This is a genomic window from Vibrio scophthalmi (assembly GCF_040869025.1).
In the GTDB taxonomy this organism is placed as follows: Bacteria; Pseudomonadota; Gammaproteobacteria; order Enterobacterales; family Vibrionaceae; genus Vibrio; species Vibrio scophthalmi.
Genome location: NZ_CP134271.1, coordinates 115,343 through 173,013, shown reverse-complemented (window position 1 = coordinate 173,013; position 57,671 = coordinate 115,343). Strand labels below are relative to the sequence as shown.

The window sequence follows — 57,671 nt, the reverse complement described above, 5'->3', positions numbered from 1 at the left end:
TAGCGCCATTATTACCAAGATGAAGCAATTCAGCCGCGACGACCACTCTAATGTGCTTTAGCAAAAGAAAGGTGCTAGGCACCATTTTATTGTTAGGCACCATGCTATTGTTCGGGCTTACATCGTCTCCTTCGATGGCTGCGATTACCTGCCAAGAATTTACTGAGCAATTTAAGCGGCAAGATTTTACTAAAATTGAAAGTATGTTTGAACGAGCCGTTCAAGAGATGGGCTACCCACACTCTTCGGTGTACCTCAATCAGTTTTATGCCAAATCACCCTCTGAGCAGGTCAAAGAGATCAGGCGAGTTTATCGTGGGTGCTATTCGCTAAAGAAATCGAATGAGCACTTGGTGAATTTGATTCGCTAAACGTTAACGATGCTAGCCGTTACGTAGAGAAGCAATACCGTAATGTGTTCTCGTATAGTCATGCAAAGGAGCTAAACGAGCATGTTGAGTTCGCCGTAAAGGCACTCATTACGCTACTTGTTACGTTGATCTGGTGAGAATTTGTTAATTATTGCGGCGTTTGTTTAAAATAAGTCCCCAACGTGCGGGTTCTGCTCTATAATCTGCGACCGTGTTTTTGGTTATGCTTATGTTTGGTATTAGCCGTTAGTTTTAGGAACAAGATATGTCATTTGCATCACAAAATTTTTCTCCAGAAATCGTAAAAGCGCTCACTGAATGTGGTTACGAGAAGTTAACTCCTGTTCAGCAGCAAGCGATTCCTATGGCTCGTCGTGGCCACGACATTCTTGCTAATGCTCAAACGGGTACCGGTAAAACGGCTGCGTTTGCGTTACCAATCATTCAAAACATTTTAGATAAACCAAAATCACGCAACCGACACCAAGCGCGTGCTGTTATTTTGGCACCTACTCGTGAATTGGTTGCTCAGATTGCCCAAAATGTTCGTGAGTACACCAAATACACTGAGCTAAAAAGTGTCGCGATTTACGGTGGCGAAAAAATGGCCTCTCAACAAAAAGCACTTGAGCAGGGTGTGGATATTTTAGTTGCGACTCCTGGCCGTTTGATTGAGCACTTAGAGCTGAAAAACGTATCTCTAGTGAATTTAGAATTCCTCGTATTTGATGAAGCAGACCGTATGCTAGACATGGGATTCATCTCTGCGATTGAAAAAATCATGCAAGGTGTGAAGACTAAGCCACAAACCATGTTGTTCTCAGCGACGTTCTCAGCGCAAATGAACAAACTGGCGGGCGAGATCCTACGTGCACCTAAGCGTATTGCGGTTGCGCGTGAAAACACCACGGCAGAAACCATTGCTCACGTGGTATACCCAGTTGAGCAAGAGCGTAAGCGTGAACTATTGTCTGAGCTAATTGGCCGCAAAAACTGGAAACAAGTATTGGTTTTTGTAAACTACAAAGAGACGGCGAACGAGCTAGTCAAAGAGCTAAAGTTAGACGGTATCAAAGCGGTTCTTTGCCATGGTGACAAAGCGCAAAGTGCACGTCGTCGCGCTCTGGACGAGTTCAAAGAAGGTAAAGCACGCGTGATGATCGCAACCGATGTTGCTGCTCGTGGTCTTGATATCCAAAACCTACCGCATGTAGTGAACTTTGATATGCCATTCCTAGCGGAAGATTACGTACACCGTATCGGTCGTACTGGCCGTGCAGGACAAAAAGGTAACGCAATTTCATTCGTTAACCGTGAAGAAGAGCTAACTTTACAACAAGTAGAAACCTTGATCGGTCAACGTATCTACCGTAAAGAGTTGGAAGGTTACGAGCCGAAAAACCGCGATGCGCTGATTGAAAAAATGCACTCTAAACCAGCATTTAAAAACCGTAAAACGCGTACCAACAACCCAAGCGATTCAAACCAAGGTGATGCAGAGCGTCGCAGCCGTTTGATGCGTATGATCCGCAATAAGAACAAGTAATTCTATAGTTGCAGCTGTCTGCACAAGAATAAATGACGAAAGGCGATACCATGGGTGTCGCCTTTTCTATATCCCTCCTTCCTTGTCGAATCTTTGAAAAATTGGCTTCTCTTTCACATTTGTCGAGCAAATAACAAAGCGATACGTTTGTGTTCACGCATAATGATGGGATAAATCCAACATTAATGATGTTAACCATTAGTGGTATCAAGCATGAGTAGCATCAAGCAAGGGACAAGGGAGTGACGATGTTTTCTTACGAGCATTTAAAATCGTTCTGTGCAACGTATGACGAGAATAGCTACAGTGGCGCAGCTCGCCTGTTAGGTAAAGATCGCACCACCATCCGAGAGCAGATAAAGGCGCTCGAAGATAGCTATCACGTAATGCTATTTTCGATAGAAGGAAAAAAAGCGGTACCGACTGAGTTCGCGCGCTCTATCTACAAGCAGGCCCAGTTGCTAGTGAGAAACAGTGAGCGGCTTGATGTTCGAATGCTACAAGCTTATCAACAGCCGTTAAGCTCAATTGATTTTTACCATGATACGCTGATGCCGAACGACTTAGTCATCCAGATTGAAGCGTTTGTCATTCAACATCATCCGCATGTGATTTTAAATTGGTTGCATCGCAATCGAGATGAAATTTTGCAGGAAGTGGCCAATGGTCACAACCAGATCGCCATTATGCAACATCGCATGGAAAGCTTCTCTGAATACCCTATAGCGGCAATCAAACTTGGTGATGGTGACTTTGCTGCGTATGCGCGAGTAGGGAGCCCATTGTTTGATTTGGATGTGGTGCAATTGGAGGATTTGCAGTTAGAAGCGCAATACATCAGCGAAAACCAAACTAAAACCATGCCGGAATGGTTGGGAATTTCACCTTACTATCGCACGGTCAGCAACAACGACATGCTACTCGACTTGGTTAAGCATCATGGTTGGGCGTTGTTACCTTGCAATCTCGCCGAGGAGGCGGTGGAATCCCAGCAGATCCGCCGCATTGAGTTAAAAGAACTGACTCGCACCGCTAAGTTTGGCTTATCATTTTTTTACCCACTGAGTTTTGAGGCAACTGATGTCTATCAAGGCTTAGTTGAGGTAATAAAGCGTTACTCTAAAAAGCATCTATGAGTGTGCGCCAAGAAGATAGGCATAAATCAAAAGAGTAGGGTTAAGCCGTGAGTCACTAGCCACTAATGAGCTCACCGCCTAACCCCAAATTGTATCGACTGATCTATAGACAGCAAGGCAAGTCGAATGTGTTTGTGCGAAATCTAACGACCAGATTCAATGATCTGCTGGGTTACTTCGCCAATCAAGCCCGGCTGAACCAGTTTGAACTCGATTTGTTTACCTGATGCTTGAATCTCTTTCATATTGTATTGCAACTGGGTGTAGTCATCGCCCCACTGGTAGCGCATCAAGGTTTCACCTGACTGCAGATGGTAGTTAACGGCATATTCAGTTGCGTAGCCAGCCATTACGCCATCAATTGGCACGTTGGGCGCGTCATGGGGAATTTTATAGGTGACCGAATCGAGCTTGAGCATGCCATTAATGATGCTACTTGGCTCGGTTAAGTGCCCCATATAGTAACTAGAGTGAATAAAGCGATCTTCTGGATTCGCATTACCCCCTGTGCCTAAGTTGGTTTGAGAATATTGGTTTTCCTGCTCGCCCCAACCGCGTTTTGAGCGTTCAACATTGGCTAAGTGTTGATCGTAGTCAGGTTGGTTCGTCATCACCGTGTATTGCTTACCATGCCAAATACGAGGGCCTTCTTCTCTAAACTCGATAATCGCAGAGTCGCCGCTGGTGTCTTGCAAGCTGATGTGCAGCGCAATACGAATTGGCACACCTTCGATAAAGTCAGTTTTGGCCGGATTCTCTTCGATAAAGGCGACCGCTTGATCCACCGTTGCAAACTGAGCCAGCAGATGGGTGAGGTAATTTAACGAACCAAAGTCATCACTTTGGGTGCTTTCTTCGGTTGCCATACCACGATCATACAATACGTTGCCACTTAAGCCTGCGCTATTGATCCCATCAGTAATCACGCCGTAAGTGGTCGTGCCGGTAACATCGAACTTGGCCGTCAACTGATTATTGTGAGCAAAATGGGTGAGATATGAGTTGCTCTTTGGCAGATTGACCAAGTGTGGGTCGGTTTGCTCAGACCAGTCAATGGTGCGTGACACAAAGGTACCGTTGCTCTCGGTATCCCACAATAATCGAGTGCAAGCTTCCGCTGCAGTCACCATGCCGATAGAAAAGGTCGCAATAATCGCGCTAGAAAGGACTTTTTTGTTCATAGATGTGGCCTCGTTTATTGGGGAACAAGACCATCATAGTGGGAATTAAATTAACGATATACTGCATTGTGATGGGTTAAATCCATCATTTAGGCGGTGGATATCAATTTATGTTTGATGGCTAACAACGCAAATATTCAATACACAGCTCGTGAAACGCATGCGCTTGGGGGGAAATGGTGCGATCCATTAAACGAAAAATACCGATCTGGCGCTCCAAAGGCGGATCGATGAGCGGGATCCACACTAAGCGTGTTTCGTTGGTGGGAAAGGCCATTTTCGGCAGAGTGGTAACACCAATGCCCAACTCAAGCACTGAAAATAGCGAAGTGATGTTTTCGACCGAATAGAGTGCTTGCTCGCTTAGAACCCGCGCTGGTGTGGGATCGAGCAGGGTACAAGTACCATTACGAATAAAAGGCTGTTTGAGTAGGGTTTGCCACTCGATGCCTTCAGGATGCGCTGCAATCGGGTTATCGCGCAAGCAAACCACACCAATCGGATCGGAAAGCAGTGGTGTGAAATCAATCGCCCGATCATCCATATAGGTGAAGTTACCCACCGCAAGATCCACTTCGCCGGATAACAAACGGCTGGCGACCCCTGCGGCGTTGTCATCAATTAAGCTCACTTCTACCTCAGGGTATTGCTGACAAAACGTGGCGAGTACGCTAGGGATCAACTTAGCCGCCACCGATGGGACACTCGCAATACGAACTTTACCTTGTTGACCGGCAGCGGCAGCGCGCAAATCGTTATCGAGTGCACTATACACATTCAGAAACTGCACAATTTTCGGCACGCAGATCTCACCAAAGGGGGTTAACTTCGCCTTATTTCCCGCCTCAAACAGTGGCTGACCGAGCAATTTTTCCAGCTCTTTTATCGAAGTCGAGAGCGCCGCTTGTGAACGATTGGCACGATTTGAGGCCGCGCGAAATCCTCCTTCTTCTACCACCATCACAAAATGCTTTAATTGTTGCAGCTTGATACTCATCAGTACGACTCCTGCCAGCCCTTTATTCACCACACTTTGTTTAAGGTGATAAATAAAACTAATCAAATGAAAAAAATTTACCGTTAGATTTATCGAATGTCAAAGTGCAATATTTAACTAACGAGAAACATATTTATTACATCTTTTATTGCAAGGGTGAAGATTGATGAATAAACACAATAAAAAGACGCCAGTTAAAACAGCATTGTTTGCTTCGAAAGCCCCGTTAGAGTGGGCGATTGTTAATAATGGCACTCTCTATACTGCGCAGATCCCAATCGATGACACTGGTGTTGTCGTCGCTGGTGGTATTGAAGCACAAACGCGTCAAACCTTTAACAACCTTGTTCACACTTTGGAGTGTGCAGGTGAGTCGTTAGATTCTGTGCTGCAAGTACTGATTTATGTCACTGACCGTGAGTACCTAAAAACGGTCAATGAAGTTTATGCCGAGTATTTTTCAGCGCCGTACCCAAATCGCGCAGCGATGGTGGTGGCAGGGCTCGCTCGTGAGGAAATACTGGTGGAATTTGTTGTCTATGCCAGTGCCACTAACGCGATGATTGACTCAGCGGCGCCATAGCGGCACTAGCACATCAAGCAGGTAATCACACCGCTATACTCAAACGAGTTAACTTAGATTATTAGATTGATATTAAACGCTGGCTGGGAAGATTAAGTCGCCGCCAAAGTGAACAAGGAAAGCATCATGACTCAACATCAATACGCACAAAAAACCTTTACTCAAATCACCAATGTGGCGGCAGAAAAGGCGCTTTACATCGGTGGTGAATGGCAATCAGGCGTGAGTACCGTCAGCAATATCAATCCATCAGACATTGCTGAAAATTTAGGCGAGTTTGCTCAAGCAAGTGAAGCTCAGGTTCAGCAAGCCATTGCTGCGGCAAAACAAGCACAACCCGAGTGGGAACACACGCCGATTGAGCGTAAGCAAGCAGTATTACAAGCAATTGGTGATGAACTGATTGGGCGTTGTGATGAGCTTGGTGCACTGCTGGCGCGTGAAGAGGGCAAGCCTTTTGCCGAAGGTCGTGGCGAAATTTATCGTGCCGGTCAGTTCTTCCAATACTTTGCGGCAGAAGTTCTACGCCAGATTGGTGATAACGCGGCGTCAGTTCGCCCGGGTGTTTCGGTGGAGGTCACTCGTGAAGCGGTGGGGGTGATTGGCATTATTTCTCCATGGAATTTCCCAACTGCGACGGCGGCTTGGAAAATTGCACCAGCGCTGGCTTTTGGTAACAGTGTGATTTGGAAGCCTGCCAATTTGACGCCAGCGAGTGCGGTTGCGTTGACTGAAATCATTCATCGCCAAGGTTTACCAGCAGGCACGTTTAACCTGGTATTAGGCGGCGGCTCAACCGTAGGTAATGCGCTGATTCATTCAAAACAGATCAACGGCGTCAGCTTTACTGGATCGGTCGATACGGGCCGTAAAGTGGCCGCTGCAACGGCGCCAAATTTCATTCGTTGCCAGCTTGAAATGGGCAGTAAGAATGCCTTGGTGATTGCTGATGATGCTGACATTCAAATTGCGGTTGAAGCAACGATTGCGGGTTCATTCTCTGGTGCAGGGCAAAAGTGTACTGCCTCCTCGCGCTTGGTGGTGATGGACAGTATTCACGATGCGTACGTCGAAGCGTTGATTAAACGTATGAGTGAGCTGAAAGTCGGTCATGCGCTTGACGAAGGGATCTTTATGGGGCCGGTCGTAGATGGTAAGCAGTTGGATGCCAACTTAACGTGGATTGAAAAAGCCAAAGACTGTGGTGCAGAGTTGGCGTTTGGCGGTGAGCGTCTAACCATGCCGCACGAAGGCTTTTATATGTCACCAGCGCTGTTTGTGAATACGAAAAATAGCTGGGAAGTGAACCAAGAAGAAGTGTTTGCACCGATGGCAAGCGTGATTCGCGTAGCGGATCTTGATGAAGCTATCGCGACCGTTAACGACACCCGCTTTGGCCTAACTGGCGGCATCATAACGCAAAGTTTGCGCAGTAGCGCCATCTTCAAACAACAAGCTCAAACGGGCTGTGTGATGGTTAACCTACCGACAGCAGGAACCGATTACCACGTGCCATTTGGTGGCCGTAAAGAGTCAAGCTTTGGCCCGCGTGAGCAAGGCCAATACGCCAAAGAGTTCTACACCGTGGTGAAAACCGCTTATCAACGTCCGTATTAATCGCTCAAAACTTGGGGTTAAGGGAATAGCCGCAAGCAATGGCGTAGAGATTGGGTGTGAGAAATGGACGCGTTAGGAATGGATGCTTTAGAAATGAATGCATCAGAAATGGATAGAGGAGTGGCTATGTACCAGCAACGGATCGTGATAGATGGATTGCAATACTGCAATTGGGATCGAGAGTATTTCCAAACGCTGAAAGCAAGTGGCATTACCGCCGTGCATGCCACGATTGTCTATCATGAAAATGCTCGTGAAACCTTAACGCGTTTTGCGGAATGGAATCTGCGTTTTGAGCAAAATGCGGATCTGATCATGCCGATCCACTCCATGGCTGATGTGGAAAGGGCCAAGCAACTAGGCAAAGTGGGTGTGCTATTTGGTGCGCAAAACTGCTCACCGATTGATGATGAGATTGGCTTGATAGAAGTGATGCGTCACCAAGGTTTGCTGATCATGCAATTAACCTATAACAACCAAAGCTTATTGGCGACGGGGTGTTATGAGCAGCACGACACGGGTATAACGCGCTTTGGTAAACAAGCCATTGCAGAGATGAACCGTGTTGGCATGATCATCGATATGTCACACAGCGCTGAGCGCTCAACGCTTGAAGCGATCGACCTTTCCTCTCGTCCAATCTGCATCAGCCATGCAAATCCTACCTTTGCCCATGACGCGCTACGCAATAAATCCAATACGGTGATCAAAGCGCTGACTGAACGTGGCGGCTTGATTGGCTTTAGTTTGTACCCATTCCATTTGCCAAATGGTAGCCAATGTAGCTTAGACGACTTCTGCCAAATGGTGGCGAAAACGGCCGACATGGTTGGGGTTGAGCATCTAGGTATTGGTAGTGATTTATGCCTCAACCAACCACAGCAAGTGCTGGAGTGGATGCGCAATGGTCGCTGGTCAAAAGCGATGGATTACGGTGAAGGTTCTGCGAGTAATTCGGGTTGGCCTGATGCCTTGCCATGGTTTAGTGGCAGTCAGGGGATGGAGAATATTTACCACGGCTTAATGCAACATGGATTCAGTGAATCCGAAGCAGGCCAAGTGATAGGAGATAACTGGTTCCGCTTTTTACAACAAGGGCTAGAACCGAGCTAACAGCCATTAATGCACGCTGCCACAATCATAATTATAGAGCAGGTGTGAAATACACTTTTTGTTGCCAGCCAATGCATCTTCACTGCCTTGGCGCGACATAAAACCTCTGGAGTCAGAGTATGTCTGATTTATCTGATAGCATGAAAACTGCTTCCGCGAAGTCATCTTCAAAGAAGCAAGCAACACTACCGCATAGCAATGAAAGCTCGGTAGAAAAATTGGGTTTAGATAATCCTGCCTTTTGGTACAGCGGTGGCTTTATCGCCTTGTTTGTTGGCCTCGCTTTATATGATGGCGAGTTACTCTCATCACTGGTTAATTCGGGGTTTGGCTGGGCAGTAAAAGTTTTCGGCCCCTACTGGCAATTACTACTTCTTCTCACTTTTCTTATTGGTCTTGGATTAGCGGCAGGGCGAACAGGCAAAGTGATCTTAGGTGGCATTGCCAAACCTGAAATGGATAGCTTTCGCTGGATGGCGATTATCTTTTGTACGCTGCTTGCTGGCGGCGGTGTGTTTTGGGCGGCGGCAGAGCCCATTGCACACTATGTGAGTCCACCACCTTTGTATGGCGTGCAAGACAATCCACAACAAGCCGCAGTCAATGCACTTTCACAATCCTTTATGCACTGGGGTTTCTTAGCGTGGTCAATTGTCGGCAGTTTAACCTCGATTGTGGTGATGCATTTACACTACGAGAAAGGATTACCGCTTAAGCCACGTACGTTGCTTTATCCATTGTTGGGTGAGCGCGCACTAAAAGGCCATACCGGTGCATTGATTGATGCGTGTTGTATTGTCGCGGTGGCGGCGGGTACGATTGGGCCAATTGGCTTTCTAGGCTTGCAGGTTAGCTACGCGTTAAATGCTTTGTTTGATGTGCCAGATGGCTTTACTACACAACTGATCATCATTCTTTTTGCTATCGCTCTTTATACTCTATCGGCCCTGAGCGGCTTGAATCGCGGCATGCAAATGCTTAGCCGCTACAATGTGATTCTCGCGGTCGCTTTAATGGCTTATATCCTTATTTTTGGTCCAACCAACTTTATTTTTAATGGCTACATTCAAGGTGTGGGCAGCATGTTGGATAACTTCATCCCAATGGCCACCTATCGTGGTGATGAAGGATGGCTAAGTTGGTGGACGGTCTTCTTCTGGGGTTGGTTCTTAGGGTATGGCCCGATGATGGCGATTTTCATCGCACGTATTTCTCGGGGTCGCACCATTCGCCAACTTATAGTGACTATTAGCATCATCGCGCCATTGGCCACCTGTTTTTGGTTCACCATTGTCGGCGGTTCAGGTCTTGCGTTTGAAATTGCCAATCCGGGCAGTGTCAGCGCCGCTTTTGAAGGCTTTAATTTACCGGGTGCACTATTGGCCGTGACGCAACAACTGCCAATGCCAATGGTGATTTCGATTCTGTTTTTAATTCTCACCACCATCTTCATCGTCACCACAGGGGACTCAATGACGTACACCATTAGCGTGGTGATCAGTGGTGAAACCGAACCAAATGCCATTATTCGCACCTTTTGGGGCGTCATGATGGGGGTAACGGCGTTGATTTTGATTTCGCTCGGATCCGGGGGGATCTCTGCCTTGCAATCATTCATCGTCATTACGGCTGTACCGGTATCGCTTATCTTGCTTCCTTCGCTGTGGAATGCGCCAAAAATCGCAGTCAAGATGGCAAAAGAACAAGGGTTATAACGAACAGAGTCAGCCAACAAGCAACAGCAATAACGTGAAACGCGGGGCTTTATTCCCGCATAAAACCTAATACCGACTTGAGGAGTCACTATGCCTTTAGTCGGTACCACAATACTTATAATGAATTAGGTGGTGAGCAAAATGGATGCACATCGTTCAACAGATTCTAAGGCAGTTCTGCGTAAAGCAGAGATTGTTATGGCCCCTGAAAGGCTAGGAGCTATGCATCAAAGTCGAATCAGTTTTGTACGCAGTTTGATTCGAAAAATGGCGCAGCAACAATGGCGAGTGACCAAGCATGAATGGCAATTATGCCCACAAGGTTTCGGCCATGTGATTTATAAGTTGGTTACGCCCGAGCACGTCTACCATTTGGTGGTGTTTTGTGACCAAATTGCTGACAGTGAACGTAACGATCGCGTGATTGCCGAAAAGTGGGATGTGACGTTTGCGCTGGTCTATGGTGATGTTGATATTCCTTTGCTAGAACAACTACGAGCGAACGTGCCGCTACAAGAGGCAGGACGTAACCCCAATAAGGTACTCGTACTCGCGCGAGCCAACAAAAGTGTGCGAGTGTTTGAGCATATCGTTTCTCGCTTGGCGCAAGGTATCCAGCCAGATCCGCAAGAGTTAGCGGAAGTGGGTTACATACTGCGTACCACAGCGGTATATGGCAACGGCAAGTTCGGCATCGCCGATTTCAAATTGCTTGAGAACAACGCCGATTTCAGCCAATCCTTTAGCGCGCAAATGTGCGCCGTCTACTTGATTCGAGAGTTCAGTTTGGACTGGGTTCATTATTTGGCAGAGCAACAAGGAGGCGCTCAAGCGGCAACTCTGCATCGCGGTCTACAACGTTATTTAGGCGTGGGTAACGCGACAGGTCTTGGTATGGCGCCGTATTTAATCAATCACCCTTGTGTGGTCGATCAATGGATGACCACCCGTGAACGCGCAATCTCTCAAGTGTTATCGATGCCTTGTGAGATGGGGTATTACGCGCCGTTATATGATTTATTAGCCAAAGCACAATCTCATCTGCAACAAGTGATCACCATTAATCCTGCGCAAAATCAGCTTAACCTGCGAGCAATTGATGAACTTGCTCAGTTAAACCGACAGCTCGACGACTATCTTCAACAGTGTCCGACGTGGCGTGAGCTATTGGAACAAACCGCAACATTGAGTTTAGAGACACAGGAGATGCTGCTGTCTAGCCTGATAGAGCTTTACCCTGAACTGGTCGATGATTTCGCTGAGCAAATGAATTGCGATGAAACACTATCATTAGCTAACGGCAAAAAGGCGGCTGACTTGTTAGCGTTACTTGATGAGAAATATCGCTGGGCGATAGACGCTGACTTTACTCAGGCTGAGAATAACTATTGGTTCTGGTATCGTTCGCAAGATAAAGAAGAGCCACGCATGGGGGTACGAGGTGAGGAAGCGGGAGAAGACCGCGAGTTACCCCTTGATATCGGTCGCCAAGTGAATCGTTTATACCACGCACTAAGTACGCATTCAGCCGAGACGACATTGGCTGAGTTTCTGCTGCGGGAGCCCAAATACCGTGCCATTGCACGTCGTGTCTGGACGCTTGGCAATAAAGAGATGGGTGACATTCAGATGAACGTGTTACGCGAAGATGCGTTGCCGATGCATTTATTGCGTTGCAAATTGGCCATTTTTGGTGCTACCAAGTTTGATCCGCGTTCAGACAGATGGGTGCGAGTGACCTTTTTCCAAGGCTCACCGTTGCTCGACGAAATTCAAGACCCGAGTTACCAAGACAACTGGATATTCCCGTTGTTACCAAATGATGTCTATTTCAACGAAGCCTATTTTGATGACCAGAATGCGGCTAACTGTGATGTTACACAAGGTGAGGGGGGATCCGCACGATGATCGTTTCGCATAATGAATTGGTGGCAGCAGTCAACAAAGCGTTTATGGGTATGCGCCGTAGTTGTGGTGAAGGTGACGTGATCGCCAGCATGGTTGCAGACCTACAAATGGTAGGCCTGAATGGTGTCTATCATTTTAATAACGCCAGTAGCTATCTTGGCCTTGAAGATGATAGTCCGGTCGATATTGAGAGTCTCGCCGATGGAAAAATGAGTATTGATTTGCATGGTGGTAGCGTTGCCTGTCACTTACCCGTGGTGATTGACTATGTGTTGGAACAAATGGTCGGCGCTAAATCAGTTAATGTCACCTTAAGCCGTTGTCATAACCGTTGGTTAGCCTACAGTGAATTAGTCAAGTTGGCGGCTAAAGGGATTGCTTGCCGCGCAAGTTGGGACAATGGTTCATCGCCAAAACGTACCTTGTATATACTGAATCGCGGTTGTATCGCACCAGAGCTCTATTTCTCAGACAATGTGGCTGAGGATGAAGCAGACTTACATTCATTGACGCTTGAATTGTCGATTGAGGATTTTGCTTTACCTGTTAACAGTCATGAGTACACGACTCATATTGAAGCGCAAGAACTGCAACAATCACTTCAAAGTGCGTGGCAAGATGGCATCTTTGTTGATGACGGGGAATGGGCGACTTTGAAGCAGAATGCGACGGTGTTTTTAGTCGAAAATAGCCAGCGTTCAATGCAAGGTGCAGGGGAGTTGGTTTAACCCATCTTGATTAAACTAAGCGACTGTTTATTCGGTTAAGGCCGGAAATAAGACTTAACGGCACGCTAAGCAGTGCCGTTTTCGTTTCTACTATTTAGCGAATTACCGTGAGATCTTGGCCTTTAAACTTGGCGACACTAAAATCGGTGTCGCTGCTGTAGACCTGACAGTTAAGCTTTTCTGAGCCTTTCTTTGAGCCGTACGCCAACTCATAGCAAAACACGTTGCCGTATTGGCTTAAATCAAGTGCTTTACCCTGTTCATCTTGCGCTTTAACGCCTTTTTTTACGCTTGCCCAAAACGGCGCATAGTCAATCGCTTGTTGTGCAGGGCACTGCCAAATATTGACGGGAATGAAATTTTCAATCTCGATACTGGCCGTTTTCACAATGCCGAATGAGTCGACCATCTCAAGGTCGAGAATGCCATAAAAGCGATCAAATGCGCCGCGCGAAAGGGATTGCCACTTCACATCCACTTCAGTACCTATGTTTAGGTATTTGTCTTTATGTCCCCAATAACCGTTTGGCAACTCTTCAGATTCAGGAACAATCTGTATATTTGCGCTTGGGTTAGCTTCGTAGTGTGCAGGGCGAAATTTAGGATCAACCGAAAGATAACCGATTGAGCCCATATAGACAGGGTCAGAACCAAAGGTCGAAATGGTGAGTTCACAAGGGTCGACTTGGGCTGATGCGACAAAGGAAGCGGTGGCAGTCGGTATCAATGCGAGTAAAAAAAGTAGTGGTTTCATCGGCTTATCCTTAACAAATGAGGCGTTTTTATAGCAGATTGATCACCATTTCACTAGTTGAATAAAAAGCAGATGCCAAATTTTTGATCACACGATGGGGGTAAAATTGCGCGTATTGGTGGCATGTTATGCTCTCGCCGTATAAGATGGCATCTTATAAAATAAAGCTAGATAAACAATGAGTTATGATGATGTTTCATTCTTAATAGCTTAGCGGTTTTATCAATATGGATAATGAGTTCTTGTGGTTAATAAACTGAAAAGTGCCGGAATCACCATCATCGGTACTATTGTCGTGGCATTTGTCTTTTCATTGTTCAAATTCGACGGTATCCAGCTCTCGGGCATTGAACGATATGCCGAAAAAGTCTCGGTAGAAGAAGCTCGTCAGATCGGCTTTACCTTAATGGGCGATAAGCAATATGCCCAAGCGCGTGCTTTTTTTGAGCCAGCCGCTATGCAAGGTGATGTGCCAAGCCAAATTACCTTAGCGACACTCTATTATTACGACACCACGGTGAACGATCATTTTAAGCTTTCTTATCAGTGGTTCAGTAAGAACTCTGATCACCCACTGGCGCAGTACTACCTCAGCCTTATGTATCATCTGGGGGATTACGTCACAAAAAATGCTCAGCTTGCCCAGTATTGGCAACAAAAAGCAGCACATCAATCTTTGCCTGTCGCCCAACACAATCAAGCAGTGATGTATCTCAATAATGGTCAATATGCGGAAGCTTATGTTTGGGCGAGCTACGCACGTAAAAACGGTTTCTCACGTGCATCTGCTGTGGTTAAACAAGCGGCTGAGAACATGACTCCACAGGAAAAAGCGCGGGCGCAGGTGCAATATGATGGCAATAAAGCCAAGCATATCTGGCAAGGTGAAAGCGACAATTCGTTCAGTGCATTATTAGAAGGGGCATTTTAGCCATGTATATTCAGTCGCTAACTTTGCATCTAGATGATGAGCAAGCTCGCCATTCACCCGTGATCACGAGCCGACGAGCCTTGTTACCTGCACTTAACGACCTCTTACAGGGCGTTGAGGTGGATTTATCGGCAGCGGATGAACAGGGTGTGGTGTTACCGCTACTCGTCGCAGAGGCGAAAGTCAGCAACAGTCGCATTTATCTAAGTTATCACCTGGTTGATCAAGAGAGTGGGTTACTGACCTTAAGTTATGAGAACGCGAGCGGTAAACTGCGTGATAAAGAACTCGGGCAAGTTGCGCGTTGTGAGCTTGAACATTATCTCGAACAGATGCTGACTTTGGGTAAAAATGCGTTTATCGAACAATACTTTCCACCCGCCGTATTATTGGAAAAAGCGGCCAATATTATGGCTCTCAGTGTGGTGCTCTCTGCGGTATCGGGGCTTTTATCGCTGTTCTTTTTCTCCGACCTAGTTTGGCAAGATGAAGTGTTCGATCAAATATGGCCAGTCGCTACGGTGGTCTATCTAGTCAGTGGCGCCATGCTTTTACCCAAAATGCTGTCAAAACAAACCCGTGAACGTGCACAAATGATGGGGCAAAGTCTACCAAGACAAATGTTTGGCTTAGTCGTAGGGAACCTGGTGCTGACCTGTGGTTTGATGCTCGGTGGTGCGAGTATTTGGCACTATTTAGATGCCAAACCCGCCCAAGTGGATATTGTCTTCGCCGACAAGGCGCGTGATTACTACAGTAAAAATTGCAAAGGTTCGGTGCGCTTAGAGCATTTTTCAGGATCGATCTGTTTAGAAAATAAAGCCTATTGGCAAGTCATTGAAGCAGGCACTCAAGCGAAAGCAACCGGACAGCTATCCCCGATCGGTTTTGCGATTGAAGCCATAGAGTTGAAATAAGTAACGTTACATCAAGTAAATTGATTGTCGAAAAACCAAAACAGAGTTTATTAAACCCGGCGACGTTTTATAAAGAAATTGCTAAGAATACCGAACTTGTGCGGGTGAAACGTATATTAGGTTTCGCTACCGATCTTGTTCGTTATAACGATAATAATTTTAAGTCGGACAGTTAATTCGACATAATTGAAAGGGAAAGAATCATGGATATAAGTGTGTTATTGGTCTTGATTGTGGTTTTAGTCGCAGGCTTTATTGCGATGCAATATAACGCCATTATTGCCAAGTTTAACGCAGTAGAGCGAGCGTGGGCATCAGTTCTGACCCAAGAGCGCCAAAAAAACAAAATTATCCCTCAGGTAGAAGCGTTGGTAGAACAGTACCGTCTACACGAATCAGATGTACTGACCAAGGTGACTGAATTGCGTTCGGCTTTGTCTGCGATGGATGCGAGTGCCGGTATTGATACCGCGCAACTGGCGGCAGCAGAGCAACAAATGCAGTCGCTAATGCAGGGGTTAAAGGTCGCCGTAGAGGCTTACCCAGAGCTCAAAGCATCGGATGTATATCTAAAGCTCATGGCTGAAGTAAGCGAGCAGCAAGAGCATATTGGTGCCGCGTTACGTATTTTTAACGCTAATGTGGAAGACTTTAATAATGTGATTGAGATGTTCCCGAGTTCAATCGTTAATAATATGCTGCTACGTAAAGAAAAAATACAAACGTTCACGGATAGCGAAGCGCAAGCAGGCTTTGAATATAAACCTAACTTTTAGTCTTTCATGTTGAGATAGGTTTAGGGCGTCATTGATTCAGTTATATAGGCTTTAGTCATGCACAGTAACCGTATTGTTACCCGCAACATCGATAAAATTCGCGATGATGTGGAATCGGCAACCACTCAAGACGATTTGCTTACACTGATTAAGCATGTTGAAACCCATTCTGGGCCGTTGAATTATCGCGATCCTACTTTGCAGGCACTTAAGTGGTTGTTAACCGCGTTTTGTGCGCTGTTACTGTTCTTGATCTTTATTCATAATGACTTTGAGTGGGTAAGCTACATAACCCACTACCTGATTGATGATGCTGGCTTTTGGATGCCTGTGATATGGGCGGTGATAGCCATGAACTTCCTCTATGATAGAGGCATCTATCCGATCTCGGCAGGCTTAAACTTACTGTTGCTTAGCGCTGTGATGGCGGTGGTGGCGACGTACGTGCCACGTTGGCCTAAAACGTTTTGGAATGCAGTTGAAGAGTTGATTGCCCTTATCAGCTTTGGCTTTTCAGACTATCGGTTTGATAAAGAGTTGACGTTCGTGGTGCTGGTGTTTCTGCTGACCATTGGCTTATGGGGATGGCTCTATTTTCGAGCCAACTGGCGTAAGCCAATGTCAGATAGAATATTCTTGCGAGATGCGCTGATAAACAATGAGCTAACAGAAATTACTGGCCAAGATGCTGATAACGCAAAATCGCTCGCCAAGCAGTTTAATGAGTTTCGCTTAGGCGGGAACAGTGGAAAAATAGTCTTGCTATGCCAAGGTCGCTACCAAAAACCGGGCAGTCAATTCGCATTTCGCCTGTTTCATTTTCAATATACAGTGACTAAAAATAAGACAAAATCGACCAGTGGCGGTGGTTATCAGAGTACAACAACCGAAGAAGTGCACAATCGATACGGTATCTTACTCGATTTTCCGTATGCGAGTAGTTTGACGATTAACGGTTATAAGAAGGCAAGCTATAAGGGCGTTGACTACCATAGCGAATCAACAGCATTCAATCGTTTCTACACCGTGCGGTCAAAAGAGGCATTAACGGCGGCGCGAGTTCTTAAACCAGCCGTGATTGACCGATTAATCGAACTTAGGCAGCAATTTGATTATCCAACACTTGATATCAATGACCAAGGGCGCATGTGTATATCAACCTCCACGCCACTGATTAGCGAAAAACGTCAACATAGTCTGTCTAATCCAGCGGAGTTTTATCAAGAGATTGCAGGCCATACTGAGCTGGTTGGTGTAAACAAAATGCTCGACTATGCTCACGATTTACTGCGACTCAGTGATAATAATTTTCAGCAAGATAGCTAAAATGTGAATCAACAAAAAACGGGCATCATGCCCGTTTTTTATTGGTTAGCCGTTTAATGATCTCTTTACTGCTCTGCGCGATAGACAAATAGTGCCATGTTCGTCACCGTCTCATCGATAGGTGTTTGGTTAAACTCGCCGGTTTTCTCATCGGTAATCGAGTATTTCATCTCACCCGCTTTCGCTAATCTTGTCGTTTTGCGGCAAGTTTGCATGTTTTTCACGTTGCAGTTTTCTAACCAAGCTTCGGTTGGAAAGTAGGTTGCATATAAGGCGATTTCGTTAGTCGTTGCGTCTTTGGTATGCAGCACTTTTATTTGAACAATACCGTCAATCATCCCTTCTGATAGCACGCTATTGATGACTTTTTGGTATTGATCTTTATAAGTATCCGCGTTATTGCTGACAAACAGGTACGATTCAAGGCCAAACTCCTCCAGCTTTAAGCCGAGCTTGGTTGCAAAGGTTTTGCTCACCTCATGAAAGAAGGCATTGGCATTAGGATTATCGTAGCTTGAGTTAAGGCCATCCCCAGCCACAACCAATACCCGTTTATTTTGTGCATTGTCTATTTGGGGATTGCTACAACCTGCGAGCAAAGCGACTAAGGCAACGAGCAGCAGTTTATGCGGCAGTTTGAACGGTAGTTTACGTAACAGAGTAAAACGTAGCAGAGTAAAACGTGACATTGTGGAATTGTTCATGAATAAAGTTCTCGATAGATCAGAAAGCGTCGCACGCAGTAGTTGAATAGTTGAGTGTTTGCGCTGCGATAGTCGACATTGTAACCGAAGGCATTACGCCGCAGTCACCATTTAAGTCTTTATTAGTTAGTCGATAAATTGCCTATTGAACTTGGGACTACTGAGAAACAAGCGCTTGTGCTTCTTTAAGGGTTAACGCTTTATAGCCTTGCTGTTTTAAGCGCTCAGCGATTGTTTGCTGCAACAATGAACTTGTCAGCTTCTTATAGCCTTGATAGCTAAACCCGATTGCCGATTTAGAACCCTTCAGCACCAATACATCATCAGGCTTCACTTCATACCAGTCTTCTTCCGTTAAGCCGCAGATAAAATTGTTGTACCAGAAACGATAGCCGTTAATGTAAACACAACCGTCAGGGCCTTTGTTTTTATAGCCGTGACGAGTCTCTTTGACGCTGTTCAAGATAATCGCCTCATCAGAGATGAGATGGTGGATTACCACCGGCAGTCCTTTTGCTAGCGATATTTGCAGAAAAAGAGGGATAACGATGACGATGCAAAGCACAGCCTTCCAGCGTTTATGGCGCATCTCTTTGATATGCAGGCTCAGTTCTGACTGTTCATCTCTCATCAACCACAACATGAGTATGACGATAACGGCTGAAATTAGGCCTGCCCCGATGGACAATATCGCATAGAGTTGGTCGTTGATCAGCGTGGAAGTCAACACACCCACCAGAGATAACGCCAACAGTGCCATACCAATATAACCTATCACTTTTTTGTAGGTGGGCGTGCCGGGGGCGTAGATGCTCATTGATTCTCTCGTGGTGTGATGTGCGATTAAAGGCTCTAAGTTTATCGTGGTGATTATAATCATTCCTGATGATAGCGGGCATATTTTCCTATCAAAATACGCCCTATGTTGGCCATCAAAATAGAACCTTGCGAGCTATCCCTCTATCGCAATGCATTACATTAAGTATTGGCGGTTGAAGCAGGAGGCTAGTATAGGAAATCTTGGCAGGCAAAAGACAAGGCCTGATCCTAGCGGCTCTTCTGATAAATCGCCTCTGAATCTTCGGCGTTAACGTTACAACCTAGCGCCAACATTGCGTGCGATCATCAGCACTTCATCAGCGGAATAGAGGTTTGAGATCGTTGCTTCGATTTCAGCGCCTAACGCATTTTTGTACAGCTCTTGAGCGTAGTTATCAGCGCGGGTGGTCACCAATACATGTTTTAATATCGCGTCTTTGCTCGCTAATAGTGTTTTGACTAACGGTAAGGAGTCCACAATCAGTTTCTTGCCGACGCCTTTACCCTGACAATTTGGTTTCACCGCTAGTAATTCGAGTTCGAGTACTACTTCGCGTCGAAAGCCGCTTTTTTGTGTCCAAGTAATAAAGCCGAGGATTTCATTGTCGCTCTGCGCGACAAACATCATGTAGCGAGGGAATGCGTTTAAATTGCATTGTAGCCATTCAAGGGAATGACTCTGTCTGACGAAGGTGGCCTGATAAATTTCCGCCGCCGCAGTTAAATCGCTTTGTTCCATTAAACGGATGTTCAAACTGGTATACCAATCCTATTACTGAGTGTTGCGTATTGTATGTGTGAAATCGCGTCATAACCTTGCTAAGCATCACTCTATCGTAATCGGATAACTGACATTAGATATAAGTGGTTAAAATGCAGTCAGGGTAGGCCGGTTTGGTCTAAGTTGTTTTTGGACAAAATCGTGTCAGTGATATTGCTAATTTAGCTATTAATGAATTAGTTCAAGTATGGAAAGGATTCCCTTATATGAAGCCCGACTGCAGCTTATCCGTACATAACACTCAAGGTTTTATGTAGCAACTACATCAAAGTAATTAAAGCCTCAGGTAAATTCTTAATTTTGTGATGATATCAACTTCAGTTGTTGGTTCTGCTGATATCATATTGCAACGATTAGGCTGATATAAAAAGATAAGTATGGCAATAGACCCAGTATATAAGTTCATGAGTGGGGAGTGCTTCCATCTCAAAGGCTTACGAGAAAACACTGTGTGGTTTTCTAGCGTTAAAGATTTAAATGATCCCTATGAAGGGCGTGTGAGTCTAAAACATAGTGATGTATCACTAATTGACAGAAAAGTAGCCCTAACTCATGTTTTTGACGAGGAAAATAAAGACCTGAAGAAATCTCGTAAGGAAGTTGAATCATTCCTAAAAAGAGTAGGTATAGATAAATTCAATGAGCATGTAGAAAAGAACACGAAGAGGCACTTTGAGGATTTTTTAAAGTTTCATCATGAGCAACGTCACGTGCTCTCGTTATCTCGAGCGAGTGAGCCATTAAACGAAAACCCTATACCAAAACCTCTTAGTCTAATGATGATGTGGGGGCATTATGCCAACGGCTTTAGAGGTATGTGTGTTGAGTATGACTATCACGAGCTAGTCAGAAGTATCAATGTGTTAAACGATATCGCAGTATCTGCTAAAACGGTTGATTATGTTGAAGGAACTCTCCCAATAATAGAAACTAAAACTATCCTTGATGACATAGTTTATAAAAACGGAAACACTTCGAGAGAAATACTCAGAGCTTACTGTACCAAGCACAAGGCTTGGGATTATGAAAATGAAGTCAGGGTCATTAGTCAGCTTCACGGAGTTAACAGACATAGTGAAAAGAGTATTAACAGAGTCTTTATTTCAGACCAAAATCCTGCATTAATAGAAAAGGTCAAGAGCATCCTTAAGACCAAAAAACAAAAACCTGAGTTATTGAAAGTTTCATTACATAAGAAAGAGTTTGGCTTCTACTTTAATACTATTGAATACTAAAGAAAGAACTGATTTTTCTAGAGTCTGTAGATATGTTACAGCCACGAACTTGATGTTTTTGGGCACTTCCGTTTCATCAGGGGTCGCGATGAAACGTATCTGGACAAAGACGTGCTAGGTATTTGTTAAATTAACATTTATTGTATTATCTAAAGTATTGCAAAAGCTATTTATCCTGCTCATTTACTCGACAAGTTGAGTCAATATAAAGCGGCAATGATTTGGCAAAATTTCTCTCGTTTAACCCTTGCTCCTTGAATGTCGAGAATTGTTGAACACAAAGTAGAATAGTTCTAGCTACAAATTGTTTTGCGTTAAAGCTTAAAACCTTGGTTAAGTGTTCACCATGAGATATTGTGCACCTGGCTCTGTATAGTTCATCGGCTTTTGTTGATGACTCAGAATCAAACTGATTTACAAGACCAACTCTGCGTACAAAAATCTCTTTAAGTCCTTCTTCATTTTCATCGTAAGTATCACTTTTAAAATTAAGAAGAGACTCTAAAGCAATGGTTAACTTGACGATTGCCACGTCGTGGTCTTCCTCGTTAATGGCATCAGAATACCAACGTAAAGAGCGTTCGACGAGATAACCTACGGTTTTATTTGCGTCACGGTTGTTCAAGATAAGCTCAGGAATATTAAACAATAGTTCATGTAACTTTGCCTGATAAGTTTCCATCTGTACTATATTTTTCCAAAAAAACTCATGCTCTTTAATGTTATATCTTGTTGAATAACTTCTGTTATCAAAAAGTTCATGTCCACGTTCGCCAGATAGGAAATATGAGAATACATGAGGGTTATTATCCTTTTCCTTTATTATTGGACTTAACCAGGAGGAGCCTCCAAAATCACAACCATACAATAGTTTGAGAATATTAATGGTGGATTCTTTAGCTCTGATTGCATTGGCCTTTGCATAGGAGTATGTAGATTTTGATTGCGTAGAAATATGAATGAAGAAATTAGGTTCGAACGCCCTACTATATAAATATTGCTCTAAATCTTTGTCTGATAACCTTTGGTCATTTATTTTTTCAATATATAGCGATTTGTTTAGCCTCATTGCCTTATCTAAACCTATCACATGTATTGGAAACTTAAATTCATAAAAGGCATAGCCCTTTCTCAAATGAATTAATTTATCTTCAATAACAGCTTTCAGCAATGACTTGGCTTTATCTTCACCGAATGGACTTGATTGTATAACTAGATCGTTTAAAAATTTGAATGCAATACTATCTACAGCGGCAATCATTTCACTAGCTTCACACTTTAGTTGATTGCTACTATCTAATAGTTCTGCGATTTCTCGCGTTATGCTTATAGATAATAAACTCTTAAGTAATTGAGGTACACACTTGATTCCCTTGGATTTTCTATCTTCTAGAGCATCATACTCTTCTTGTGATGAAGGGTTGATCAAGCCACCAATGATAAAATCTGAGTTTTTGATGTATTCAGTAGGGTTACTCTGGAATTTCGAGCTTTCTTGTGAGTACTCTTTGATTAAATCATCGAACAAATTGTAAATCTTGTTGGGGATTTGAGTTGTAGTGGTCAACTAAAATTGGCCACGGTTTTAGAGTTTTCCCAATATAATCGTTCTGACTCATTGGGAGTTAGACCACCGTTATACTGATGTGGCCTGAGTTGGCAGTAATATCCAATGATGTATCGAGTGATCTCTTGTTGAGCTTCTGCAAAGCTACGATAACCCACCGTTGGCACCCATTCCGTTTTCAGACTTCTAAAAAAGCGTTCCATCGGCGCATTATCCCAACAGTTTCCTCGGCGAGATAAACTCTGCTTTATTTGAAAACGCCACAGTAATTGGCGGTATTTACGACTGGTATAGTGACTACCTTGATCGCTATGGAACATGACACCTTTAGGCTTTCCACGAGACTCATAAGCCATCGAGAGAGCTTTGCCTGTTAGCTTAGAATCTGGTGATAACGACATCGACCAACCAATCACTTTGCGGGCAAAAAGATCGATAACAACCGCTAAATACATCCACCGATTACCCGTCCAAATATACGTAACATCGCCAGCCCAGACGTCATTTGGCGCGGTAACCGCAAACTGACGACCTAAGTGGTTTGGAATTTCAATATGTTCTTGTGAAGCCTTTCTGTAACGATGCTTTGGCTCTTGACAACTCACAAAACCAAGAGTTCTCATCAGCTTAGTCGCTCGGTAACGACTAAGCTTTATGCCCTGGTTTGTGACTATATCTGCAATGGTTCTCGCTCCTGCTGAGCCATTGCTTGCAGTATGGGCCTCGCTAACCAAGCTGCGAAGGTTTACTGTTTCAGCATTAATTACAGTTGGACGTTTAAGCCAATAGTTATAACTACTTCGATGAACATTGAAGACTTCGCATAATGTTTTTACGCTGTAGCTCTGCTTGAGTTTCTTGATGATCAAGAATTGTTCAGTGAGTCCGACATCAACAGAGCCGTGGCTTTTTTTAGTATTTCATTATGCTCTTCAAGGCGAGCCAGCTTCTTTTTTAGTTCCCGAATTTCTATTTGCTCAGGGGTCATAGGTGAAGCTTTCGGTGCTTTCCCTTGGCGCTCTTCTCTTAACTGGCGAACCCATTTATCCATCGTGGATTTACCTACATTCATGGCTTGGGCTGCTTCAGTCACTGAATAGTTTTGGTCTAGGACTAACTGCGCCGCTTCTAACTTAAATTCTGCGCTAAATAGTCGTCTTGTACGTTTTGTCATAATGTCACCTGTTAACTTATGAGGCGATGATATCACCTCTAACTAAGTGACCAAATTCACTATGCCACTACAAGTTCTCACGCAAGCACTCTTAAGTAAAGTTAGGAAAGGCTATACAAAGTACATTACATGCCTTAGTAAAAGTAAGTCAACTTCTTGTCCTGTCATTTAAGTTACCTGAGGCGGAAAACAAGAAAAGGGGCATTTTCTTCTTAGCAAATTTAATCAAACTTAAATCGAAGAGACCGATGATCGGCTGTCGATGCGCAAGCGAGCTTCCGAAATATAGACGTTTTGGCAGAACTTTCTGGGGCAGTGCTTGCCGACTTGCTGAAGTATCTGCGCATGAGGTCGTTCCTAGGCATCCTGCCTTCACGACATTTGTGCGTCCATGCTCGGAACCTGTGGCAGAGAATTGATAAAAATGAAGGCACGACTTCAATTGGATCTGCCAACGCCAATTTAGCCTTTGAAATGAGGCCTATTTTTAAACGCGTTATAGCGAGCGATACACGACCTGCTCAAAGCCTTGCGAAATAATCTCATCCCCTTGGATCACAATGCCAAAGCCATGCTCTTCATCCCAAGCGCATTCAAAAACCATCCCTACAGCATTTTTGTCTGGGTGGTGTAAAACAAACGCAGAGAGTTGCATTAACTTAAATATATCCCCAGCCTGCATATCAGCTTCGCTTACCTCACCAACATTTGTCGGGTAAGTTTCCGAATCTTCGTCAAACACATCGAGAAACTCTGACTCTTCAAGTAGCTCCTGATAGTTTTGCTTAACGTAATCGCAGACTAGCGCATAAATACGCTTTTCATTAGCAAAGAACCATTGCTGCATGCTGTCCGCAATAGACAGGTCTTCTTTAGTGCGAAAACCAACATTGCCGTAAGCCTTAAAATTATGCCAAGCACGCAGCTCAGTCGTACCTTCGTGAAGCTCTTCACCTGCTTGCCAAGTGATTTTTGTCGTTTGCATAATAAACTCGTAAAGTGATGATTATATTAAAAATAGTTTGTCACAGATGTGCAGTTTAAAGCAAAGAATAATATTCTTGGCTAAATAGATCGAATGAGAGAACGAACGGTGTCAGGGGTTTATTTCCAAAGCACTATTGACCTGTCTACAACTTCACACTTTATAGTGGCTATATTGATTGTGAGGGCGCTTTTTCTGCACTCTCCAAAGTAAGCAGAGAGACATTATGAAACGTTTAATTTTACGCATTACACTCTTGGTATTCATGGCGCTTGGTAGCGTAAATGCCATCGCTGATGATTCAATGGTGAAGTACGGTATTGCGCTATCTCATGATGGTGAGCAAATTGCGTATGGCAAAAGTGGCAGCGGGGATACGGCGCTGATCTTCATTCATGGCTGGAGCTTAGACAGCAGACTATGGCAAAACCAAGTGAGCGAGTTTTCCAAGCAGTATCAAGTGATCACTATGGATTTAGCAGGCCACGGTAACTCGTCGTTCAACCGCGAAGAGTACACGATGGTTGCCTTCGCCCAAGACATTAAAGCGATCATCGACAAAGAACAACTTGATTCCGTCATCTTAGTCGGCCATTCCATGGCGGGTGGCGTGATAGCCGAAGCAGCGAAACTGATGCCGAAAAGAGTGAAGGGCATTATTGGAGTCGATACATCGCAAAACGTGGCGCTACCGGTTTCACAAAGCGACTTAGATGCAATGACCGAACCGTTTGAAGACGATTTCCAAGCGGGTATGACGCTATTCGTGCAAGGCTCGCTACCCAAAGAGGTAGACTCAGAACTTCTTTATTGGGTGACGCAAGACATGGCCTCAGCACCGCCAGTTGCTGCGATAAACCAGTTCCGCCATTATCTCGGCCAATATGTGACAGGCGAAGCACACCGCGTGTATGAAAGCGTGAACGTGCCAGTCATATTAGTCAATGCGCGCTTATGGCCAACGGACTCAGAAGCGAATAAGAGACATATTAAGGACTACAGCATCTACTACATTGAAGACTCAGGTCACTTCCCAATGCTAGAGCAAGCAGAGCAGTTCAACAGTACATTGATGAAAGCGATCAAGTCCGTCAAGTAGGGCGGTGTATTGGTGAAAGGATAGCTGTAATCGTTCTATAGCTAAAACGAAGGCCTCGCGTTTGCGAGGCCTTTTTGTGTTGCACAGAGAGTAAATAACTTGGGCAGATATTCGTCTGGTTTAACTGACAATCCTTTTTTAACCTTCTCTTAGTTTACATTTACCATCCCTTGGCTTGTTATTCCTGAAAGAGACCAGTTTGATTGAGCAATAACCGAGTTAGTAGAAATGCTCTTTATATTGGCTTGGTTAGAAATCGAATAGCATGTCGGAAAAGAGTTGTCTTGATTCTGAACTATTGTCACGATGTGTCACGTATTCGACATGGACGTCCGTATTCGCTGATGGCGACAGCTTGACGCTCCAAAGCGCGTTGAATTGATTTGGGACCATTGAATATCGTACATCGATGATATGTAGTTCGTCGTCGGGGGATCTCGCTAGAAAGCCGTTTGAAAACTGACTGAAACGTTCAATGTCTTTGGCTTGTTGCGAATTAGGGTCTAGCCACGGAAAATCCCGGCTTAGATCGAGCTTTACGATGGACTCGCCGGGATATTTTTTTATTGAACGAGTAACTCGAATGGCGTCAACATGGTAGCTCTCCTCCGTTTCATAAATGACCTTCCAAACCAAAATATTTGCAAAAGTCGGCTTGGCTTCTAATTGAATCGGTACGTGTTGCCGTTCTTTCGCCAGTTGCCATCCTATCGCCTCAGCCCTGTCTCTTTGAATCATGCCGAGCGTGGGATAAGTTAAAGCCCAAATTACTGCGATACGTGCAAGCCACGCGTTTCGTTTTAGTAGGGTAAATACGACTAAGATCAATAGGGGAAGGGTGAACGCTGGATCAATCACGGACACAAGATTCCAAGCGTAACGTTCTTTGGTTAGAGGCCAAAACAGCTGAGTACCATAAGAGGTACAAGCATCCAACAACGCGTGAGTGCTATAACCTAGTGCGCAATAAAGCCAGCTTTGCTGAAATGATAGTTGGTGCTTTTTGCCTAATAGTCGGTGTAAAACCAGAGCACATAGGAAACTGCCAAGAGGAATAAAAAAGAGTGAATGAGTAAACTGACGATGGAACTCTAAAAAGAGTAAAGGATCGCTTTCAGACCGGATCAAGACATCCAGATCCGGTGCCATTCCAGCGACTAGCCCGAAGAACCCAGCGATAAGTACGTGTTGTTTTTTGCTCGCCGATAGAGAGAGGGACGCGCCCAGTACACCTTGCGTTAGTGGATCCATCATTAACTCATTGATTACGTATTAATTAATAGTAGGTCATTGGCTGAGCTTCACCACTAAAATGCCAGTAATACGAATGAATGCCCGCACATTGCCATCGACACAGAAGCGAATGAGAAACTTATTAAGACCTCACGTGCACGAGGCTTTATTGTGTTCTGAATAATACTCAATATTAATCGCACTCGTGTTTCAAGCTGGCGTAGGATTTCTGAAAATGGCCTTGAATTACCGTCCTTAGACGCTCAATTTCTACCACGTTTTTCCTCTGATAGTGATAGAATCTCTGCATCAGAATTATCGTGAATCTCTATGTTTATTCATCATGTTAACGACATCGACTGGCTGGTGATTACAGCATTTGAAGAACTGAAATCGATGTTTATCGAAGATGCCGGTCCAATCCCGTCTTACTTCTCTACCAGCAGTGAATTGAGCCTGATTGATCAAGCCAAACGCAGCTATGGATTTTTGCCTACACTCCGCGGTGTGATCACCGATACCGGCACGTATCAAAGTCAAGAGCTCGAAGAAGATTTGATCCCACAGCTTGCATGCTTAGTTGAAGGGCGTGGTCGAGTGTTCATCTATCACGGCAGCTACGTCGCTTTTGTCGATGATGAGCAAACCTTTATCACCCGGATGGACTGAAACTTACCCAAAAAACTTATGACTTAAAGGATTCATACGATGGCAAAAACGATCTCTCTTGTACTTGGCAGTGGTGGAGCAAGAGGCTTAGTTCACGTTGGAATCATCCGCTGGTTAATTGATCATGGCTATCAGATACAATCTATCTCTGGCTGTTCAATTGGTGCACTTATCGGTGGTGTCTACGCTGCGGGTAAGTTGGATCAATTTGAAGAATGGGTCACCAGTATCGACCAAAAGGATATGGCGATGATGCTGGACTTTTCATGGCAGTCGAGTGGTATGTTTAAAGGGGACAAGATCATCGACACACTGCGTGAACTGATCGGCGAGATTTCTATTGAAGAGCTGCCTATCCCTTATACCGCAGTAGCCGCCAACGTCGCCGAAGAAAAAGAGGTTTGGCTGCAATCCGGCTCTCTGTTTGATGCCATTCGCGCCTCGATATCTTTACCATTGTTCTTCACGCCTCATGTCATCGGTGGTGAAGAGCTCATTGATGGCGGAGTGCTCAATCCCGTACCGATTGCGCCTACCTTCGGAGACAAGACAGACTGGACATTGGCTGTAAATTTAGGTGGTGAACCTGAAACGGTTAAACCGGAAGCGCCACCTGTTTCCCGACCAATAAAAGAGAGTAATCTGCATGAGAAGGTTGTTCATTTTATCGATAATTTAGGTAGTAGTGTAAAAAGTAAAATGACCCTTAATTTTGCTGCCTACGACATTGCCAACCAAGCATTTGATGCGATGCAATCGACCATTGCTCGCCAAAAATTGGCCGCTTACCCCGCGGATATTACGCTGGAGATCCCACGTAATGCCTGTGGCACCTTAGAGTTTGATCGCTCAAAAGAGATGATAGACAGAGGCTACCATTTGGCGCAGGCTAAACTGGGCAACCGGCTTTAATGGTTAGCTCGTTGACGTGACGGAGAGAGTCTTTATGCCAACTGAACTCAAACAACTTGAACTCCACGAGCTTGTGGCAACAAGAGATGTCATCGTACTGACCAGCTTAGAAATGCCTGCGGTATCTTGGCTGATTGATTGCTATCAAGAGAGTGCGGATATCCAGATTATCGAGAATGCACATCAATTAGATACTGAAACGATTTTAGCGCAATGTCGAAGCAGCCTTAGTGACAGCAAAAAGGTCATACTTACCGCGCAGTTTCGGAGCCAACTGCCTATCATCAAGATCGCTTCACTGTGCAATGAGAAGCGTAAATCATTGATCAATATTGAGCTATCAGGCTGGGATGAAGAAAAAATCCGTCCCCACTCTTACAGCAGTTTCTAGGTAACGCTGTGAAAGCGATTAAGTCCGTCAAGTAGGGCGGTGTATTGGTGAAAGGATAGCTGTAATCGTTCTATAGCTAAAACGAAGGCCTCGCGTTTGCGAGGCCTTTTTGTGTTGCGAGTAAAGCTAAATCTTAAAAAGGATCAAACATTCAATCACTCTTATTCAAAGGTTAGCGAAAACTTGGCATGATTGCTGGAAGCCCAGGTAGCAGGCCAACCAATGCCATCACGCCACTTAGCACAATAAACATAATGCCAGGCAACACCCAACGGCTCATTTTACTCAGTTCACTGCTACGTTCTTTACAACCGACTAAGCCTAAATTGTCCAACAGCATGGTAAGAGCCCAGCCAAATGCAGGGTTAACGAGCGCTGAAGAAAAGACAACAATTGCTGCCGATTGGGTGGTTTTCCCTTCACGCGTCATTTCCATTCCCGCTTCTAGCAATGGCACAAATACCCCAACAATGAGCGCAACACACAGTACAGGTTGCCATATCGCTAAATCCATTGGGTAGCCCCAAACCGCAGCGATGATACAGAACAGAGCCGTCAGCAAAGCGCCGGCAGGAATAGGGCGTTTGGCAATCGCTGCCGGTATGATGTAAGTGCCCCATGAAGAGGTGAAATTCGTGCCACCAAGCAGAGAGCCGAACATTTGACGAATAGAAGCAGTGGTCATGGTATCGTCAATGTTCATATGGACTTTTTCGGTACGTTTTGGATAGCTAATTTTTTGAAATACTTGATGGCCTAGAAAATCGGGTGACCACATCGCGACAGCTAAAATCGCAAACGGCAATACCACCATGAAATGCTCAATCGTCGGTAAGCCTAGCATCCAGCCGGTGTCTTCCCCCCACCAATACATAGGGTTCATATTGGGCAAACCCGGTTCGGTTTGAAAAGAAAACGGCGCACCCATGGCAAAAGCTAACGTACCACCTAGCAAGCAACTAAGAGGGACTGCTAGCCAACGTTTGCGAAAATGTTCCAATAAAGCATAGAGAATAATGGTGCAAAAGATCACGACAAAAGCAATATGGCTCATGTCGATTCCTTCAGCCCAAGCGAACAGCTTTTTCACTTGAGAAACGGTTCCCACAAAGCCAAGGTAGAGTAACAAGCCACCACACACGCCTTTACTGGTGAGGTTTGCCAACATGCTGCCACCTTTACTGATGGCTAAGAGTAAGCCAAATGTGCCAATCAGCACACCAAATGCCATAGGGTGCCCGCCTGCGGCAACCACAATAGGAATTAAAGGGATGAGCGGGCCGTGTGTTCCTGCTAGGTTCGCGGTCGGCAATAAAAAACCGGAGAAAAGAATGATGAAAATAGAGGCGATGAGTAACTCATAACGAACATTTTCTAAAATAAAGTCTTCGTTTAGGCCTAGCGCCCCGGCAAAAGTTGCAGCAATGGCACCCACCATAACCACTTTACCAATGGTTCCCGCCATTGCAGGAATCGTATCTTCTATCTCAAATCGATAATCTTTAAACGGTAGATTGGGACGCCAACGTTTAGGCGCCATGATTTGTAATTCATGCTCTAAATATTGTTCTCGGGAAGCAAATTCTGAGCTTGGTTTATGTTGTTGTTCATAAGTGAGTTCGCCCTCATTGGCTTGAGGCTGATCAGGTCGTATATGTTGGGACTCTAAAGTGCTGCTCATGTTGATTCCTTTCGTTCACACTCTAAGGTGTGTTATTTCAACAAACGTTATTGAATCACGGCGCGAAGATTTAGCGGAGTCGCTATATATTTTCTGCCACAAAGAACTCGGTGGTTCTATTTTATTTATAAGTAAATGTATTAATTAATAAGTTAACTCACTATTAAATAGGGATATCAAATTAACTTTTTACTAAAACTCATCATTGAAATTAAGTTGTTGTTACTCTATACCAAACCTAAAAAAACAAACAGTCTCAGTCAGTTAGACATTAGTCGTAGAGCGCTCTGGAGAGTATGAGAAGCGTTGGCGAGTAAGGGGGATTGAATTTATAGGCTACTCATTTTATTAGTAATTAAGTAAGGCGATAAGCTGGAGGATGGTCTTATCTTTTGTCGTTATTATTTTTGTAATACAGACACTAGATGCTTATTTGAATTAAGACGTTGGGGCGTAAGACAATTGTTGTGTTAACGAGTTAGCCGATAAATGACTGAGAATTGCGGTGTTAAATCGTGGTTGGAAACCATTCTGTATGGGATGGTTTGGCGAATATCGATTAACGAATTTCTCAACCGGCGAAAAGCCGTTTCATTCAGCGGCCACCAAAGCCTGTTAGCCGCTTTCATAGCGCTTTCATAGCGCTGAAACTGCACGTGAAGTGCGCCGCATTTTGTGTGCAAATAACATGTCATTTATTCTGCTATGACGTCCTCAGGATTACATTGAGTCAACCTGTTCTAATAATAAAATAAAGGTGTACCCAATGGTTCATTTGGAACTCAATGGAACGTGGCGTTTGACGTCGCCACAGCGTCCAGATATCGATATCGCAATGACGTTACCGGGCGACAACGTAACGGCATTACTGCAAGCAGATCTCATTCCCAATCCTTATCTTGCCGACAACGAAGCCAAAGTTCGTTGGATTGAAGAGTGCGAATGGTACCTCTCACGTCAGTTTGAGGTAGATTCAGCCATATACTCAGCAAAGCACGTTTGGTTGACGCTAACCCGCGTTGATACCTTGGCGACCTTCTACATCAATGGTGAACAAGCATTCCAGTGCAGTAATATGTTTGCGCAGCAACGTGTTGATATAAAGCCGTTTTTAAAACAAGGCAGCAATACGATTCGAGTGGAGTTTGCTCGCGTGGATTTGGAAGGATTAGAGCGCGCAAAAACATTGCCGTTTCCGATCCCTTCCGCCATGGGGAATAATCAAATACCACACATGAATTTGATCCGTAAAACGCAATGTCATTCCGGTTGGGATTGGGGGATCTGCTTGATGGTCTCGGGCATTTATGACCCGATCCAAATTGATGTGATCAGCGATGTGTGGTTAAAAGGTTTTTCGACCGATCAGCAATGGCAAGCGGATGGCAGTGTGATCGTAACGGCATTGGTCGAAGTGGAAAGTGACCATCATCCGCACGAAGTGAGCGTGGATTTGAATGGGGAGCGCCAAACCATTCAAATCCAAGGCAGTGGTCACTATCCATGTCAGTTCCATATTCGTCAGCCTCAGCGCTGGTGGCCTGCGGGCTATGGTGAATCTTACCTTTACCCGATTAGCGTTTGCTGCGCCGAGCAGACGTTGTCACGCAAGATCGGTTTACGTCAACTTCATTTAAATAATCAAACCGATCAACATGGCTCTGCGATGGAATTTGTCGTTAATGGTATTCCGATTAATGCCAAAGGTGCTAACTGGATCCCGGTCGATGCCATGCCCGGGAGAGAGAGTGAAAAGCGCTATCGTGATCTGTTACAAAGTGCTGTCGATGCCAATATGAACATGATTCGCGTTTGGGGTGGCGGCCAGTATGAAAGTGATACCTTCTACAACCTGTGTGACGAGCTAGGGTTGTTAGTTTGGCAAGATATGATGTTCGCGTGCTCGTTGTATCCTTCTGATGATGGCTTTTTGAAAGAAGTGGAGCAAGAACTTCGTTTCCAAATTCCGCGCTTAAAAGAGCACCCATCGATTGCGTTGTGGTGCGGCGATAACGAAGTGATTGGTGCGATTGGTTGGTATGACGAATCCAAGCACAACAAAGTGAAATACACCGTTAATTACGATCGCCTCAATCGAATGATAGAGCAGGTTATCGGCCAGCAAGATGACTCACGCCGCTTCTGGCCTAGCTCTCCATGTAATGGCGAATTGGATTTTGGCGATGCGTGGCATGACGACAGCAAAGGCGATATGCACTTTTGGGATGTTTGGCACTCAGGTAAATCATTTACGGCTTATCTTGACGTTAAGCCGCGTTTTTGCTCGGAGTTTGGTTTTCAATCATGGCCATCTTTTGCTGAAGTGAAGCAGTTTGTGCCCGAGCACGATTGGAACGTGACATCGGCGACTTTTGAGCAACATCAAAAGAACCCGCGCGGTAACAGCATCATCACCGAGATGTTCACGCGCTATTACCGTTTCCCGACAGGCTTTGAACAAATGCTGTATCTAAGCCAAGTGCAGCAGGCTATGGCGATCAAAACCGCTTGCGATCATTGGCGCGCCATCTCTCCAGTGTGTCGCGGTATGCTTTATTGGCAATTAAATGACAACTGGCCGGTAAGCTCTTGGTCTAGCTTGGAGTACAGTGGCCGCTGGAAGCAATTGCATTATCACACTAAGCGTTTTTTTGCCCCGCAGTATTTGGTGTTCTCAGAACACACGGGCAAGTTAAGCCTGCATTTGTTGAATGATGGCAAGCAATCCGTCACCGTTAACGCGCAGCTTCAATGGGTGGATTGGCAAGGTAACGTAAAACAGCAGTGGTCGATTGAACATACCGCATTGCCAGACAGCAACGTAGTGGTTTGGCTGCTAGATGACGAGTTTAAGACGCTAGACCTAAAATCCGGCTTCTTCTATGTTGAATCGCACGGTGCACAAACCCGTATCAGCAATACATGGTTTAGCACCCATGAGCTGAAAACATTGCCAATGGAGAAGGCAAACATTGAAGTGAGCATCGTAGACCGCCAAATTACGTTAGTGGCCGACAAACCCGCCTTCTTTGTGCACTTAGAGTGTGATACCGCTGGCCGCTTCGACGATTCCAGTTTCACGTTACTGGCTAATCAACCGCTGACCATCACCTTCTTAGGCGAGGATCTCGCGGCAATGGCCGATTCGTTACGCGTCTACCATTTGATGCATTAAGTTTGGGCCATTAAGCGCACGGGATTATTAATACTAGAGGGGTTATAAAGACGAAAGGGAGCTTCGGCTCCCTTTGTGGTTTCTGGCTTAGCACGAGCGGGATGGGGCTTTGCATTCGTTGCGGGTTCCCCATAGGTTTATTCTTCGTTGATTAGCTTATCGCCGATGAGAACCTCGTTCACTTGAACAACGGTGACGTGTTCCGCTACAACCGCCAGTATCTCTGCTTTGACGCGTTCAAAAAATGCTGGATCGCGATAGTAGAAAGTCAGCGTCGGTTTATCGATTTGACTATTGCCCATCTCATCCGTGTAATGAATGGCCGCAAATACCATCGCTGCCTTGCTTTTATTCGTAGTGCTTTTATCTATGGCGACTATCCCTTTTTCAGGACACGAATGCTGACGACACGACATCGCGATCACCACTTCTCCATTATCTTGATAAGCCTGAGGAGGGCCACTCATCAACGCCGCGAAAGCCTCTGAGGTTAATAATGGTGTTTTGCTGAGAAGGTAGCTGGAATGATCGCCAAAGAAATCAGCTCGCAATAACCTAAATTCTCTATTCCAAATAAGCTGATTACTATCTGAAATATGTGCCAATTCAGCGATTAGGCCTTGTTGGTCAGTCTTTTTTTGTAGTGTAGCGATGCGCTTCGCGTAAAGAACCGCACATTCAAACGGTGTTATACATTGCTGATTACGCGCCTTGAGCCAAGCGCGTTGTTCGCGTTTTATTTGTTGTACAACATCATTGCTATCTTTGTTTAGTGTCAGATAAGCGTAATACTGGTGATGCAATTGCTGATCTAGATTTGACAGTTCATCATTGCTACAGATCATCTTTTCAACTGGCGCACGCGCTTGGGTGCAATCAAAGCTAGCCGCATAGCTAAGGTTGGCAAAAAGACACAGACTACTAACGATCGATAGAAGGGCGAGCTTCATCATTATCATTCTCTTTATTATCACAGCTTGATTCCTAGCTCTTTATCAAAAAAGCTTAAAAGTGATAGCGCATCTCTTTGGCGACAGGGTATTGCGTGCCATCAAAGCGCAGCGTGGTGGTTTCTTTCTTGATATCAATAGTGTTATCGATGCAATCAAAGGAATCTTGCTCTCGGGTACTGCGGAAATGCTTAACTTGCGTTTTAACCGTCAATGGCGATAGGTTAGGCGCTTGCTGCTTAGCATTATTGATGATCACAATACGTTTGGTACGCCAAAACTCACCAGCACAGGTGGTATCACTCTCACCGCCAAATTGATTAACGATCAAACTGTCGACCAATAATGAAATTTGCTTGCCTTGGGGCTGAGTTGCGTCAAATTGAAACAAGCTGAGCGTTTTACTGTTATAAGGATTTGGACCAGAACGCGAGCTGCGTTTGACGGTAACACCAAAGGCGGTGATGTGATCATTTAAATGATATCGCGCGGTATCCAGTGCTATCGAATCAACTGATATTGCGTCGGAGAAAAGTGCATCCACAAGAAGTTGGCGCGCCAAAATCTGTTTGGATTTGGTGTCGACCACCAAGATTTCAAGATCAGCCGTTGAAGCGGCCCATCCCTGTTGCTCCTCTTCATAATAATCCAGCTTTACCGCGAGTAGGGTCAGCTCCGGGTTGGCAGGCCATACTTTGCACACGGCATGTGAGCTAAAACCTAGGTCGATAGAGCGCTGGTATTCATCATGCAGCTGCAATTGATAAGGCTCACCGTCATTATTGGTAAGCGCTGTGGCCGTTGGGTAAGCCTGTTTTAAAATCGGCAGTAAATTCTGCTGACAAAAGTCATTTGCGCTAGCAGAAAAAGAGATCAGCGACAGCAGAGCTGTCGCGATAGTTAGCTTTACGGAATTAATCGATAATTGCATTGTTCTTATTTACTTTTACTGAGCTGCTTTAGTTGGATTACTTTTGGTTGCTCTGCTTTTGGTATTCGCTACTTGAGCAAACAGCTACCGACTTGGCTAACATCCAGATTGCTGTCGTGTTCTATATAGTTTTTCGCCATACACGCAGTATAAGAGCTAAAAAAAGCTTTTAATTGTGCTTGAGTAGTTTGACGAAGATGAGGCTCCATCGCCTTTAGTGCCTCTTGCTGGCATTGTTCTTTATAAGGTTTTAATGCTGACACACAGCTTTTTGGATTATCGAATGCCAAGCAAGAGCGGTATTTGTCTTGCGCACACAACACCCCTTCACCTTCTTTGATCAGTGTCGCCATGGTAAAACGAGGATCGTTGGTTTGATTTTTAGCGCTGTTGTCATCGGCATTTAGCAGCATAAATGAGCGTTTGGCGATCACCGAATCGCGATAAAGGATTTCCAGCGTCCAACGACCTTCGACTAACTCGTACTTTTCGCCAAAGTACCACAGAGCCAAGTTGTTATCATGGGCGAGCATGGTGTCGTTCCAGCTTGATGTGGTGAAGCCTTTACCACTTTTCGGATCAGTAATGGTTGGGTGAGTCATGCGCACGGTGATCGGGAATTGTTTTTGATTTGCCAGTGCTGGGCTGACTTCACCTTGAGCATTTTTAGGTAAGGTGACGGCATAGCGAAAACCAATATACTGGCCAATGGTTGGCATCACAATTTGGCTAGCAACAATGTTATATTGGCTGCCGTTTTGGCTAATGGTGCCACCTTCAATCACGCTCACTCGTGGTGAGAGCAAATTGGCGATGCCTTGTTGATCGAGAGGTTTGTTTGCCAATGCCACCGGTGTGCCTTCAATCGACAGCATTTCAGGGTAGTAGTCGACGTTAAAGATTAAAGTGCGTAGAGGATTATTAAACGCGACCAGTTTATCTATTTGGGTAAACGGTGCGAGATCCAACTCGGCAATGCGGTTATTGTTTAATTCAAGCTCGCGTAGCGGTGCTTGTGAATTAAATTCAATATGATCAATTTGGTTATAATCGGCTTTGATTTTCTCGAGTTTGGCATTTTGACCTAGCATCAGTTCTGGCAGCTGATTATTACGCACCGACAGGACTTTTAGATCTGGATTTTGGCTCACATCAAGCTGCGACAATTGGTTACTTGGCAGGTAAAGAAATGCCAGTTTTGGATTGTGCGATAAGTCGATGTTTTCGAGTGTCCCGACCGATAAGTTCAACATTCTAAGTTGCGGGTTATTCGATAGGTCGATCGTCGACAACTGATGGCGGCTGACTCCAAGATCTCGTAGTTTGCTTTGCTGGCTCACATCAAGGCTAGTGAGCGGTGTTTTATACACATACAGGCTAATCAGTTCCGGATTGTCGCTAACGTCAATCTCGGTGAGTTTATTGCCTGAAATGTTCAAGCTGCGCAATTTTGGGTTACTAGAGACATCGATAGCAGTGAGTTGGTTTCCGCCAAGAACTAGGCGTTCTAGCTGCTTCAGATGGCTGACATCAATTTCGTTAATCTGATTATCTAGCAGCACGATATCGGTTAGTGCTGGCATATAGCGGATTTCGCTTACATCACGAATTTGTTGGCCGTTACAATTTAGTTCAGTCACTTGTGCAAGTTCGGTCGCGCCAGTTTCTTCAACGCATTGGGCGAAATTGGGGTCGACAAAGTTAACCTCGCTGATCAACTGCGGCGTCGGGGACAGAGTACAACCATTTAAGGTCAGTAGGCCGGAAGTCAGTAACGCAAGTGATAACGTCGAGGTTTTCATGTGTGCTATGTCCTTGATATAAAGCGTGCTTGGAAAATGTTGTTCACCAAATTGAGACGGCGAAATTACCACAAAGCGAGTGCGCTACGATATAAGCAGTTGATTCATTTACACTCGAAGTGTGACATTTGAATCAAAACCTTAGGTTTCATAACGGATACAGCGTAAATTCATGTAGAACTTTAGCTTTTAAGCCACTGACAGTGGCTTGCAAGTGTTAACATCTGCGTTGGCGAGATTAGGCGGCTTTTACGTTTCATTACTTTTACGTTTCATTACTTCGAGAGATTAAGACATTGGCTACAAAATATTACGTTGTCTGGAAAGGGCGTGAAACTGGCATTTTTACTACGTGGGCACAATGCCAAGCGCAGGTTGATAAGTTCGCTGGCGCAAGATTTAAATCGTTTCCAACCTTAGCGGAGGCGGAAGCAGCGTTTGGTGGCAAAGCGAGCGCGAGGACTAGTCGTTCTACCAGCAAAGGGTTTAAATCGACGGCTTCTAAAGTGGCGAAAAAGCCCAAAGCGGCGCCGCTTAGCCAGCAACAAATTACCGAGATGCTGTTCGATATCAAAATCTTTACCGATGGCGCGTGTGAGCCGAATCCGGGCGAGGCGGGTACGGGTTTATCGATTTACCAAGATAACCAACTGTCTGAGTTGTGGTATGGCCTTTATCAAGGCATGGGCACCAACAATACGGCTGAATTGAATGGTTTATACCAAGCCTTTTTGATCGCTCAGCAGAAAAGTGAGCAAGGGCTGAGCGTCGCGATTTACTGCGATTCAATGTATTCGATTCAGTGTATTACGCAATGGGCGGCTGGTTGGGAGAAAAGAGGCTGGGTGAAGCAGGGGGGAGAGATCAAGAACCTTGAATTGATCCAGCAGATGTACGCGTTGTATAAGCAGATCAAGTCTAAGATGACGATTTATCATGTTAACGGCCACGTGGGCATTGAAGGCAATGAATTGGCGGACCGTATGTCGATTATTGCGATTGAATCGCAAGAAGCTGCGCTGAGTCTGTACCGCGAATCATCGAACATTGAAGAGATTTTGGCCTCACGCCGTGGCTAGTCACTAGGTAAAATCAATAAATGGGCAAGTCACATTATGGCTTGCCCTTTTTTGAGGCTAGTGGTGATCTTGGCTGTTTTCTAGCGCCATAAGTCCTTATTTGGATCGTTAGCCTCTACCCAATCGGCGTCTTCTCGCGCGTTCAAATAGAGCTGTAACCCGTTATAAGAAGCAAACGTCGCGGCCCCGCCTAAATGCTCAAATTCGTCAAAATATTCATCTTCTAACGCGCACAAGTCAGCAAGTGTGTGAGCGCCTTTTTCCATCGCCCACTGAATCGCAAAGATAGGTGCAAGAGTGCCGGCAACCTCAACCTCTTCAATGGCATCATTGATGGTAGTTAGCGCCAATCGTTCAAACTCCGCCTCGCGCTTTTCAGCTTCTTGTAGGCTTATTTCTTCGATGATCTGGTGACGACGAGCTGGTGAAATACGCTTATTCAATTTGGCGATTTTTAGCGCATAAGCAAATTGTTTTGGCGTTACGATATCCACCAGTTCAGTCAGTAGATCTTTATCGATGCCAGTTGCATCGACAAAAAAATCGATACAGGCATTGAGCGATGAATAACGGGTACCATTGAATTCAAAGCCACTGGTGTCATCGAGTGTATAGAAAGGTAGGTCGTCAATACTGAGCGGCCAGCCTTCAAATGCTATACGTTGTTTGGCAATCTCATACATCTGCCACGCGCTTTGGCCAAATCCCCCCAAAATCGCTCCTGAAAAATTACTCTCAAGCAGCTCTTGTTCTGTCCAGTTTTCACCAATCGCGAGGTGCTTGGTGTATTTGGTGAGCAAGGCTTGTTTTAGGTATGCACGCAACACCCAAATTGAATCGACTTTGCTGGGATATTTAATTGAATCACATTCGCTACAGGCTGGCACACTGAGCGCGGTGTGTTGTGACTTTTTGCTCGCATGACGAGGAAAGAGCAGGCTTCGCGATGAAGGCTCACCACAAAACCAACAAATATGGCGACAATTAAACGGGATATCGATAGAGGTATGAGCGTGATTTGGCATAGCAATTTAAAACGAGTTCTGATGGCAGTAGTGTACTTGCTAAATGGCACTATGTATCTAGTGATGTGACGGTTACTCAATGGTTTTTGAATGCTTGAGTTTACAGTTAGAGGCAGGCACCTTTAAAACTACCACTTATGTAACTGACTGAAAGGTGTATAATTATCGCCTTATTTAAGGCTGTCGGTAGGATTTTAGACAGGCCATGCACAACGGATTACTCATGCAATTACAGACTATCGATAAGCAACTATACCGTTCACGTTTAAATATCGTCATCGTCGCCTGCATTGCCAGTTTGGCGATATCGAGCCTTGCCATATCCCAGAGTTTAATTTACCTGTTTCCCTCTCCTGAAGGATCTCACTTTCATTGGAACCTACTTGGCGTCGTGCTGAGCGCTATTGGGCTGGTGGCGATTTTGCTCAAGCTAAAAACACAGCCGAAAATGCGTGAAGTGGCTTATGTGTGGGATCTTAAGCAGGCGTTAAACCTTATTTATCGCAAGAATAGAAAGCTGCTTGCAGCCGCAAAATCGGGCAATCAAGATGCGATGCTCGCACTGCAGTTTAGTTATGCAGGCTCTCGCCAGTTATGGCAACTCGATGACAACACCATCACCATGAGCAGCCTTAATGAAGCGCAATCTCAGCTTGATCAATGGCTTGAACAGTACAATGTCGAGCTGGATATCAGCCGATACAATTCAGATTTACTTAAAGCATTTTAATTTAAAGGTATTAAACAGAAATGAAGCGGTTTACGTTAGGTTTGGTCGTAGTTTCTACGCTTTTTTCCAGCTACTCATGGTCAAACGATGAAGAGAATAACACCCCACTGGATGAGCAACAGCAGATTGACCAGATGGTTAGAGAAAGATCCTTTCCAAAAATTAAAGGTGAATCGATAGAAACGAGAATGACCAAAAATCCGATGGATTGGGAACTCTATGTTGATATGTCGGGTGAGCATCCACTGGAAATGTGGGACGCTCAACATGAGCAGCCACAATTGATGTTTTACTACCAGCCTTTGTCGGCATTCTACATTATGAACTTGAATGGTAGTGATGTTCGCAAATTGCCAATTAAAGAAGAAATCCCGCGCTTTTACAATTCTGATGGTGTGCTTCGATCCCCAACAGGACAGTACTTTTCCCAGAATCGCTCCTTGTATGATTTAAAGACAGGAGACAAGCTTGCCATTGAGGAGTTAAGTCGTGTTTATAGCTTCTCAGCGGATGGGATTAGTGCTTATGTTGCAATCAATAATTTGCCTTATAAGTTAAATTTACAAAGCTTAGAAAAAACGCCAATGTTGCCCGAGAGAGTGGAAATTAAAGGCATAACGAGTTCGCCAAAAAAACGCAATAGAGGCGTGATTGTTGATGAGACGAATGACCGTTTCTATTGGATTGCTGAGCAAGGAAATTATTACTATTACAGGGCATATCGACTTTCAGATGCCAGTTTAGATGAACGTCTTATTGAGGGTGACTGCAAGTACGACGACGGTGAAGAGGTTAAAAATGAATTTGGTAAATTTGTTTTATGTGGTGTGGGTAAACGAGCTGGCAACTATATAAGTACGGACCCATTAAGCTATAACTATAATGACTTTCAATTGATCACTAAAAACAAAGTGTGGGAGAGTGGTAAACCATCTCGTCCGTTGAAAGTTGTTCGTAATAAACAACCTGAAGAGAGTGGTTGGTTTGACAAGGTTGTCTACCATTACAGTTTTTACAACACAGAGAGGGAGCGCGTGATTGTGTCAAATGACCTCTCTGCTTCAATATTTATTTCTCAATCGTCATTAGAAAAAATAAACAGTACGAATTTAGCGTCATTCTTCCCAGCAATTCCAACTCGGGCGGATTATGAAGAATCTTATCAGCGTCAGTTTAAGGATTATCTTGCGTCGTTGAAGCAGGCAGGTCTGTCTCTTGCTGAAGAATAAACATTGTCGAGCACAGTCGTTGATATTGAGAAAATAAAAATGAAAAAAATTATATACCTGTGATCATTGAAGATGCTTGATTTTCTTTAGAATCAGGATCATGCTACGAACCATGAAAATTACACTGACTCCTCAACAGAAACTGCAACTCGAACAAATGCACGATATTGAACGTGATAGTCGAGTTTGCGACCGTATTAAGGCTGTTTTGCTGGCTTCTGAAGGCTGGAATCAGACTATGATTTCACAAGCTCTTCGGATTCATGAATCCACCGTTGCACGTCACCTTAGCGACTACGTTCTTTCTGAAAAACTTAAGCCTGAAAATGGCGGAAGTCAAAGCAAGCTTTCTGCAACTCAAACCATGCACCTAATCGAGCATTTGACTGAGAAAACCTATCCTCATACTCATCAAATTGTCGCCTACGTTAAAGAGACTTTTGGACTTGATTACACTGTCTCTGGTATGAACAAATGGCTTCACCATAACGGTTTTAGCTACAAGCAACCGAAAGGCGTTCCACATAAGTTTGATGAAGCAAAACAACAAGCTTTCATTGATGCTTACGAAGCGCTAAAGGCAAGTTGTGGCGAGGATGAATCGATAGTCTTTATCGATGCTGTTCACCCAACCCTATCAACAAAAATATCTCATGGCTGGATACGAACTGGTCAAGATAAAGTGATTGAAACAACGGGAAATCGCTGTCGATTGAACATTCTTGGCGCACTGAACCTGTCAGATATCGGAGCTACTATTGTTGATGATTATGAGAGCATTAACAGTGAAACGATAGTTCGTTTTTTCTGTAAGTTAAGAGAGAGTTATCCGTTAGCTCATAAGCTTCATATCATCTTAGATGGTGCGGGATATCACCGTAGTGACTTGGTCAGAGATGCGGCATTTGTCCTTAATATTGAGCTGCATTATCTTCCACCTTACAGCCCAAACCTCAACCCAATAGAGCGGCTTTGGAAAGTAATGAATGAGAAGTCGAGGAACAACGTTTACTTCAAAAGTAAACGGGACTTCAAGGCGGCAATAGACCAATTTTTTACTGTGACACTTCCAGAGATCGCAGGCTCTTTGGCATCTCGAATTAATGATAATTTTCAGGTTCTCAAGCCTGCATCTTCAAGTTGATTCGGTATAGTGGTTATGTTGGTCGCGCTTATATCAGTGGGGGGCTTGGCGTATTTGCTAGCAAACTACGGTAAGGAAACACCTACGACGCGAGAGCAGCAAGTTGACGATATTGTGAAATATCAGGAGTTTACCGATCGTGCTGGCCAGGTTATTTGGGATATTAATATGACAATTCCAGAAAACCCTAGCTTAGAGGCTTGGAATGCGAACCATACAGAGCCACAACAAATGTTTGGTTTTAATAAAAATTATTACATTGCAAATATGGATGGCAGTGACGTTCGTATTTTAGTCTATGGCTTGGAAATTCCCAAGAATACCTACCGTTTAGAAGATGCGAGTATCGTTCGTTCCTATGATGGTCGTTATGTAAAATTAAGACGTAATAATAGTGACTGTTTTATTTTTGACCTAAAAACGCGTGAGAAAATAAAGACGAAATACTGTGGTCACTTTATGCCAAGTCGCAATGAAACCTATATGGAGCTATCAGACCCTCATAGAATGATCGCTAAATATGACCTTGCGACGGGCGAAAAAATTGAATTGGCAAATACATCCACTCTAGAAGGCGTTCCCGTTGCGAAAGGTAAATTTTTTCGCTCAACGGGCAGCATGTTAGTTGATGTAAACAATGATCGACTTTTTTGGCGAGTCTATATATTAAACAATGATGAGAGAGATGCGCCGCTATGGGGCGATGAAGAAAAAGTAACGCTGGAATTCCAATTATCCGATATGACGTATATTGGACGAAATACACGATTGCCTATCAACTGTTTTGAACGAGCGCAAGATGAAGATTATCTTGTTTGCGAGGGTCGTTCTCAAAACAATGGGCACGAAAAGAATGATACGGCTTATTCTTGGCTAGACCCTGAAAAGTCACTCGATGTCTTTCCGCAGGACCACATAAAAGCGTTACAGTTTGGCAAGTGGTATTTCAGTGAGCGTGACGGTGTCACTCGTTTGCGTCAGCCTTATGAACATAGCCAATTTGATCGCATGGAATATCGCTATTATGTGATTACTGAGGGTCCAAAACGCAATACATTGGATTACGAAGACGTCGCAGTGAATTACTACATTTCGTCGGCTTTGCGAGAAGGATTTGACAGCGTTGATTTGCGTCCATTCATGCCAGATATGATCACTCGTCAAGAATATGAACAGTCGGTTCCGAGAGTGAAAGAGAAGCTGCGCATAAGCTGTACACGTAGCGATGATAAATTTGACAGGTGCAGAAGATTCTACGAGCTAAATCGTGTGTTTGATGATGTAGACCAAGTTCGAGAGTATATGAATAAGTAAATTTATCAATGATATAGTGATATTTGAGCATCAACATGCGCAATCACAATTTTAGATTGCGCAATAACCCTACCTTTAGGATAAAAGCATGAGCGAAGAATACAATAGCGAAGTATCAACACATTACTTATTACTCAATCTATCAAATTAATCGGGTTTAAGTTGTTTATATAGCAGCGCTGTCGAGACGAAACTGGGCAGCGCTTTATTGCTAATTGATAGAGAGTGGGGATAATGCTCACCAATTCCTGTTAACCAATTAAACTTCTCATGCGCCTTGATAAATTCATTTGTAAAAGCACTCAACTGACCAAGCCTCAAGCCCATCAAGCTATTCACCAAGGGGAAGTATGCGTTAACGGTGAAACCCCATTTAATGAAGCGATGCAGGTACATGAGAATAATATCGTTACGCTTAATGGTCTGCGTTTGCTCCCTCGTCCTTTTCGCTACATTTTGATGCATAAACCGGCCGGCACTATTTGCTCAAATATTGATGAGCTTTACCCGTCGTTATTTAATTATGTTGAGGTAGAGAATGTTTCTGAACTGCATATTGTCGGGCGTTTAGATGCCGATACAACCGGCTTGGTACTGAGGAATCCCCTAATGATTTTGATAAAAATCATAAATTTAAGGTAGATGCACATCTTGTCATGTGATCAAATGGTTCTGAGAAAAATCAATAACCAGACAACAAGATGTGCGAACTCGATATTTTACACGACTCTCTTTACCAATTCTGCCCTGAATTGCACTTAAAACGACTCAACAGTTTAACGCTGGCTTGCCACGCATTACTTGAATGTAAAACGCTCACTCTTACCGAACTTGGTCGTAACCTGCCAACGAAAGCCAGAACAAAACATAACATCAAACGAATCGACAGATTGTTAGGTAATCGTCACTTGCACAAAGAGCGACTCGCTGTATACCGTTGGCATGCCAGCTTTATCTGTTCAGGTAATTCGATGCCCATTGTTCTTGTTGACTGGTCTGATATTCGTGAGCAAAAACGGCTTATGGTATTGCGGGCTTCGGTGGCACTACATGGTCGTTCTATTACTCTTTATGAGAAAGCCTTTCCGCTTTCAGAGCAATGTTCAAAGAAGGCTCATGACCAATTTCTAGCCGACCTTGCAAGCATTCTACCGAGTAACACTACACCGCTCATTGTCAGTGATGCTGGCTTTAAAGTGCCATGGTATAAATCCGTTGAAAAGCTAGGTTGGTACTGGTTAAGTCGAGTCAGAGGGAAAGTGCAATATGCAGATTTAGGTGCGGAAAACTGGCAACCTATCAGCAACTTACATAGCATATCCTCAAGTCGCTCAAAGACTTTAGGCTATAAGAGGTTGACTAAGAGCAACCCAATTTCATGTCAAATTGCACTGTATAAATCACGTCCTAAAGGCCGAAAAAATCAGCGTTCGACACGGACTAATTGTCATCATCCGTCACCTAAAATCTACTCCGCTTCGACAAAAGAACCATGGGTTTTAGCGACTAACTTGCCCGTTGAAATCCGAACACCAAAGCAACTTGTTAGGCTCTACTCGAAGCGTATGCAAATTGAAGAAACCTTCCGAGACTTGAAAAGCCCAGCCTACGGTTTAGGCCTCCGTCATAGCCGAACTAGCAGCTCAGAGCGCTTTGATATCATGCTGCTAATCGCCCTAATGCTTCAACTGACATTTTGGCTTGCTGGAGTTCATGGTCAGAAACAAGGTTGGGATAAGCACTTCCAAGCTAACACTGTCAAAAATCGAAATGTACTCTCAACAGTGCGCTTAGGGATGGAAGTTTTGCGGCATTCTGGCTACACAATAACGAGGGAAGACTTGCTCGCGGCTGCAACCCTGCTTGCTCAAAATCTATTCAAACATGGTTGTGCTTTGGGGAAATTATGAGGGGATCCCTCAGGGCTTGGTACTGATCACTGATGATGGTCGTTGGTCGTACAATATTACGGTTCCAACCAAAGAGTGCGAAAAAGTTTATCGTGTGGGTTTATCCCGCCCAATAGCGGAAGATGTTGAAGACCGCTTTAAACAAGGAATACACCTGCAAGGTGAAACGGAACTGACGCGACCTGCCAAATTAGAAGTTGTTGAGCCAAAAGAGGTGTTACTAACCATTACCGAAGGTAAGTTCCATCAAGTGAAACGGATGTTTTCAGCGGTGGGCAATCGCGTCGTCTCTTTGCATCGGGAGAAAATCGGTAAGATTCAGTTGGATGTTGCCGAAGGGCAATGGCGTTATCTAACCGACGATGAAGTCACGTCGTTTGGTGATGCTAAGTAGTCATTATTTTATGTCGAGTTGCATCGCTATTTAAGATTATGCTTATTAAATAAGCGGAATTTTAGATGGTTCGATGTCGACTCTCGACGGTGCTCACTTGTTTTTCTCTACCTTAAAATAGACATGTTAACCCTCAAGTTGTTGAAGTTTAGGTTTTTTATTGCGCGACTAAAGGCGGTGGTTTGTTTTTGCTAGTGATAATTATCACAAATAACAATAACGTCAATTGTCGAGTTTCGATATTTGTATATATTAATCATGTCGAAATTCAACGGAGAACGGTATGGACGATCTGTCTATCACCATCAATAAAGAGCAAAACTTAGATACTCAAATGCTCTCTGAATTACCGCTGATTGAAGTGCTTTCATTACTCAACCAGCATGATATGCAAGTACCTACTGAAATACGTAAAGCGTTACCGCAAGTGAGTGCTGTCGTGACCTTAATTGCCAAACAAATGAGACAAGGCGGTCGATTGTTTTACGTCGGTGCTGGCACCAGTGGCCGCCTTGGCGTATTGGATTCGGCCGAGTGTCCCCCTACATTCGGAACCGATCCAAATTTGGTGCAATCGGTGATTGCTGGTGGTATGCAAGCGATGCTTCAAGCCGTCGAAAATATTGAAGACTGCATGGAGTCTGCACCGAATGAATTGCGTTCTCGCGGGCTAAATGAGCATGATGTTGTCCTTGGTATCGCAGCCAGTGGTAGAACTCCCTTTGTTATCGCAGGTTTGAAATATGCCCGTTCAATTGGCGCGAAAACAGTGGCGCTCACGACTCGCGGGCATGGCTTGATTTGTGACTTTGCTGATTTATCCGTTGCACCAGATGTTGGGCCGGAAGTCTTGGCCGGTTCGACAAGAATGAAGAGCGGTTCAGCGCAGAAAATGTTGTTGGGCATGATCAGTACTGCAGTGATGATTCAGCTCGGTAAAGTGCACGGAAATTTGATGGTTGATGTGAAAGCCAGCAATGAAAAGCTCCGTATTCGAGCCAAGCATATGGTCGCTCAAATCTGTGAAGTGGATGAACTCATTGCCCAAGATTTACTCACCGCTGTTGGCTATAACGTTCGTGCAGCGGTGTTGTACCACTCATTGGATATCCCCGCGCAAGAAGCAATAGAGCTCGCTGCGCAACCTTTCCGTTCTCTAAAACAGCAGTTGCAGCAAGGATAGTCGTATGGCGAATAAAATAGAACACTTGGAAGTGATCGCGGATGGTATTGAAAAATACATCGGTGGTTTTGAAAACGTGGCAACGTTAACCAACTGCATGACACGCGTACGCATTGTGCTAAAAGATCGTTCTTTATTTAATGAAGAAGAATTACGCCGTGTGGAAGGAATTAAAGGCGTTGTCGATGCTGGCGAGCAATTTCAGATTATCGCTGGTATGGGTACGGCGGCGAAAGTAGTGGGTGTGTTGAATAAGCGAATGAACAAGAGTGGTGTGTCACCAACGAGCGACAGCGTTGAGCAGCAACCGATGACGGTTCGTAAGGCGCTGAATACCTTAGCGGCCATCTTTGTGCCGACTATTCCAGCGTTGATTGGTTGTGGCTTGGTGCTTGGTTTAGTCAATATATTCAAACTGGTCTCACCTGACTTTGTTTCTTTACATGCTGATATATTTGATCTGTTCAACATTGTCGGTAGAGCGGTGTTTGCCGTGTTATCAGTGATGATCGGCATGAATACCGCGAAAGAGCTGCAAGCATCACCTGCCATTGGTGCAGTTATGGCGGCAATTCTTGCTAGCCCAGGCTTGGCCAATATTGAACTATTTGGTAATGCCTTGGTACCTGGCGGTGGTGGTATGTTCGCCGTTCTTCTTGTGTGTGTATTTTCATCTAAGTTTGAACTGTGGTTTAGAAGCCATTGCAAAGAAAGTCTCGATCTTATTTTTACCCCGACAATTACGATCTTAGTTTCGTCAGCTGTCGCGCTTATCATTCTTCAGCCGATAGCGCATGCGGTGAACATGTGGCTGGGTAACCTAGTTTCTGCCGCGCTGTTGAATGATTCTGCCGGTTCTGTTGCGGTTGGCGGTGTGCTGGGTGGTGGTTTTCTATTTTTATTGTTGACTGGTTTACACCAAGGTTTGATCCCAATTCATGCGCAAATTCTAGAAACCTTTGGTTTGAACTATCTGTTCCCAATTCTCGCAATGGGTGGAATGGGGCAGGTGGGTGCAGCGGCTTATGTTTACATTAAAACCAAAAACCAACGTTTGAAGAAAACCATTGCTGGTGCGCTACCTGTTGGGGTTCTTGGTGTTGGTGAACCACTGCTGTTCGGCGTTTCTCTGCCACTCGGTAAAACATTTATAGCAGGCTGTATTGGCGGTTTTGCTGGTGGTGCGGTGATGGCGGCGTTTAAAGTCGGGATTATTATTCCGTTTGGTACGGCCGGTTTGTCACTGATTCCGTTGGTTGGTGAAGGGCAAATTATTCACTTTTTGCTCGCGGTTCTCAGTGCGTGTGTGGTCGGCTTTATCGCGTCATTGATGCTTGGTTTTACTGAACCAAAAGAGTAACCCTCTGGGACGCGGTTTCGTTGAAGCGGCGTCCCGATTAATTATATAATTTCATAATGTTACACTTTGATAAAAAGTTAGGCTTTGTGAATAAGGGAACGAATGAACACTCTGATCAATAAGGTCAAGGCACTAGAATATTCAGCCAATGTGAATGAGCAGAAAATCGCGCAATTCATTATTGAGCAGAATTTTGATTTAGCTCGCCAAAGCGCCACTAAGATGGGCGCAACATTAGGCATCAGTGACTCTTCGATCATTCGTTTTGCTAAGAGTCTTGGCTGTTCGGGTTTTCCTGATCTAAAACTTAAGTTAGCAGGCGCTTCGCAACAGATCGCATCACAACAATCGCCACAAGTTTATCAAGAAATATCGTTGTCAGATTCGACGCTCGATATTGTCGAAAAATCGAAGCGCTTATTTACTGAAAAGATTGAACAATCACTGTGCTTGATTGAGCCAGAAATGATTGATAAGTGTGCGGCATTGTTGTTGGGCAGCGGTAAAATTGTTCTTACCGGCATCGGCACTTCTGCTTTAGTTGCATCAGACATTAATCATAAGTTGATCCGAACCGGTTTAAATGTTCATTTCAATCCGGACTATCATACGCAAATTGTGCAAGCGTCCTTACTGACTGAGCGCGATGTGTTACTGGTTATTTCCGCCCGTGGTAATAGCCAAGAGGTGATTACCGCAATTGAGAAGGCGCGAGAAGGTGGGGCAAAAGTAATCGCGCTAACGCGGTATGGCCGCGGCAAAGTCGCCCAATTGTCTGACCATGTTATTCCTTATAGCTACAGTGAAACGCATGAACAACTGGGAATGGTAACCTCGCAGTTATTACAGATGATTGCGTTTGATGTACTGTATTTCAAACTTAATACTTTGATTGACCAAGTCAGCATGAATACTGCGCTGACAACAATACGTAATATTCAGCAGGATAAATAAACGATGAAAATGGGCGAAGATCCAGACTTCCGATTTTCACTGGCTAACGAGCGCACGTTCCTCGCGTGGATTAGAACGGCGTTAGCCTTTTTGGCGACTGCGATTGGGCTAGATATACTTGCTAGTCATTCATTAGCGATGGTGCCGAGTTATATCGATTGGTTGTCACCGTTGCTGGCCATTATTGCTTTATTCTGCGCTATTTGGGCATTTTTACGTTGGTATCAAAACGAGAAAGCGATGCGATTGGCAGGTAATTTCCACTACAGTAAAAGCTTGCTACTACTCACCAGTGTAGTGGTTTTGGTTAGTGGTGTGCTTGGCGGGCTCTCCCTTATATGAGCGAACGTATAAGTGAAGGGATTGTGCGGGATATAGGCTTACAGCGTGAGCGAAGTCAATTGGCTTGGACGCGAAGTAGTCTTGTATTTACGTCGGTTTGTTTGCTGATTTTGAAGTTGGGCGGGTTATCAATAGCGGGCGTGTTGGCTCTTTTTTTTGGTTGGTGGCTTTGCCTAAGTCAATGTATTAAGCGGCGAATGTTGATTGCTCAAGTTGTTGAGGTTGTTGGACGAAAGGAACTACTGCGTAAAGCTTGGCTGGCGGGTTGTGTCGCGATATTAGCAATAACATTTTTACTAATGCGTGTTTTTACTAATACATAGTTAGGGATTTACCTACGTTTTTACGATAACCCCTACCCAGAAAGCGAAGAGTTCACAAACTGAGTAGGGTAAAAATTTAGTCTTCGTTTGGATCTACCATAAACGATTCTTCAATTCTTTTTAGCTCTTCTTGCTCTTTGAGTTTGAGTTCTTCTTGTAGAGCCGCTTTACGTTCATTCAGTGCTTTCTTTTCTGACTTAGTCAAAAATTTCACCGCTTTTTTATTCGTAAGCGCATACGCAACGATATCTTCACCTTTTTCGCGACGTTCACTCACTCGTTGTGAAAAACGTTCGTTATCACGCGCTTTGCGTTCAGCTGAACTTAATTTGCTCATGTTTTTATAACCTCATTAGATAATCAAGGCAGGACAAATTCACTGCCGTCAGGTAAACAAATGAGATGTCATTTATATAGCTGATGGGGCTATTTTAGCATAAGAGTCGCCCAGAGCGGCTATGCTATCGTATGCCTTGAGTTTTTTGCCTTAAAAAGGAATGTTAGTGGTGACGGGAATCGGGGAGGAAATGCCGAACAGCGTAACTCTCTGTTTGGTAGAAGGCGTTTTGGTTAAGATATGTACCAGCCATCTTGCATATGATGATGCAGGTCAATAATTGATGTCGTGAATGTTAATTTGGTGTGCGATAACGGTGGTTTTCAGGTACATTCTAGTGTCTTGAACGGTTGGATTATGCCGCGTAATGTATCGATTAACATTGATTGTGTTTCGAACAGCGCGATTACTAAAGATGAAGTTGAAAAATAGTATTGGAGCACGGATAGCCATCTTGGTTGTATCGCTCACTTTATTTGGCTGTAATAGCTCATATAAAATCACGGAAGATGACGTCACCTTCGATCGACATACTGGCACGATAACGCACTATCATGCTGAATTTAAAAATATCACCATCCCGGATGAGTTGATGGGCGTTGCCGTTAAACGTATTGGCGCGGAAGCCTTTTACAACCGTGAATTAACGGATGTGAATCTTCCCAACACGGTTGTGCACATTGGCGAGCAAGCGTTTCGTCGCAACCGACTAACGAAAATCACAATCCCTCAGTCAGTAACTCGAATAGAAGAGAGTGCATTTTCGAAAAATTTACTCACGCATGTCACCATTCCGTCATCCCTCACGACAATTGAAACAAAAACCTTTGCTTATAATCAGTTAACCAGTGTGATGATTCCAGATTCGGTGAGCGTGATTGGTCCACTCGCGTTTGTGGAAAATAAACTCACTCACGTGGTTATCCCGTCATCCGTTAAAAACATTGAACAAAAAGCGTTTGCTTATAATCGACTAACTAGCTTGGTGATCCCTGATACGGTACAAGTCATTAAGTTGGGTGCTTTTTTGGATAATAAACTCACCAGCTTGACTCTTTCTCGCTCTCTCTTAACGCTACCTACCCGTGCTTTTGCGGAGAATAAGCTCACCTATGTGGCGATTCCCAATTCAGTGACCAGTATTCGCGAGGAAGCGTTTCATGATAATCAGCTGAAAACGATCGTGATTCCTGATGGTGTTGATCGCATTGGTAAAAGGGCTTTTGCTAATAATAAGCTTGAGAATGTAACGCTACCAGATGAAGTGAAAGTCATTGCAAGATCGGCGTTTTCGAATAACCGACTGACTCATGTTGATATTCCGACTTCAGTGGCTCGTATCGAACGCGGTGCATTTTCATGTAATCAACTGACTAAAGTTGCATTGCCGCATGCATTTGATGGCTTAGAACCGCTGGCTTTTGATCAAGGTACTTTACTCGAAAAAAAGGGCTGTAGAAAAACAAACTAAGATAGGAACTTGCCGTACCTATCTTACCTTGGCGAAAACCTTAATTTGGTGAAAACTTTAGCTTGGCTAAAACCTCGTAAAAACTGGTGATGAAAGGTTGTCACTCTATTTAGTCGAGCAAGCTGATGTTCATCAAGCCAGCTAGTCAAGCAAACTACACAGACCTTGCTCACCAAGGATCTCTACCTCTGAGGGCAGCGCGTAGATGCGGTTTAGCCCACATTTCACTTGTACCGCTTCTTTGGCATCAACCACTGCATCGGTGTAGTACTCGTGATCTAAGATAAAAGCCACAGAGCCAAAATTAAGGGCAACCGATGCAATTGCGCAGGTAATCACGCTGCTCTTTTTGTGGAAATAACTTGGCCAAGAGCGCCACATTATTTCACTACACCGCACTTTACGATAATAATCTAAACTCGCCAGCATCGAGCAAAGTGCCCCTGGTCCAATCCAGTAAGTCGAATCGGGAATTTGAATTCCGACAAAGAAATCAATCAAGCCTAAAGCCATCGCCCACAACATTGTGAAGGTCAGGATCATCGCGCCTTTGTAATGCATGCCCTTGATGAAGTAATAGATAAATCCACCAAAGAATGCCCAAAGGTTGCTGGTTATGCTGTATTTCTCGCGCCACGTAAATTGTTTAAACGTGTCGGTTTTAACAAAGGTGTCGCGGCCTTGGCTATCAGCATTGAGCTTTTCATACAGCTTAAAGCGACGTTTCCATTTGTCGCTGATATTAAGATCATCGATGTTTTGCGGTTGTTCCGTCATTTCCGTCATAGTCGTTATCTAGCTTTTAGTAGGAGAGTTCAGTTTATTTAGGCGTCTATTACACACTCATATGCAATGGTGGTAATCATGCCACAAAAAAGGTAGTTAGTTGGGATTTTATGATTATTTAAGTGATTGTTTATATTTCAAATATCGATGATGTTAACTTGATCCAATGGTTGTTCTTCTACTGAGCTTCTCTGCTGATAAAAACAACCGCTTCGTTAAATAATGGTTGTCGCTTATGCAACGTTATTAATTTGAATTATTGAAAATCGCTATTGCCTTAACTAGGTTTGATATGAGTTACCTCCATAATATAAGGATGAATTATGCTGCGTTTCACCATTTCGCTCGTGGCGATGGTTATATCGACAGGGGCTTTTTCTACCGAGTCTAAGCCTGCAACTCAAGCGACCATTGAAACCAATCAAGCGTTGTATAAAAGCTTGCCATTCGATGATACCAAAGACTTTGAACGCGCCCAGAAAGGGCTGATTGCCACGCAAGATGTGGTGACGATAAAGAATGAACAGGGCGACGTTGTTTGGGATCTAGAAGAATACAAAAAATTTATTACCTTAGATGCTAAAGCGCCGGACAGTGTTAACCCTAGTTTGTGGCGTAATGCTCAACTTAACGTCATCAATGGTTTGTTTAAGGTCACCGATGGTATCTATCAAGTTAGAGGTTATGACTTATCGAATATTACTTTTGTTGAAGGTAAGACAGGCTGGATTGTTTTTGATCCGTTGATCTCTCAAGAAACCGCGAAAGCAGCATTAGCATTTATCAATGAGCAATTGGGTGAGCGCCCTGTCACTGCCGTGATTTATAGCCACAGTCATATTGACCATTTTGGTGGTGTAAGGGGAATTGTCGATGAGGCGGATGTTGAAGCGGGCAAGGTGGAAATTGTCGCTTCGCATGGTTTTACCGAGCATGCCGTATCTGAAAATGTGATTGCTGGTAACGCGATGGGGCGAAGAGCCATTTATATGTATGGCGCGTTACTGCCCAGAAATGAACAAGGTGGTGTGAATGGCGGGTTAGGGCAAACCACTTCAACAGGTCTGCCTACTTTAATTCGACCAACACTGATCATCGAAAAAACCGGTGAAGAGCATATTATCGATGGCGTGAAAATGGTGTTTCAATACACGCCAGGTACGGAAGCTCCCACGGAAATCAATACTTGGATACCAGAGAAAAAAGCACTGTGGATGGCAGAGAACAGCACCAATACCATGCACAACATTTTGACGCTACGAGGCGCTCAGGTTCGTGATGCATTGAAGTGGTCATCTTATTTGAATGAGACCATCGAAATGTGGGGCAATGACGTTGAAGTGAAATTCCAAAGCCACCATTGGCCAATGTGGGGGCAAGAAGAGATCGTTGAATACTTTAAACGTCAGCGAGATATGTACAAATATACCCATGATCAAACGGTGCGCTTAATGAACCAAGGTTATATCGGTTCTGAAATTTCAGAGATGATCCAATTCCCAGCGGAGATCGAACAAAATTGGAGCACTCGTGGGTACTACGGCACGCTTCGCCATAATAGCCGTGCTGTTTATCAGCGTTACATGGGGTGGTATAGCGGCAACCCTTCAGACCTTAATAATTTACCACCAACGGAAGCTGCGATTAAATATGTGCAATATATGGGTGGCGAAGAGGCCGTTTTAGAAAAGGCTAAGCAAGATTTTGCGAAAGGAGAGTATCGTTGGGTTGCGGAAGTGATGAAGCATGCCGTGTTTGCCAATCCAAACAATGAAAAAGCCAAAGCACTACTTGCCGATAGCTATGAACAGTTAGGTTATCAAGCCGAGTCTGGCCCTTGGCGTTCGGTCTATTTACAAGGTGCCTATGAGTTAAGAAATGGTACGCCGTCAGCAGGGGGAACCAATACGGCCTCTCCAGATATCATCAAAAATATGCCACCAGAAATGCTGTTTGATTACTTGGCTGTACGACTATTACCTGAAAAAGCGGCGGGTAAAGATTACACCATCAACATCGATTTTAGTGACCTTGATGAGCAATACACGCTCTATATTGAAAACTCAGTACTTAATCACACCACCAAATTGAGCGACGATCCGGATGTCACAATCACTCTAACCAAGCAAGCGCTTGATAATGTTCAATTGGGTGTTATTACCCTTGAAAAAGCGATAGCGGATGGTCAGATCCAGATAAAAGGAGACAAAGAAGTGTTCCAGAATTTTGTTGGTATGCTGGATACGTTTAACTTCTGGTTCAATATTGTGACGCCATAGCGGATGACTAATTACGGTTGTATTCAATATGATTTGAGATGAAGCCATGATGAAATCGAAACTGACTGCAAGGATGTTAAGTCTGATAATCTTGGGAGTAAGCTTAGGCGCAAGTTTTCCTCTGTCTGCTTGCTCCTATGATGGTCAATTTATCAATCCTTTTAGTGAAAGTGTTCCGGGCTCGTTGGACGTCGCGTTTGCGACGTCTTCGGCGTTAAATAGCCAACAGTTAAAACGAGTGGAAACATTAAATGGTCAGCAAGGCTTAAGGCGAGCGAGTTGGTGGCTACAGCTGATGGTTAAGCAGCATAGTGACTCACTTGAGGCGGTTCAATATATATACTTAACCGATAGCCATCTTTGGTCTCGGATTGAGCAAGGAGAAAAGATTGAAGTTCACACTTCTCCTGCAGATGACGCAGAATCCTGAGGAATCCCCTAATGATTTTGATAAAAATCATAAATTTAAGGTAGATGCACATCTTGTCATGTGATCAAATGGTTCTGAGAAAAATCAATAACCAGACAACAAGATGTGCGAACTCGATATTTTACACGACTCTCTTTACCAATTCTGCCCTGAATTGCACTTAAAACGACTCAACAGTTTAACGCTGGCTTGCCACGCATTACTTGAATGTAAAACGCTCACTCTTACCGAACTTGGTCGTAACCTGCCAACGAAAGCCAGAACAAAACATAACATCAAACGAATCGACAGATTGTTAGGTAATCGTCACTTGCACAAAGAGCGACTCGCTGTATACCGTTGGCATGCCAGCTTTATCTGTTCAGGTAATTCGATGCCCATTGTTCTTGTTGACTGGTCTGATATTCGTGAGCAAAAACGGCTTATGGTATTGCGGGCTTCGGTGGCACTACATGGTCGTTCTATTACTCTTTATGAGAAAGCCTTTCCGCTTTCAGAGCAATGTTCAAAGAAGGCTCATGACCAATTTCTAGCCGACCTTGCAAGCATTCTACCGAGTAACACTACACCGCTCATTGTCAGTGATGCTGGCTTTAAAGTGCCATGGTATAAATCCGTTGAAAAGCTAGGTTGGTACTGGTTAAGTCGAGTCAGAGGGAAAGTGCAATATGCAGATTTAGGTGCGGAAAACTGGCAACCTATCAGCAACTTACATAGCATATCCTCAAGTCGCTCAAAGACTTTAGGCTATAAGAGGTTGACTAAGAGCAACCCAATTTCATGTCAAATTGCACTGTATAAATCACGTCCTAAAGGCCGAAAAAATCAGCGTTCGACACGGACTAATTGTCATCATCCGTCACCTAAAATCTACTCCGCTTCGACAAAAGAACCATGGGTTTTAGCGACTAACTTGCCCGTTGAAATCCGAACACCAAAGCAACTTGTTAGGCTCTACTCGAAGCGTATGCAAATTGAAGAAACCTTCCGAGACTTGAAAAGCCCAGCCTACGGTTTAGGCCTCCGTCATAGCCGAACTAGCAGCTCAGAGCGCTTTGATATCATGCTGCTAATCGCCCTAATGCTTCAACTGACATTTTGGCTTGCTGGAGTTCATGGTCAGAAACAAGGTTGGGATAAGCACTTCCAAGCTAACACTGTCAAAAATCGAAATGTACTCTCAACAGTGCGCTTAGGGATGGAAGTTTTGCGGCATTCTGGCTACACAATAACGAGGGAAGACTTGCTCGCGGCTGCAACCCTGCTTGCTCAAAATCTATTCAAACATGGTTGTGCTTTGGGGAAATTATGAGGGGATCCCTCAGCGCAGAATCCGTATTGCTATTAAGTGAAGCGGCTTTATTCGCGTTAGTGAGTGATCAACTCGATATGAAAACCGCTCTGAATCTTGGCATTGCCAAGAGCTCTCGTTTTACTTTAAATGAGAACTAACGATTTAGGGCTATCCAGCCATCTTTGAGTGTTGTCTTATCGCGCTTAAATGGAATAGCGCTCAAATAAAAAAGTCCGCTCTTTGATAGGCGGACTTTTCTTTTAGAGGCTTTTCTTTTAAAGACTTTGTTGAAGACGCGTTCGTTATAGCGTTATTTCTTCATCATCTTGGCGAGATCAGCAAATGGGTTATGCGTTGCGCCAACATGGTCATCAAGACGT

Annotated in this window: 54 protein-coding genes and 2 pseudogenes (2 of these 56 running past the window's edge); 38 read left to right on the top strand and 18 right to left on the bottom strand. The window is 44.3% G+C overall.

Going from position 1 to position 57,671, the window contains the following annotated elements; all coding sequences use genetic code 11:
• From RJD38_RS00665 to RJD38_RS00650, 4 genes are all read left to right on the top strand, one after another.
• Nucleotides 1–61, top strand: the 3' portion of a protein-coding gene (locus tag RJD38_RS00665; protein WP_065430543.1) for a methyl-accepting chemotaxis protein. 968 nt of this gene lie to the left of the window's left edge; only the last 61 of its 1,029 coding nucleotides appear in the window; its start codon lies beyond the left edge, outside the window; the stop codon is at nucleotides 59–61.
• Complete coding sequence (locus RJD38_RS00660) at nucleotides 51–371, top strand: hypothetical protein (RefSeq protein WP_009386146.1); 321 nt, start codon at nucleotides 51–53, stop codon at nucleotides 369–371. The genes RJD38_RS00665 and RJD38_RS00660 overlap by 11 nt, the downstream gene beginning before the upstream one ends.
• A 265-nt stretch (nucleotides 372–636) precedes the next feature.
• Nucleotides 637–1,917 (top strand): DEAD/DEAH box helicase, encoded by a 1,281-nt coding sequence (locus RJD38_RS00655; RefSeq protein ID WP_065430542.1) that lies wholly within the window; start codon nucleotides 637–639, stop codon nucleotides 1,915–1,917.
• 248 nt (nucleotides 1,918–2,165) lie between these two features.
• Entirely contained in the window at nucleotides 2,166–3,053 is an 888-nt protein-coding gene (locus RJD38_RS00650; protein ID WP_065430541.1) for a LysR family transcriptional regulator, read from the top strand.
• Between the two features lie 143 nt (nucleotides 3,054–3,196).
• Here RJD38_RS00650 and RJD38_RS00645 read toward each other — a convergent pair whose 3' ends face one another.
• Together RJD38_RS00645 and RJD38_RS00640 are read right to left on the bottom strand one after the other, a co-directional pair.
• Entirely contained in the window at nucleotides 3,197–4,234 is a 1,038-nt protein-coding gene (locus RJD38_RS00645) for a linear amide C-N hydrolase (RefSeq protein WP_065430540.1), read from the bottom strand.
• 121 nt (nucleotides 4,235–4,355) lie between these two features.
• Complete coding sequence (locus RJD38_RS00640; RefSeq protein WP_005595782.1) at nucleotides 4,356–5,231, bottom strand: LysR family transcriptional regulator; 876 nt, start codon at nucleotides 5,229–5,231, stop codon at nucleotides 4,356–4,358.
• Between the two features lie 166 nt (nucleotides 5,232–5,397).
• On the opposite strand from RJD38_RS00640, the gene RJD38_RS00635 reads away from it, so the two are divergent.
• The 6 genes from RJD38_RS00635 (at nucleotide 5,398) to RJD38_RS00610 (ending at nucleotide 12,895) form a co-directional block, all read left to right on the top strand.
• Nucleotides 5,398–5,814, top strand: a complete 417-nt coding sequence (locus RJD38_RS00635; protein WP_065430539.1) for a RidA family protein — start codon at nucleotides 5,398–5,400, stop codon at nucleotides 5,812–5,814.
• A gap of 126 nt (nucleotides 5,815–5,940) precedes the next feature.
• Nucleotides 5,941–7,431 carry an aldehyde dehydrogenase family protein gene (locus RJD38_RS00630; protein ID WP_065430538.1) on the top strand — a complete coding sequence of 497 codons (1,491 nt, stop codon included), beginning with the start codon at nucleotides 5,941–5,943 and terminating at the stop codon, nucleotides 7,429–7,431.
• A 126-nt stretch (nucleotides 7,432–7,557) separates the two neighbouring features.
• Nucleotides 7,558–8,544: a membrane dipeptidase gene (locus tag RJD38_RS00625; RefSeq protein ID WP_065431106.1), complete on the top strand. Its 987-nt coding sequence runs from the start codon at nucleotides 7,558–7,560 to the stop codon at nucleotides 8,542–8,544.
• A 140-nt stretch (nucleotides 8,545–8,684) separates the two neighbouring features.
• Complete coding sequence (locus RJD38_RS00620; RefSeq protein WP_406853102.1) at nucleotides 8,685–10,259, top strand: BCCT family transporter; 1,575 nt, start codon at nucleotides 8,685–8,687, stop codon at nucleotides 10,257–10,259.
• A gap of 141 nt (nucleotides 10,260–10,400) precedes the next feature.
• Nucleotides 10,401–12,167, top strand: a complete 1,767-nt coding sequence (locus RJD38_RS00615) for a hypothetical protein (protein WP_065545195.1) — start codon at nucleotides 10,401–10,403, stop codon at nucleotides 12,165–12,167.
• Nucleotides 12,164–12,895, top strand: coding sequence for a DUF3726 domain-containing protein (locus RJD38_RS00610; RefSeq protein WP_005595770.1), 732 nt, complete (start codon nucleotides 12,164–12,166; stop codon nucleotides 12,893–12,895). Before RJD38_RS00615 ends, RJD38_RS00610 begins: the two co-directional genes overlap by 4 nt.
• Before the next feature lie 94 nt (nucleotides 12,896–12,989).
• Here the strand turns inward: RJD38_RS00610 and RJD38_RS00605 are convergent, their stop codons facing one another.
• Nucleotides 12,990–13,649 (bottom strand): hypothetical protein, encoded by a 660-nt coding sequence (locus tag RJD38_RS00605; RefSeq protein ID WP_065545196.1) that lies wholly within the window; start codon nucleotides 13,647–13,649, stop codon nucleotides 12,990–12,992.
• A gap of 244 nt (nucleotides 13,650–13,893) precedes the next feature.
• On the opposite strand from RJD38_RS00605, the gene RJD38_RS00600 reads away from it, so the two are divergent.
• The 4 genes from RJD38_RS00600 to RJD38_RS00585 all read left to right on the top strand — a co-directional run bounded on the left by RJD38_RS00600 (nucleotide 13,894) and on the right by RJD38_RS00585 (nucleotide 17,599).
• Entirely contained in the window at nucleotides 13,894–14,580 is a 687-nt protein-coding gene (locus RJD38_RS00600; RefSeq protein WP_065430534.1) for a tetratricopeptide repeat protein, read from the top strand.
• A gap of 2 nt (nucleotides 14,581–14,582) precedes the next feature.
• Nucleotides 14,583–15,497: a hypothetical protein gene (locus RJD38_RS00595; RefSeq protein ID WP_065545197.1), complete on the top strand. Its 915-nt coding sequence runs from the start codon at nucleotides 14,583–14,585 to the stop codon at nucleotides 15,495–15,497.
• 203 nt (nucleotides 15,498–15,700) lie between these two features.
• Complete coding sequence (locus tag RJD38_RS00590; RefSeq protein WP_005595765.1) at nucleotides 15,701–16,273, top strand: LemA family protein; 573 nt, start codon at nucleotides 15,701–15,703, stop codon at nucleotides 16,271–16,273.
• Nucleotides 16,274–16,330: 57 nt separating this feature from the next.
• Nucleotides 16,331–17,599, top strand: coding sequence for a DUF3137 domain-containing protein (locus RJD38_RS00585; RefSeq protein ID WP_065545198.1), 1,269 nt, complete (start codon nucleotides 16,331–16,333; stop codon nucleotides 17,597–17,599).
• Between the two features lie 65 nt (nucleotides 17,600–17,664).
• Here the strand turns inward: RJD38_RS00585 and RJD38_RS00580 are convergent, their stop codons facing one another.
• The 3 genes from RJD38_RS00580 to RJD38_RS00570 form a co-directional block, all read right to left on the bottom strand.
• On the bottom strand, nucleotides 17,665–18,303 hold the full coding sequence (locus tag RJD38_RS00580; RefSeq protein WP_231893154.1) for a hypothetical protein: 639 nt from the start codon (nucleotides 18,301–18,303) through the stop codon (nucleotides 17,665–17,667).
• 157 nt (nucleotides 18,304–18,460) lie between these two features.
• Nucleotides 18,461–19,120 (bottom strand): hypothetical protein, encoded by a 660-nt coding sequence (locus RJD38_RS00575; RefSeq protein ID WP_231893155.1) that lies wholly within the window; start codon nucleotides 19,118–19,120, stop codon nucleotides 18,461–18,463.
• A 276-nt stretch (nucleotides 19,121–19,396) separates the two neighbouring features.
• Nucleotides 19,397–19,861, bottom strand: coding sequence for a GNAT family N-acetyltransferase (locus RJD38_RS00570; protein WP_065545200.1), 465 nt, complete (start codon nucleotides 19,859–19,861; stop codon nucleotides 19,397–19,399).
• Nucleotides 19,862–20,280: 419 nt separating this feature from the next.
• Between RJD38_RS00570 and RJD38_RS00565 the strand changes: the two genes are divergently transcribed.
• Nucleotides 20,281–21,138 carry a DUF2971 domain-containing protein gene (locus RJD38_RS00565; protein WP_065545201.1) on the top strand — a complete coding sequence of 286 codons (858 nt, stop codon included), beginning with the start codon at nucleotides 20,281–20,283 and terminating at the stop codon, nucleotides 21,136–21,138.
• Nucleotides 21,139–21,304: 166 nt separating this feature from the next.
• On the opposite strand, the gene RJD38_RS00560 is transcribed toward RJD38_RS00565, so the two are convergent.
• The 3 genes from RJD38_RS00560 to RJD38_RS00550 all read right to left on the bottom strand — a co-directional run bounded on the left by RJD38_RS00560 (nucleotide 21,305) and on the right by RJD38_RS00550 (nucleotide 24,864).
• Nucleotides 21,305–22,666, bottom strand: a complete 1,362-nt coding sequence (locus RJD38_RS00560) for a hypothetical protein (protein WP_367971382.1) — start codon at nucleotides 22,664–22,666, stop codon at nucleotides 21,305–21,307.
• Between the two features lie 35 nt (nucleotides 22,667–22,701).
• A protein-coding gene (locus RJD38_RS00555; RefSeq protein ID WP_367971291.1) for an IS3 family transposase occupies nucleotides 22,702–23,879 on the bottom strand; the annotation gives its coding sequence in 2 pieces (ribosomal slippage) (nucleotides 22,702–23,621 and nucleotides 23,621–23,879; 1,179 coding nt in all).
• Between the two features lie 496 nt (nucleotides 23,880–24,375).
• Nucleotides 24,376–24,864, bottom strand: coding sequence for a DUF6985 domain-containing protein (locus tag RJD38_RS00550; RefSeq protein ID WP_065545203.1), 489 nt, complete (start codon nucleotides 24,862–24,864; stop codon nucleotides 24,376–24,378).
• Between the two features lie 226 nt (nucleotides 24,865–25,090).
• On the opposite strand from RJD38_RS00550, the gene RJD38_RS00545 reads away from it, so the two are divergent.
• Nucleotides 25,091–25,963, top strand: coding sequence for an alpha/beta fold hydrolase (locus tag RJD38_RS00545; protein WP_065545204.1), 873 nt, complete (start codon nucleotides 25,091–25,093; stop codon nucleotides 25,961–25,963).
• Nucleotides 25,964–26,212: 249 nt separating this feature from the next.
• Here RJD38_RS00545 and RJD38_RS00540 read toward each other — a convergent pair whose 3' ends face one another.
• A complete protein-coding gene (locus RJD38_RS00540) occupies nucleotides 26,213–27,214 on the bottom strand; it encodes a metal-dependent hydrolase (RefSeq protein ID WP_065545205.1) in 1,002 nt (333 codons plus the stop codon).
• Between the two features lie 312 nt (nucleotides 27,215–27,526).
• Here RJD38_RS00540 and RJD38_RS00535 point away from each other — a divergent pair, with 312 nt between their 5' ends.
• The 3 genes from RJD38_RS00535 to RJD38_RS00525 are packed head-to-tail and all read left to right on the top strand — an operon-like array spanning nucleotide 27,527 to nucleotide 29,168.
• Nucleotides 27,527–27,865 carry a hypothetical protein gene (locus tag RJD38_RS00535; protein WP_005595754.1) on the top strand — a complete coding sequence of 113 codons (339 nt, stop codon included), beginning with the start codon at nucleotides 27,527–27,529 and terminating at the stop codon, nucleotides 27,863–27,865.
• 39 nt (nucleotides 27,866–27,904) lie between these two features.
• Nucleotides 27,905–28,777 carry a patatin-like phospholipase family protein gene (locus RJD38_RS00530; protein ID WP_065545206.1) on the top strand — a complete coding sequence of 291 codons (873 nt, stop codon included), beginning with the start codon at nucleotides 27,905–27,907 and terminating at the stop codon, nucleotides 28,775–28,777.
• A gap of 34 nt (nucleotides 28,778–28,811) precedes the next feature.
• On the top strand, nucleotides 28,812–29,168 hold the full coding sequence (locus RJD38_RS00525) for a hypothetical protein (protein ID WP_065545207.1): 357 nt from the start codon (nucleotides 28,812–28,814) through the stop codon (nucleotides 29,166–29,168).
• A gap of 172 nt (nucleotides 29,169–29,340) precedes the next feature.
• Here RJD38_RS00525 and RJD38_RS00520 read toward each other — a convergent pair whose 3' ends face one another.
• Nucleotides 29,341–30,849 carry a DUF3360 domain-containing protein gene (locus tag RJD38_RS00520; protein ID WP_005595750.1) on the bottom strand — a complete coding sequence of 503 codons (1,509 nt, stop codon included), beginning with the start codon at nucleotides 30,847–30,849 and terminating at the stop codon, nucleotides 29,341–29,343.
• A gap of 766 nt (nucleotides 30,850–31,615) precedes the next feature.
• Between RJD38_RS00520 and RJD38_RS00515 the strand changes: the two genes are divergently transcribed.
• Nucleotides 31,616–34,024 carry a beta-mannosidase gene (locus RJD38_RS00515; protein WP_065545208.1) on the top strand — a complete coding sequence of 803 codons (2,409 nt, stop codon included), beginning with the start codon at nucleotides 31,616–31,618 and terminating at the stop codon, nucleotides 34,022–34,024.
• A 137-nt stretch (nucleotides 34,025–34,161) separates the two neighbouring features.
• On the opposite strand, the gene RJD38_RS00510 is transcribed toward RJD38_RS00515, so the two are convergent.
• The 3 genes from RJD38_RS00510 to RJD38_RS00500 form a co-directional block, all read right to left on the bottom strand.
• Entirely contained in the window at nucleotides 34,162–34,977 is an 816-nt protein-coding gene (locus RJD38_RS00510) for a lysozyme inhibitor LprI family protein (protein WP_065545209.1), read from the bottom strand.
• Nucleotides 34,978–35,029: 52 nt separating this feature from the next.
• Nucleotides 35,030–35,905 carry a hypothetical protein gene (locus tag RJD38_RS00505; protein ID WP_065545210.1) on the bottom strand — a complete coding sequence of 292 codons (876 nt, stop codon included), beginning with the start codon at nucleotides 35,903–35,905 and terminating at the stop codon, nucleotides 35,030–35,032.
• Nucleotides 35,906–35,973: 68 nt separating this feature from the next.
• Nucleotides 35,974–37,707: a leucine-rich repeat domain-containing protein gene (locus RJD38_RS00500; protein ID WP_065545211.1), complete on the bottom strand. Its 1,734-nt coding sequence runs from the start codon at nucleotides 37,705–37,707 to the stop codon at nucleotides 35,974–35,976.
• A gap of 296 nt (nucleotides 37,708–38,003) precedes the next feature.
• On the opposite strand from RJD38_RS00500, the gene RJD38_RS00495 reads away from it, so the two are divergent.
• Nucleotides 38,004–38,786 (top strand): ribonuclease H family protein, encoded by a 783-nt coding sequence (locus RJD38_RS00495; protein WP_065545212.1) that lies wholly within the window; start codon nucleotides 38,004–38,006, stop codon nucleotides 38,784–38,786.
• A gap of 80 nt (nucleotides 38,787–38,866) precedes the next feature.
• Here RJD38_RS00495 and RJD38_RS00490 read toward each other — a convergent pair whose 3' ends face one another.
• The gene (locus RJD38_RS00490; RefSeq protein WP_065545213.1) at nucleotides 38,867–39,811 is read right to left on the bottom strand and encodes a hypothetical protein; all 945 of its coding nucleotides are present in this window, start codon (nucleotides 39,809–39,811) and stop codon (nucleotides 38,867–38,869) included.
• Between the two features lie 223 nt (nucleotides 39,812–40,034).
• On the opposite strand from RJD38_RS00490, the gene RJD38_RS00485 reads away from it, so the two are divergent.
• The 12 genes and pseudogenes from RJD38_RS00485 to RJD38_RS00430 all read left to right on the top strand — a co-directional run bounded on the left by RJD38_RS00485 (nucleotide 40,035) and on the right by RJD38_RS00430 (nucleotide 50,694).
• A complete protein-coding gene (locus tag RJD38_RS00485) occupies nucleotides 40,035–40,541 on the top strand; it encodes a DUF3087 domain-containing protein (protein WP_065545214.1) in 507 nt (168 codons plus the stop codon).
• A gap of 20 nt (nucleotides 40,542–40,561) precedes the next feature.
• On the top strand, nucleotides 40,562–41,770 hold the full coding sequence (locus RJD38_RS00480; RefSeq protein WP_065545215.1) for a hypothetical protein: 1,209 nt from the start codon (nucleotides 40,562–40,564) through the stop codon (nucleotides 41,768–41,770).
• A gap of 112 nt (nucleotides 41,771–41,882) precedes the next feature.
• The gene (locus tag RJD38_RS00475) at nucleotides 41,883–42,914 is read left to right on the top strand and encodes an IS630 family transposase (protein ID WP_175422461.1); all 1,032 of its coding nucleotides are present in this window, start codon (nucleotides 41,883–41,885) and stop codon (nucleotides 42,912–42,914) included.
• Nucleotides 42,915–42,929: 15 nt separating this feature from the next.
• Nucleotides 42,930–44,228, top strand: coding sequence for a hypothetical protein (locus RJD38_RS00470; RefSeq protein ID WP_367971381.1), 1,299 nt, complete (start codon nucleotides 42,930–42,932; stop codon nucleotides 44,226–44,228).
• 270 nt (nucleotides 44,229–44,498) lie between these two features.
• Nucleotides 44,499–44,825, top strand: a pseudogene (locus RJD38_RS00465) (pseudouridine synthase); the annotation flags it as partial.
• Nucleotides 44,826–44,929: 104 nt separating this feature from the next.
• On the top strand, nucleotides 44,930–46,138 hold the full coding sequence (locus RJD38_RS00460) for an IS4 family transposase (RefSeq protein ID WP_032073033.1): 1,209 nt from the start codon (nucleotides 44,930–44,932) through the stop codon (nucleotides 46,136–46,138).
• A 10-nt stretch (nucleotides 46,139–46,148) separates the two neighbouring features.
• Nucleotides 46,149–46,532 (top strand): annotated as a pseudogene (locus RJD38_RS00455) (pseudouridine synthase); the annotation flags it as partial.
• Nucleotides 46,533–46,815: 283 nt separating this feature from the next.
• Nucleotides 46,816–47,715, top strand: a complete 900-nt coding sequence (gene murQ, locus RJD38_RS00450) for an N-acetylmuramic acid 6-phosphate etherase (protein WP_065430229.1) — start codon at nucleotides 46,816–46,818, stop codon at nucleotides 47,713–47,715.
• 4 nt (nucleotides 47,716–47,719) lie between these two features.
• Complete coding sequence (locus RJD38_RS00445; RefSeq protein ID WP_065430230.1) at nucleotides 47,720–49,075, top strand: PTS transporter subunit EIIC; 1,356 nt, start codon at nucleotides 47,720–47,722, stop codon at nucleotides 49,073–49,075.
• 102 nt (nucleotides 49,076–49,177) lie between these two features.
• On the top strand, nucleotides 49,178–50,029 hold the full coding sequence (locus RJD38_RS00440) for a MurR/RpiR family transcriptional regulator (protein WP_065430231.1): 852 nt from the start codon (nucleotides 49,178–49,180) through the stop codon (nucleotides 50,027–50,029).
• A gap of 3 nt (nucleotides 50,030–50,032) precedes the next feature.
• Complete coding sequence (locus RJD38_RS00435; RefSeq protein ID WP_065545217.1) at nucleotides 50,033–50,371, top strand: YidH family protein; 339 nt, start codon at nucleotides 50,033–50,035, stop codon at nucleotides 50,369–50,371.
• Nucleotides 50,368–50,694 (top strand): DUF202 domain-containing protein, encoded by a 327-nt coding sequence (locus RJD38_RS00430; RefSeq protein WP_065545218.1) that lies wholly within the window; start codon nucleotides 50,368–50,370, stop codon nucleotides 50,692–50,694. The genes RJD38_RS00435 and RJD38_RS00430 overlap by 4 nt, the downstream gene beginning before the upstream one ends.
• A 76-nt stretch (nucleotides 50,695–50,770) precedes the next feature.
• Here RJD38_RS00430 and RJD38_RS00425 read toward each other — a convergent pair whose 3' ends face one another.
• Nucleotides 50,771–51,031 carry a hypothetical protein gene (locus tag RJD38_RS00425; protein ID WP_005594887.1) on the bottom strand — a complete coding sequence of 87 codons (261 nt, stop codon included), beginning with the start codon at nucleotides 51,029–51,031 and terminating at the stop codon, nucleotides 50,771–50,773.
• Nucleotides 51,032–51,446: 415 nt separating this feature from the next.
• On the opposite strand from RJD38_RS00425, the gene RJD38_RS00420 reads away from it, so the two are divergent.
• Nucleotides 51,447–52,502: a leucine-rich repeat domain-containing protein gene (locus RJD38_RS00420; RefSeq protein WP_040757893.1), complete on the top strand. Its 1,056-nt coding sequence runs from the start codon at nucleotides 51,447–51,449 to the stop codon at nucleotides 52,500–52,502.
• Between the two features lie 141 nt (nucleotides 52,503–52,643).
• Here the strand turns inward: RJD38_RS00420 and RJD38_RS00415 are convergent, their stop codons facing one another.
• A complete protein-coding gene (locus tag RJD38_RS00415; RefSeq protein WP_005594890.1) occupies nucleotides 52,644–53,288 on the bottom strand; it encodes a DUF2628 domain-containing protein in 645 nt (214 codons plus the stop codon).
• Between the two features lie 323 nt (nucleotides 53,289–53,611).
• Here RJD38_RS00415 and RJD38_RS00410 point away from each other — a divergent pair, with 323 nt between their 5' ends.
• From RJD38_RS00410 to RJD38_RS00395, 4 genes are all read left to right on the top strand, one after another.
• Nucleotides 53,612–55,567 carry an alkyl/aryl-sulfatase gene (locus tag RJD38_RS00410; RefSeq protein WP_065545220.1) on the top strand — a complete coding sequence of 652 codons (1,956 nt, stop codon included), beginning with the start codon at nucleotides 53,612–53,614 and terminating at the stop codon, nucleotides 55,565–55,567.
• Between the two features lie 46 nt (nucleotides 55,568–55,613).
• Nucleotides 55,614–55,997 (top strand): hypothetical protein, encoded by a 384-nt coding sequence (locus RJD38_RS00405; protein ID WP_367971380.1) that lies wholly within the window; start codon nucleotides 55,614–55,616, stop codon nucleotides 55,995–55,997.
• A 103-nt stretch (nucleotides 55,998–56,100) separates the two neighbouring features.
• Nucleotides 56,101–57,309 (top strand): IS4 family transposase, encoded by a 1,209-nt coding sequence (locus RJD38_RS00400; RefSeq protein ID WP_032073033.1) that lies wholly within the window; start codon nucleotides 56,101–56,103, stop codon nucleotides 57,307–57,309.
• Entirely contained in the window at nucleotides 57,306–57,449 is a 144-nt protein-coding gene (locus RJD38_RS00395) for a hypothetical protein (protein WP_367971379.1), read from the top strand. Before RJD38_RS00400 ends, RJD38_RS00395 begins: the two co-directional genes overlap by 4 nt.
• Nucleotides 57,450–57,601: 152 nt before the next feature.
• Here the strand turns inward: RJD38_RS00395 and RJD38_RS00390 are convergent, their stop codons facing one another.
• Nucleotides 57,602–57,671, bottom strand: the 3' end of a protein-coding gene (locus RJD38_RS00390) for a YajD family HNH nuclease (RefSeq protein WP_005594896.1). 275 nt of this gene lie beyond the right edge of the window; the window shows 70 of its 345 coding nt (coding positions 276–345); its start codon lies off the right edge, out of view; the stop codon is at nucleotides 57,602–57,604.

Bases quoted from the DNA above. Each gene is read 5' to 3' on its own strand.
- RJD38_RS00575 (WP_231893155.1), bottom strand. From the start codon at position 19,120: ATGAGCATCTACGCCCCCGGCACGCCCACCTACAAAAAAGTGATAGGT.
- RJD38_RS00500 (WP_065545211.1), bottom strand. From the start codon at position 37,707: ATGAAAACCTCGACGTTATCACTTGCGTTACTGACTTCCGGCCTACTG.
- RJD38_RS00645 (WP_065430540.1), bottom strand. From the start codon at position 4,234: ATGAACAAAAAAGTCCTTTCTAGCGCGATTATTGCGACCTTTTCTATC.
- RJD38_RS00430 (WP_065545218.1), top strand. From the start codon at position 50,368: ATGAGCGAACGTATAAGTGAAGGGATTGTGCGGGATATAGGCTTACAG.
- RJD38_RS00650 (WP_065430541.1), top strand. From the start codon at position 2,166: ATGTTTTCTTACGAGCATTTAAAATCGTTCTGTGCAACGTATGACGAG.
- RJD38_RS00550 (WP_065545203.1), bottom strand. From the start codon at position 24,864: ATGCAAACGACAAAAATCACTTGGCAAGCAGGTGAAGAGCTTCACGAA.
- RJD38_RS00655 (WP_065430542.1), top strand. From the start codon at position 637: ATGTCATTTGCATCACAAAATTTTTCTCCAGAAATCGTAAAAGCGCTC.
- RJD38_RS00460 (WP_032073033.1), top strand. From the start codon at position 44,930: ATGTGCGAACTCGATATTTTACACGACTCTCTTTACCAATTCTGCCCT.
- RJD38_RS00525 (WP_065545207.1), top strand. From the start codon at position 28,812: ATGCCAACTGAACTCAAACAACTTGAACTCCACGAGCTTGTGGCAACA.
- RJD38_RS00590 (WP_005595765.1), top strand. From the start codon at position 15,701: ATGGATATAAGTGTGTTATTGGTCTTGATTGTGGTTTTAGTCGCAGGC.
- RJD38_RS00480 (WP_065545215.1), top strand. From the start codon at position 40,562: ATGAAGCGGTTTACGTTAGGTTTGGTCGTAGTTTCTACGCTTTTTTCC.
- RJD38_RS00475 (WP_175422461.1), top strand. From the start codon at position 41,883: ATGAAAATTACACTGACTCCTCAACAGAAACTGCAACTCGAACAAATG.
- RJD38_RS00530 (WP_065545206.1), top strand. From the start codon at position 27,905: ATGGCAAAAACGATCTCTCTTGTACTTGGCAGTGGTGGAGCAAGAGGC.
- RJD38_RS00605 (WP_065545196.1), bottom strand. From the start codon at position 13,649: ATGAAACCACTACTTTTTTTACTCGCATTGATACCGACTGCCACCGCT.
- RJD38_RS00640 (WP_005595782.1), bottom strand. From the start codon at position 5,231: ATGAGTATCAAGCTGCAACAATTAAAGCATTTTGTGATGGTGGTAGAA.
- RJD38_RS00610 (WP_005595770.1), top strand. From the start codon at position 12,164: ATGATCGTTTCGCATAATGAATTGGTGGCAGCAGTCAACAAAGCGTTT.
- murQ (WP_065430229.1), top strand. From the start codon at position 46,816: ATGGACGATCTGTCTATCACCATCAATAAAGAGCAAAACTTAGATACT.
- RJD38_RS00410 (WP_065545220.1), top strand. From the start codon at position 53,612: ATGCTGCGTTTCACCATTTCGCTCGTGGCGATGGTTATATCGACAGGG.
- RJD38_RS00580 (WP_231893154.1), bottom strand. From the start codon at position 18,303: ATGAACAATTCCACAATGTCACGTTTTACTCTGCTACGTTTTACTCTG.
- RJD38_RS00545 (WP_065545204.1), top strand. From the start codon at position 25,091: ATGAAACGTTTAATTTTACGCATTACACTCTTGGTATTCATGGCGCTT.
- RJD38_RS00565 (WP_065545201.1), top strand. From the start codon at position 20,281: ATGGCAATAGACCCAGTATATAAGTTCATGAGTGGGGAGTGCTTCCAT.
- RJD38_RS00540 (WP_065545205.1), bottom strand. From the start codon at position 27,214: ATGGATCCACTAACGCAAGGTGTACTGGGCGCGTCCCTCTCTCTATCG.
- RJD38_RS00620 (WP_406853102.1), top strand. From the start codon at position 8,685: ATGAAAACTGCTTCCGCGAAGTCATCTTCAAAGAAGCAAGCAACACTA.
- RJD38_RS00445 (WP_065430230.1), top strand. From the start codon at position 47,720: ATGGCGAATAAAATAGAACACTTGGAAGTGATCGCGGATGGTATTGAA.
- RJD38_RS00625 (WP_065431106.1), top strand. From the start codon at position 7,558: ATGTACCAGCAACGGATCGTGATAGATGGATTGCAATACTGCAATTGG.
- RJD38_RS00635 (WP_065430539.1), top strand. From the start codon at position 5,398: ATGAATAAACACAATAAAAAGACGCCAGTTAAAACAGCATTGTTTGCT.
- RJD38_RS00435 (WP_065545217.1), top strand. From the start codon at position 50,033: ATGAAAATGGGCGAAGATCCAGACTTCCGATTTTCACTGGCTAACGAG.
- RJD38_RS00470 (WP_367971381.1), top strand. From the start codon at position 42,930: ATGTTGGTCGCGCTTATATCAGTGGGGGGCTTGGCGTATTTGCTAGCA.
- RJD38_RS00425 (WP_005594887.1), bottom strand. From the start codon at position 51,031: ATGAGCAAATTAAGTTCAGCTGAACGCAAAGCGCGTGATAACGAACGT.
- RJD38_RS00415 (WP_005594890.1), bottom strand. From the start codon at position 53,288: ATGACGGAAATGACGGAACAACCGCAAAACATCGATGATCTTAATATC.
- RJD38_RS00405 (WP_367971380.1), top strand. From the start codon at position 55,614: ATGATGAAATCGAAACTGACTGCAAGGATGTTAAGTCTGATAATCTTG.
- RJD38_RS00570 (WP_065545200.1), bottom strand. From the start codon at position 19,861: ATGGAACAAAGCGATTTAACTGCGGCGGCGGAAATTTATCAGGCCACC.
- RJD38_RS00395 (WP_367971379.1), top strand. From the start codon at position 57,306: ATGAGGGGATCCCTCAGCGCAGAATCCGTATTGCTATTAAGTGAAGCG.
- RJD38_RS00515 (WP_065545208.1), top strand. From the start codon at position 31,616: ATGGTTCATTTGGAACTCAATGGAACGTGGCGTTTGACGTCGCCACAG.
- RJD38_RS00660 (WP_009386146.1), top strand. From the start codon at position 51: ATGTGCTTTAGCAAAAGAAAGGTGCTAGGCACCATTTTATTGTTAGGC.
- RJD38_RS00490 (WP_065545213.1), bottom strand. From the start codon at position 39,811: ATGCCAAATCACGCTCATACCTCTATCGATATCCCGTTTAATTGTCGC.
- RJD38_RS00585 (WP_065545198.1), top strand. From the start codon at position 16,331: ATGCACAGTAACCGTATTGTTACCCGCAACATCGATAAAATTCGCGAT.
- RJD38_RS00510 (WP_065545209.1), bottom strand. From the start codon at position 34,977: ATGATGAAGCTCGCCCTTCTATCGATCGTTAGTAGTCTGTGTCTTTTT.
- RJD38_RS00440 (WP_065430231.1), top strand. From the start codon at position 49,178: ATGAACACTCTGATCAATAAGGTCAAGGCACTAGAATATTCAGCCAAT.
- RJD38_RS00595 (WP_065545197.1), top strand. From the start codon at position 14,583: ATGTATATTCAGTCGCTAACTTTGCATCTAGATGATGAGCAAGCTCGC.
- RJD38_RS00420 (WP_040757893.1), top strand. From the start codon at position 51,447: ATGAAGTTGAAAAATAGTATTGGAGCACGGATAGCCATCTTGGTTGTA.
- RJD38_RS00630 (WP_065430538.1), top strand. From the start codon at position 5,941: ATGACTCAACATCAATACGCACAAAAAACCTTTACTCAAATCACCAAT.
- RJD38_RS00485 (WP_065545214.1), top strand. From the start codon at position 40,035: ATGCAATTACAGACTATCGATAAGCAACTATACCGTTCACGTTTAAAT.
- RJD38_RS00535 (WP_005595754.1), top strand. From the start codon at position 27,527: ATGTTTATTCATCATGTTAACGACATCGACTGGCTGGTGATTACAGCA.
- RJD38_RS00505 (WP_065545210.1), bottom strand. From the start codon at position 35,905: ATGCAATTATCGATTAATTCCGTAAAGCTAACTATCGCGACAGCTCTG.
- RJD38_RS00400 (WP_032073033.1), top strand. From the start codon at position 56,101: ATGTGCGAACTCGATATTTTACACGACTCTCTTTACCAATTCTGCCCT.
- RJD38_RS00520 (WP_005595750.1), bottom strand. From the start codon at position 30,849: ATGAGCAGCACTTTAGAGTCCCAACATATACGACCTGATCAGCCTCAA.
- RJD38_RS00615 (WP_065545195.1), top strand. From the start codon at position 10,401: ATGGATGCACATCGTTCAACAGATTCTAAGGCAGTTCTGCGTAAAGCA.